This is a genomic window from Alkalibacillus flavidus (genome assembly GCF_040545925.1).
Taxonomy (GTDB): Bacteria; Bacillota; Bacilli; order Bacillales; family Alkalibacillaceae; genus Alkalibacillus; species Alkalibacillus flavidus.
The window spans coordinates 115344-167067 of record NZ_JBEPMX010000005.1; the positions used below are offsets into that span (position 1 = coordinate 115344).

A 51724-nucleotide genomic window follows, 5' to 3' on the forward strand; every position below is an offset into this window, starting at 1 on the left:
TTGCGGTCGAATCTGAGAATAATGCGCGGTTTGCTCGAGGTAGTTTGCCTTCTTTCATCATACCACCTTGTGTGGCAACAGCGACAAGCGTTCCACCTGTATCAAAGAAATCGACGAATAAGAATGTCATAATCACGACGAGCATTTGTAACGTAAAGATTTCGCCGAAGTTGCCAAATGCAGCTCCGAATGTTGGCTCTAAACTCGGCACACCACTGACGACGTCATTCACACCTGATGGCGGATCGATCAAGCCGACTAGCATGCCGACAACAGCCGTGATAATCATACCGTAAAACACGCCGCCTTTATAGCCTAATGTCAGCAAAATCACCGTGGCAACCACACCGAATATAGCGAGCAATGTGTAAGGGTCTTCTAGATTGCCGAGTGTTAAATACGTTTCCGAGTCCGCCTCAATAATACCGACATTCGTTAACCCAATAAATGCGATATAAACACCGATACCAGCACCGACGGCTAATTTTAAATTGTTCGGGATCGCATTAATCACTTTTTCACGTACACCTGTTAACGTTAAAACCATGAAAATAAGACCTGAAGCTAACACACCAGCGAGCGCCGTTTCCCACGGAATCCCCCACTGCAAAATCACCGTATAAGCAAAGAATGCGTTCAAGCCCATACCTGGTGCGAGCGCAATCGGATACCGCGCGACTAACCCCATCACGAGCGTCCCGATCGCACCAGCTAGTGCCGTGGCGACAAAGACCGCATCTGGGTCCATGCGTGTCACACCTTCTGGCAACTCCTCAAAATCTAATAAAGCGAGCACTGACGGGTTAACAAATAAAATATACGCCATCGCTAAAAACGTCGTAATCCCGCCAATAATCTCGCGACGATAGGTCGTCCCTAATTCTTCAAAACGAAAATACTTTTTCAACATGATGTCCTCCCTTATTTTATGAAACACTAAAAAAAAGCACCCTTGAGCGTAATCGCCAAGAGTGCATACGAGGACATAACACAATACAGTTGTCGATGCCAAAAAGACACAACACCTCTATTGTCGTTTTATTCGTCACTCATAGTCGGACTATTTACGGTAGTCCGGTAGAAACTCTTGGGCCGTATTCCCAATATTATATAAGTGTTTCATATAAAATTTTCTTTACACCTACTACTCTATCTCGAGAAAGGATGAACGTCAACCATTATTTAGACAAAATTTGATCCGTCACGCGCGTCCATACTTGGTAGTAATCGGACGTCCTAGCATCTAGCGATTCATCACGGTAAACAAACCGTTCATAATACTGTGTCAGCTCACTCATACTCTTACCATCTAACACACGGTCAGCTTGCGATGCATATTCTCGCAACGTCTCACCCGGCTTAAATGGATAACCTTCTTTCGCTAACAATTTCATTACGAATTGATACGACTGAGTGATCGTACTCTGATTAGGATGATGCTTTAACTGTCGTTTGCGCCAAGCGGTCGTTAAATGATCGCGATAATAAAACACTAAACCACCCGTCACAACGACGATTACACTCACAATAACCGTCGTCCACAGTGAGATTGTCGGTCCATCCCCACTAGCAGCAGCACCAGTTTCATCTTCGTCGCTACCTTCATCAAGCTGATCGTTCACATCAGATTGTTCCGATGAATCCGGTTGATCAAGCGTATCATCTTCGTTGTCCTCTAAAATGTCTTCAATCGACTCTCCTGTCGAAAAACTCGCTTGGTTTTGGAAGCCGACTGTCGGCTCAAACGGTACCCATCCGACGTCTGGGAAGTAAACTTCTACCCAAGAATGGGCGTTGTTGTTTTCCACTTCAAACACACCAGACCCTGCATCAGGGAACGTCTCTTGTTGAAATGCTCGATCGCCGCCGGTAAACCCTTTCGCCCAGCGCGCCGGGATGTCTAGCGAACGTAACATGACAACCATCGATGTTGAGAAGTTATCGCAATAGCCACGCTGTGTTTCAAATAAAAATTGATCGACATAATCTTCGTCTTCATCCGGTACAGCAACATCGTCTGTTGCATATTGGAAATTATTTCGGCTAAAGTAATCTTCAATCGCCGCGGCATAATCATAGCGATTTTGATCTTCTTCCGCGACAATCTCTTCTGCCAAAGCACTTACACGTTCCGGAAGATCTTCTGGCAATTGTAAATACCCCTCATCGATTCCGGACTCTGAGTTATATTCAACAGGCACTTGTCGCATCGCATTGCGCGGAAAATCAGGACGAGTCGCTTCAAATGAATACGAATCCTCCACAAGCATTTGCTCGCCATCGTCTAACGACAACAATTCCCCCGTTATCGGATTGTATTCGAAATTAATCCCCGTTTGGTCAGTTCCGACTTGATCAGTACCATAAATATACGGCAATTTCGTTAAATTCCCCGGTTCAACCATTTGTAATTGGAAATCCGTCTCAAGCTCGCCAACGACATCACCATACTGTGACATTTCAGGAAATTGGCCAGCATCATTAGCAATCGTCTCGCCATCTGATGACCGCTGCCAACCGAGACCTGTATAGACATCTTTCGTTTCAACTTTCCAATATCGCGGTGAATTTGCCGTCGCTAAAAACACCGTCGTATCATCCATTTGGAAACCGCCGCCGAGACGATCATCATTTTCACCGTAACCGACACGACGAATACCACCATCTCCCGGACCATCACCGAATCCACCCGCTGAAGCGGCTTGAATAAACGAGACAGGATCTGGCCATTGTGGTTCATACTTTGGCGCGGCATAACCAATTGCAGCACTAATACCAATGACGAACATCATCGGAGCTAACCATTTCACCCATTGACGCGGTTGCGGTAAAGCCAGGCTTTCTTTTTCCACAATACGATGGAAGTTAGCCAGAACGAGTAATAACGCACTTAACACAAACACACGAACAATGGCAGTATTCGCCTCATATAACGTAAACGTATCGAGAGCCGTCACATATAACACCGTTAGTAAAATAAACGCAAACGGTCGCTTTACAACGACGAACCAATAATATAACAAATAACTTAACATCCATAACAATAATAAAAAGAGTATCGTACGAAATAGCGGTGTTAAGGCTTGCCAATTTTGTTGCATCGTTGCTACTATATTTTGCATCATATCTTGTGCGAGGAGTCCAATCCATTCAAACGAAAAAAACGTTGTATCAACGAATAAATAATGGACAAACACGAGTAACATAAACCCTTTGATTGTCGAGACAACACCAACAGGCAACTGCAGTAACGACAATGCGAACATGAGTACAATAAAGACCATAAACACATGCGTTTCACCCGTATCTGTCACAATATTTAACGGGTAAACCCACTCCATTAAAAGCAACATACTACCGATATAGAGCGCCAACGTTACCCAACGATTCGACTGATCTAGTTTTAGCCTCATGATGCGCTCACCTCAATCTGTCTCCTAGCTAAACGATCCTCATTTAACCACGTTACTTTAACGCCTGCATAATGTAATTGATCAAGCCCATGACGTTCGTCTTTCGCCATTAAATGCTTACTACTTACGAACACAAGCTCAACATCGACTTGTTGTTGCCTCAATTGCAACACTGTCTGATGAATTGCTTTCGATAAATCGTGTGTCACAATCACTAAATGGCGATCTTTTGATAAATGCCACGCTTCACGCTTCAATTGTTTCGCAAATTGATGATCCTTCACCATGCGAATTTGACTTAACAGTTGTGTTAGTCGTTCGATCGATTGTTTACCATGTTTTAACGTGACTTCTTCGCGCACTTTACCAAGCGCTACGACACTCACATCACCATAATCACCGTATGATTGTAATGAAATAGAATACGTCAACTCAACCCCCGCTTCAAACGCAAGCCAACGACTGTCCTCATCAGCATGACCGTTCAAAATTACCGTTAAGTCTTTCTGTTTTTCTTCTTCAAATTCTTTCGTCACGAGTTCATGCTTACGCGCTGTCGTCTTCCAATCAATCCACGACAACTGATCACCCGGAGCATAATCGCGCACACCGGAGACGAGATTCGTATGGTTGGCTTTCACCGCATAGTTCGTTTGCTGACCTTCTTCAAATGTAGACTGCTCAATCCCTAGCTTAAGCGGAATCTCGCCAGGTTCTACTAATACATGCGTATCAACATCCACATACCGCTCCCGCTTCACAAACCCTAGTAAATCACCCGTCATCACTTTCACTTGTTTAAAATGATGACGCCCGCGTGGAATCGCATCTAATTCGTATTGAAACTGCAGCTTCTGTTTCATAAATGGAAACATAACCGATTTCGCTTGCTTACGATTTTTCAATTGCTCTGGATGGGTTAAAAAACGATATTTATACTGCTTCGTATCATGCCACGTCACCATCTCTGGCAAATCATCTTCCACGACTAAATAAAATAATGGTAGCGGCACCCGACGTTGAATGGTTAACGTCACTCGGAGGGTTTGACCTGATTTCAAATAATGCTGATTAACGTTTCGCTCCACTTTCATAAGCCCCATCGGATAAAACACCATCATCATCCCATAAAGTAAAATCGGTACGAAACTAAAAAACAAAAACCAGCTCACAAAGCCACCTTGAAACATACTATAGACGAATAAGATAGCTATAAGGGCCAGAATCGCCAATAATGTCACAATCGTTTTAACAGATCGAATCATGCTTTATCCTCTTTCTACAGGAATCATCGTTTTCTTAATCAAGTCTTCTAACAACTGTTTGTCCGTCTTCCCTTCAAATTTCGCCTCAGCCGTTAATTGTAAACGATGGGCTAAGACATGCGGCGCCATATATTTCACATCATCTGGAATCACATAATCGCGACTTTGAATTAACGCATACGCTTGGGCTGCTTTCATCAGTGCAATAGACGCACGCGGGCTTGCACCTAATTGAATAAGCGGGTGCTTCCGTGTATTCGTCACGATTTCTACAATGTATTGTTTCACCGATGCACTCACATGAATATCTTGCACTTCTTCTTGCTTCTCTAATAAATCCGCTCTCGTCATCACCGGTTCAACCGCATCAATCGGATGACCGTGAGTCGAACGGTCAAGCATCGTGATTTCTTCTTGTTTTACAGGATAACCCATTTTGAGTTTGATCAGAAAACGGTCGAGTTGCGCTTCTGGCAACGGATACGTCCCTTCATACTCAATCGGGTTTTGCGTCGCTAAAACGAAGAAAGGATCGTTTAACGGCCGCGTCATGCCATCAACGGTAATATGTTTTTCTTCCATACTTTCGAGCAGAGCAGATTGTGTTTTCGGCGATGTCCGGTTAATTTCATCCGCTAGCACGATATTGCCCATAATCGGTCCCGGCTGAAACTGGAATTCCATCTCCTTTTGGTTATAAATCGACACACCTGTTACATCAGACGGTAATAAGTCCGGCGTAAATTGAATCCGTCGAAAATCAAGATCAAGCGATTTCGCAATGGAGCGAACGAGCATCGTTTTACCGACCCCTGGCACATCTTCTAACAAGACGTGGCCTTGCGCAAGCAGTGCAACAATCGTCAATTCGATCGTTTCGCGCTTGCCAACCATGACTGTTTCGATATTATCAATAAGTGTTTGAATTTGCGTGCGTTGTTCCGCCATTTGTTGATTCATATGTAACATCCTCCCTCAATGCATTGCATGTTTGATTGTATGATAGCGACCAAACTTGTGTAACTACATCCATTATGGTTTTGGCTTCTCGACGTTATACCCTAGTTGGCGCATGTTTTCACGATAATTCCGACAATGCTCTTTAAAACATTGCGGACGAAAATCTTTCGGTAATTGATCTTTAAATTTTTCATAACAAAAACAACGATCCACGTCTATCACCTGCTCATCCCTACTCAACTTCGAAAGTATAAGAAAAGTCAAAATTTTATACCACTATGATAACACGAAATTGAAGTAAGTCGTGAATAAAATAAAAGTCGCTTCCAATTTTAGAAGCGACTTTTATTTTATTCCCGATTAAATTCGCCCATAAATGACAGGGCGTAAAGGGCAGCTAACCCGACAATAATATAAATAAGGCGTGGAATAAAGGCATCCATGCCACCAAACAAGCTGCCAACGAGATCCCATTCGAACAATCCGACTAAGAGCCAGTTCAAGCCGCCAATAATCAATAAAATCATCGCTGTCAATTTCACAAAAAACACCACCTTTTCGTCGTCAATATGAATAGTGACTATATGATGTTAGTATCACGCATTCACGCTTATTCATACATCAGCCATATTAACGGGTATAGGTGGTGTTTGGGGACTTATGATTGCTGCTTTAAGACATCAAACAATTGGTCAACATTGACGCGGTCTTCAGGCGATTCATCTAAATGAGAGAAAGTCATTTTACCCTTTTCATCCAAAATAAGTGTCGCCCCTTGAATCGAGACATCTTCTGATTTCATCGACTTCATGACAACGTCTTTTTGACCATTATCTTTCGGTATGACGTTGGAAACTGTGCCTTTCAACATCCCTTTTAAACTCTTCATTAACAATTTACCTTTTGGCATCGTTTTCGTGCCCACTTCATCGTACGCTTGTTTGTCCGGGTCACCATAAAACGGAAATGGATAATCACCGAATTGATTAAGAAATTCTTGTACGAATGAACCTTTATGTGGCGCAATGACTATTAACTTATAGCCGAACTGCTCTAATTCTTCATAACGTTCACGCAACTGCGTGATATGCTCGCGGCAAACTGGTCAACCAAGGTGACGAACGAGCGTCACGACTGTTTTCTGACCCTGAATCAACGCGTCTAATTCGACCGTTTCGCCGTTTGTTTTTTCTAATATTGCGTTCATCGAGCGGACCCTCCTTTTAGAAATAGTTTACCCGAATCTCGCGAGCGTTCAAACTATTTTGTTTGGAGGGGACGTAAAATATCGTCGTTATGTTAAACATATCGTCGCGTTTTCAGTTTTATCGTCGCAAACGAAAATATATCGTCGATTCACCGAAAATATCGCCGAGCTCAGCAATTTATCGCCGGATTCTCGATTATATCGTCGACTTCGCTTATGAAGCGACGCGTTCTTTAACTGGACGATGTTCCGGAACATCAATTGTGCTGTTCTCTTCTTTATAAGCACAATAAATGAAGAAAACCGCAATGAGTAAGTAAGCAACCGCATATTGCGACGCGGCATTAAACGCCATTTCAGAGGCGTGCATGAAGCCTGCAAATGACAGACCAGCTGCGACAAGCGAGAAGACAGCGGCTTTCACAAAGCGTCGATCGATTATAAAGACCGTCACGGACCCTAAAATAATCGCCGTAAACATCGCCCCTTCACCTAACGGGACAATGCCTTCTGAAATACCTGACACAACTTGACCGGCATCACCGTTAAATCGCGTCATCACATAGTTCGCGAAATACGGAAGCATCGCGAGCGCAACAGCCGGATAATACTTCGTTTCGTTCGATTGAAACGCTGTTCCGACCATCGATAACCCGACAAAGACTAAAATCGGCGCAATCGCTGCCATCGGAATAATCGCTGACAACGCCGCAACAACTCCTGTCACAGCCGCTAAACCAAAGACAGCCGCATTCAAAATACTATAGCCACGGCCGGCTCCCATTTCTTTTGACCCAACAGACGCAATATAAACGGTTGTCGGAAATAAGCCACCAAATACAGAACCTAACATCGTACCAACACCATCAACAGCCTGGCATTGTCGCACGTCATAGCCATCACCTGCTGCATCCATCGCGTCGACGTTGTTCATCGTTTCAATCGAATTGTACACCGTAATCGGAATAATCACTGCTAATAAACCAATCATGGCCGTGAACAACATCGTCATTCCATCAAAAGCTGCTAACGTCGGCAAAATCGGGTACAACCCTACATTCGATAATCCTTCAGAAATTTGACTCGGTGACTGATAGCCTAACGTAAAAGCTAAAACCGTTCCAATCACAATTGCAAATAAGGACACAGGAATATTAAACGGCATCGCGACTTTGCCGATCACCCCAACAATAATGATCATGAGCGTCACAAGGCCGACGACCGGAATTGAAAACGTATTAAATAACATCTCACCTGCAACAAACGTAATCGCGACACCCGCAAGCGCTCCGAGTAAAGCCGCTCGTGGAATTTGTTTACGAATCCAATTCCCCGCAACACTACCGATCACTTGAATCAAACCACTCAAGAAAGCAGCTGCAACTGCGATTTGCCATGCCAATTGATAATCATTCGTTAACGATTGCGCTGGCACTAAAACACCGAATAAAAAGACAAACATGACCGGCGTGCTAATTCCATACGACAACGCCGTCACATCGGTTCGTCCTTCTTTTTCAGCCAATTTCTTCGCCATATGTGCATAATACAAATTACCAACAATAACAGCCACAGCCGCACCAGGAATCACTTGGCCAAAGACAATACTCGTCGGAAAACCTAACCCTAACATCGTCACTGCAATTAAGACAAAGTTTGCTAAGTTATTTTGAAATAACGCGAAAAATGCATCTGTGTCTTCTTTCTTAAACAATGGATAATGAACTGCTTTTTCCATCTTCATCGCCCCTTTTTATTTATTGGTTACGACTTCATCAACAAATGTTACTTCACCATTTGATAACGATTCGATCCGTGCTAGTGATTCGACTTGATAACCTTCCATCTCCAATTGCATCCGGCCTTCCTGGAACGCCTTTTCGATCACCGCACCAACACCTACAACTGTCGCCCCTGCTTCTTCAACGACTTCAGTTAAACCTAGTGCTGCATTACCATGAGCTAGGAAATCGTCAATGATTAAGACCCGATCCCCTTCAGCTAAATACTCTTTCGAGACAATCACTTGATTGAGCTCTTGTTTCGTATACGAATAAACACGACTCGTATACACGTCCTCTGACCCAGTTAACGCCTTTTTCTTTCGAGCAAACACAAGTGGCACGTTTAACGTGTTCGCTGCCATGAAACTTGGCGCAATGCCTGATGATTCCAATGTGAGTACCTTTGTGACGGACTGACCCTGAAAACGCTTAGCGAATTCCTTTCCAATCATCGTCATGAGTTGGGTGTCGACTTGATGATTCAAGAAATTATCCACTTTCAAAATATGATCCGACACTACGGATCCCCGCTCTCGAATCGCTTCGTGTAATACGTCCATAATCAAACCTCCTTTAGACTATTTGACAATAAAAAAAGTCGAATGCTTCAAACCACTTCGACTAAAAGTGATTTCAAGCATTCGACTTATATGACCATACAAAATAAGTACGAAAAGATAAGGATTTAGACCTGTTAAAACGACAGTCTATCCCTATTCGCATCCATCACTTGTAGTCAAGTTATTTACGGTAACTTGGTAGAAACTCGTGGGCCATATCCCCACTATTATACAAGCAGTTTATGAAATTGTTCGTTTATGTCTATCATTATACATGATGGACATATGAAATCAAGTTAAAATATCCAAAAACCGAACGAAATTTAATGATAGAACGATTTAGTTCGTCTTTGAAAGATTAATAATTAATAATTACTATAACAAACCAATATGACATTATCAATAGCCTTTTGTTTATTTTTTGTTTAAGTAGATAAACCACGAGCACCTGATAACCGTGTTATAATAAGTTTATTAAGTCAAAAAGGGTGACCCAATTGATCGAACAAGCAACACGCACATTAAATCATTATTATGGCTTCACCTCTTTCCGCCCTGGACAAGAAAGCGCCATTCAATCCATATTAGACAATCAACATACACTGGCAATCATGCCGACTGGTGGCGGGAAATCACTTTGCTATCAGATTCCGAGCCTCGTCAAAGATGGCACGGCCATTATTATTTCACCACTCATTTCGTTAATGAATGATCAAGTGGAAGCCTTACAAACAGTCGACATAGATGCAACCTATATCAACAGTTCTTTAAGCGCATCCGAACAACAACAACGTTTGCGACGGATGAAAGCTGGCGACTATAAGTTGGTTTACGTTTCACCCGAACGGTTCGAGACGCCGAACTTCTTACATACGTTAAACCAACTCAACATTTCATTGATCGCATTTGATGAAGCCCACTGCATCTCGCAATGGGGACACGACTTCCGGCCGAGTTATCGCTCTGTCGTTCCTGCGATGAACGAATTGAGTGAGCAGCCACCTGTCATCGCCTTAACAGCAACAGCCACGCAGACCGTCATTCACGACATTCAGCAACTGTTGTCTATTCAAACTGAACACACAGTCGTGACAGGCTTTGCTCGGGATAATTTATCTTTTCACGTGGTTAAAGGTGTAGATCGTAAGAATTATGTTCAACATTTCGTCCGATCAAAACCAGATGAATCAGGTATTATTTACACGCCAACACGGAAAACGACCGATCAAGTGTATGATCTATTAAACGACCAAGGCATTAAGACTGCTCGTTATCACGCTGGCATGACGAAAGACGAGCGCCAAGCTGCCCAAGAAGCATTTATCGCTGACGACATCCAGGTCATGGTTGCGACGAACGCATTTGGTATGGGCATCGACAAATCAAACGTTCGCTACGTGCTACATTATGCGTTACCTAAAAATATCGAGTCTTATTATCAAGAAGCCGGGCGCGCAGGCCGTGATGGCGTCGATAGTGAGTGCCATTTAATCTATTCACCTCAAGACATTCAGCTACAGAAATTTTTGATTGAGCAATCGGATTTAGATGACTCACAACGCCAAGATGAGCACAACAAACTGCAAGACATGATCGCTTATTGCCATACGCACCAATGTTTACAGCGTTATATTTTAGATTATTTTGGTGACAAAGAAACACCTGGTAATTGCGGCAAGTGCTCCAACTGCTTAGACGAAGGCGAACGCGACGATATGACGAAGGAAGCTCAGATGATCATGTCTTGTGTGAAACGTATGAACGAGTCATTCGGCATTACAATGACGGCGAAAGTGTTAAAAGGCTCTAAAAGCCAAAAAGTGATAGACATGAATTTTCATAAGCTATCAACTTATGGCTTGCTTAATCACTACACCGAAAAAGAAATCATCAATTTGATCAATTATTTAGTGGCTGATCAGTACTTAACCGTTTCTGACGCGCAATTTCCTGTTTTGAAATTAACATCACAGGGAGCTGCTGTTCTGAAAAACGAAAAACAAGTCTGGATGAAACGTCCAGAACAAGCCAAGCCAGTCGAGCTCACATTTTCTGAAGAATTATTCCAGACATTACGTAACTTACGCAAAACCATGGCAGACGAACAAAACTTGCCACCTTACTTGATCTTTTCCGACGCGACCTTAAAAGAACTTGCAAGCCACATCCCAGAAACAGAAGCGGACATGCTAAGGATTAAAGGAATTGGCGAGAAAAAATACGAACAATACGGCGAACCATTTTTAGAAGCCTTACAAGCATTTCGAGCGGAACACGGCGATGCCATTGACAAAACACAATCAGTAACGACGTCAGCAACCCCTACGCGCAAAAAAGACGAACACGCTTCCGAGCAACCAAGCTACATCACGTCATTCGAATTATTTGCGAGCGGGAAAACGATCAACGACATCGCAGACGAACGCGGCCTTTCACCTAACACCATCGAAAGCCATTTATTCCGTGCCTATTCAGAAGGCTATTCACTCAAATTCGATCGCTTAGTCACAAGCGAAACGGAAGAGCTTATTTTAAAGACGATTAACGAGTTAAATTCAGAGGAAACGCGATTCAAAGCGATTAAAGAGGCACTACCTGATGAAGTGAGTTATACGGAGATTAAAGCAGTGTGCTTAAAGCATCAATTACTGTAAGTTCATATTAATGGACATAATAAAAACCTAAAAGACGAAGAACTTTTTTTCGTCTTTTAGGTTTTTTCCTCAATCACTCTTCTTGATATGGTTTTGTTTGATAAAAATAATTCGGCTTCTCTGTTGCATTACTGTACGGCTTATGGAAAACATGCGTTGTTGCTGGGGATACTGGTGGAATCAGCCAAGACCATTTTCCAGTCACATCTCGATCAGCTTTCGCTTCTCTTTCTTCAAACTTCTTAAATTGCTGGGCGGCTGTATGGTGGTCAACAATACTAACACCAGCTTGTTTAAACGAATGGAGGACAGCTGTATTGAGTTCGATTAACGCACGATCTTTCCATAGTGTAGAAGGTCGATCATTACTAAGGTTCATATAATCAGCTATGGTTGGAAGCATGTTATATCGATTATCATCAGCCAAATTACGTGCACCAATCTCGGTTCCCATATACCAGCCATTAAAAGGAGCTGCTGAATATAAAACCCCACCAATATCAAGTGACATATCTGATATAATCGGAACGGCATACCACTTCAAGTTTAAAGCAGTAAACCACTCATATTCAGGATGACTAATTGAAACCTCATATACTAAATCTTCGGGAATATTAAACCACTGTGGTTCATGATCATTAACCTGAATGACTAGTGGCAAAACATCAAAGTGTCCATACTTGGGTTCCCACCCTAAATCGATGCATGCATTTGTAAATGCAATAGAATCAGGATCGCCAATTATCCCACCCTCAGTTTCATAACCTGCATAACGAATGAGCTGATGATTCCAAATCCGTACCGTTTCACCAGATATACTCTGAGAAAACACAGAAATCGTCGGCCTTATCTTTCCACCATTAGTAGCAAAATCAATGTGTTCTATTAAAGCTTGATATATAGCTTTTTCCGTATTGAGGTGTCTCTTATCCAAGACATGCAACTGATCCCAGAAAAGTCTTCCAATACAGCGGTTACTATTACGCCAAGCAGCCTTTGCTCCGAACTTTAACTCTTCATAATTATGCTCATAAAAACCATTATCATCTATTTCTCGAAAAACTTCTTGAATACGTTGTTCTACTTCACCTTCCGTTTTACCGAGTTCGTCATAACAAAGACGCAAAAATTTCTCCGCCTCTTGAAACATTTTTTCCATAGTTAAATCACCCCTATGATACCAAACCTATTCTTTCTTAAATTTATCATAGGACTGTTTCAATCAGATTCAACAATTGTGAGGAAAATAGTAAAGTTTAAGCTTCTTTCATAAACTTTTGATATTGACTATGACCATCCGTTAAACCAACCGCTTCGAAATGATTGTTCTTATAATAATCATTTAACCTCTTATTGTCCGCAACACAGTCTAACCTTAGGTACGTTTTATCAGTTGTATTATTTTCGATCCAAGCCAAAATTTCTTTTCCAAGCCCGTTATTCATGTAGGATGGAATAATCGCAAGCCTATGTAAGTAGAGGGAATTTGAGTCAGGATCATCCCCCCAAATATGTACATCCCATTCACTCTGTTCAGATAAGAGTGTGAAGGTCGCTACTATTTGTTCATTCCACTCCACCACATAGGTATCATTGTTGGCTATAGCCTGTTTAATCTCCTCATCGTCTCCGCCTGCTAACAAAAAGCTCCATTGATCGATCTCATTATTTTTCAGCCAAAGAGCAACGACCTTTAACAGTTTAATAACTTCATCACAATCCTGCTTCGTCGCCTTCCTAACATCAAAACCTTCAATTTGATCTAAATACATTTTGATCTCCTTATAGATTATTAATTTTGAATTAAGATGACCTTGCCACTTTAATTCTATATGATAAACATTCTGAAAGTGACGCTTTTGGGATAAATCTCATTTCATCCCGATCCATGGCACCGCCAGGAATCACTTCAACGACTTTTAATCCCGCTAAATCACACAACGATTTTATTTCATCAACATGATAACAAAATAGAACTTGCGTGAATGATTCCTCCGGGGTGTCTTTGTACCACCATGTGTCTGTCATTTGGTTAGTTTCATGAATGTAGCCATATCTCCTGCAAACGTTAGCTTCGGGATCTATATACATTTGTTTGCCGTCAGCTTTCTGCCAATATGGTGGGTTATAAATATCAATCAAACCAATGCCATCTTCAGTTAACCACTCTCGAATCCGCTTCAAAAGATAAAGTTGATCAGGATCTTCACCAATACCAAAACCGTCGATGTACAACACAGCATCGAAAGTTTGGGGCAAGTCAATATTATAAAAACTTCCACATAACGACGTCACATTCGGATGACTATTTTGTTTCGCAAACTCAACTAATTCAGGAACCAACTCCACTGTCTTAACAACTTTATTAAATTCAGCAAGTCCCAGAGCAAGATTGCCATTACCTGATCCAATTTCTAAAACAGTCGAAAAATCTTTACCAATTTGATTGATGATCTCTTTTGCGGCTTGTTCATCGCGCTCGCTAAATCCCTGTAAATCCTTCATCATATGGAATTGATTTTCGTAAAACGGTTTTACCCAATTCTCTTTCGCCATAGTTTAACCTTCTGCCATATTTAAATTTTTGAATAGGATCAATTTAAAATTTAGAATCCCCACAACTATGCACCCCTTTTCCCCAATCATTCTTGAGGAGGCAAGGAATAAGTAACCTCTCCCGCTTCATTCAAAAACTCCATTCTCGGCACATCGTCTGCGTCAACAACCATTCGAATACGCGGTTGACCTTTAGAGTCATGAAGCCTCACACTCACATCACCATTAGCGTCCTTACCCATAAAAGCCCGAGTAGCATTACCTTGGAATAATTCATTGAGTTTTTGATTCTTTTCTTCGTCAGTTAAATTGGATTCTCGAATCTTTTTATCTTCTTCCAGTATTTCTGTGAGCGGTTGATCTGGACGGTCATAAATTGAAAAGCCGTAATGTGTCTCCCCTTTATGCTCCGTAAAATGCATTTGCACCACTTGATCTTGTTCATATTCATCAAATGTTAATGAAGCATCCGCATATACATTCCCATCTTCGTCTTCTTCACTTCCATAGACGAGACCACCACACTCATCACCTTTTCCGTTATAAAACATGATGCCGGAAATCGGTTCGTCCTGTCTATGACCTGGCAGAACATCTTCACCATTCATCAATATTGGCGGAATCTGATCTTGATTAAATAGGGTCATTTTAATGTCATTATTATGATTAACTATATTGAGCTTCTCCACATTCAGCTCTTCAAACCGTTTTTTATGTTCCATATCTGAATCCTCCCTAACTCATATTATAATCGTTACACTACTATATATGCCATAATTTTTCTATTTTTCGAATATCATTCCAAAAAAATAAAAGGTGCTAGGATTTTTCTTTTCCCAACACCTCTCAAGCGTTCTCATTAACCATTATTCTAGATCAATGTGGAATTACCATCGAGTTAAAGACCTTTTCCTTACTCATGAATGACAAAGCATTATACAGTGAGTCAATTTTAATTGACTAAGCAAGCGCCTCAACAGTTTCTCATCTATCCATTAAACATTATTAACATTGTTCTGTTTATTTTCAACTTTATTCACAAGCCCAAGAACACTTCTAGTTATTAAGGATTTGAAAACAAAGCCTAATAAAGTGTGATACCATTTCCACCATTTTTTCCAAGCGATTAAATTAGTTTTCTTAGCTGCCCAAGTTTCAATAAGTAACATAGGAACCACAAAGTAAAGCAATTTATAAATAATGGGACCAAGCTTATCTTTTTCAGTCATTTGATTATATAAAATTGTAAAAGTGGGATAGATTAAAAAATCAAATAAGATGTGTGTGTTAAATACTTTTGGAAAAAATCGTACTGGATAACTTAGTATTTTAGACGACACAAGAATATTATCAAGTATTGTGTTAGTGGTAGCATTAAATAAATATACTACTAACCAATCCTTAATTGGCGGTTTCCTAAATAACAATAACAACAAGCTACCTAATGTCAAAATTGACATGAACCTTAAAAATAATTCATCGGATTTATCTGCCTTCATAAGACATCTCCCTCACTTATCTTAGTATGTGTTTATATTGGATATTTATTGTATTACACAAATTTGTACAGCTAATGTTAATATTGCAAGCGCCATCTATTGATTATTGTTTCGCGTAGTCTTATTATTTATTCTTCACATGAAGCAATTAGGCTGTAACGGCGAATAGACTGCACCAGCTTTCGTATTAACCACGAATAGTTTATGAATGTATCTTTAAATCCTTAGATCTCAAGATCTTACTAATTAACGGTACTTGAAACTCATAACGTTTCTCCACTCCTTTAGCTGTGTTTGCACATTGTGCTTCACTGGAACTTTGAACATTATCAGAAACGAAATGGTTGAAGCAGTGGATATAACCCATGTTAGTAATGGCCTATTAATCATAAGAATGCTATAAGTATACATTTTTATGTAAATAAGAATTGACCAATATAGATTCCAACCATTATGGAAAGAAATCATTTTTAATTTTTGTCCGATAAACTCAACAAATATAGAAATTATGATCCATTTGTTTATATAAACTATTTGTTTTGATAAAGACACAGGGAGATTTGATAAGTACAAAAGGATTAAAAGCGGGACTATGACTAAGATGTGCAAAGCCCTTACCACGCTCTTACTTAAGGTTTTATCTTTTAATTCCCACATGAGAAAATCTCTACATAAAATATAATAAAGAACATTGAACACACATACATATATTAAGGCTGGGTAATAATTGGTAAAGTTGCGCCACGTCTTTTTTTGAATGTTTAACGCCAACAACAATAAAGAAAAAAGTATGTGCATTGTTATGCCTTCTTTCCTCTATAATATTTAATCTTATTCTTTTACATTTTCACCTATTATATGTAAGAAGACTTTAATTGGAATAACATTACAAAACAGCTGCTAAAACTTATTTATTCTTTATGTTAAAATCCATTGTTGTTATGATTTTCAGAAACAAATATAAGCAGGCTGCCCAATCATTTCGGCAGCCTGTTTATATTTGTTTAGATATTTCTTTTTGTCAACGAAATCATCACCGAACTATTGTACTGTGCAACAAAAGATACTGTTTTAAATAACAGCTCTCGTTTAACATAATCACCTTTTATTGAATAAAATAAATATTAGCATCCATCCTCAAAGTATAAAAAACCTCAACTCTATTGAGTGAGGTTTTTCTATTCTTATGCAGCTACTTTGTTTGTCGGTCTAGGGTCTATTAGTTTAGCTTGAATTAACCTATTTCTGACAGTAATTCCGAGCCAACTAGCTAAATATGCCTTGATAAGTCCAACTACAATAAACGGATAAACTCCTGCGGCTAGAGCTTGATTCCAAGTCATATCCAATACAATTTTCAACTGAACCGCTCCACAAACAAGCGTAATAATCATTCCAACAGTGTTGGCTACCATTGCCATCGTTATATTATGTTTTGTTTTTTCTAAGATAAAGCCTGTTACAAACGCTGTGACAATAAAGCCGAATATGTATCCGCCAGTTGGACCAACTAATACTTGTACTCCACCTTTAAATCCAGCAAAAACTGGTAAACCCACTGCCCCTAATAAGGCATAACAAGTCATTGCAATCGCACCGTACCTGCTACCAATAATCGTTGCCGTTAACCCTACTGCTAATGTTTGCCCACTAATAGGAACAATTGGCAGTGGAACCTCAATTTGTGCCAATACCGCTGTTACAGCTGCAAAAATACCACATAAAATAATTGCTCTTAGTTTTGATTTACTCCTAATCAAAAGATGACCCCCTATACGATTATTATTGTCAACCAAAAATATAAAAAGGTTAACAATAATAGGTTACCATATTTTTTTGGACAAGGATAGTATTTTTCTTAGCTGGTAACACGTAAGCTATCTTTGTTCTGCCGACTTTACCTGAGCTCCAACCCCCATTAACCATTATGATGCATGCAGGAGTATTAATGGTTAATGGGTAGTTTCAAAATACGTGGATTTATCATTCCTACCCTCAGTTATAAAGTTAGGATTTACGTAGAGATCCTTTGTCTTTTCACTCTTAAGTGCTTATGACAAAACTTGTCGCGCTGCCACGTTAGTTGAATAGACAGTTTGTCAATTTAAGTGCAACAGTTCTTCTTGAAAAGCTTCGTGTGTCGATTTCCAGTTCAAACATTTTCTTGGTCTATGATTGATTAAGTCCAGAGCTTTGTCTAAATCTGAATCATCAATCTTAGCTAAATCCGTTTTCTTAGGGAAAAATTCTCTTATTAAGCCATTGGCATTTTCATTACTGCCACGCTGCCAAGATGCGTAGGGTTCTGCGAAATAGACTCGAATAGCTGTTTCTCGTTCGATGTTGTGGTAACACGCAAATTCCTTACCGCGATCGACAGTAGCTGTTTTAAAGGCACCAGGTGGCAACTGGTTATAAAACTGATGGATGGCGCATTCCATGGAATGCGCCATCCATCAGGCGTCTTAATCGCGGTATACCACCTTGTTTTTCGTTCGACAAAGGTAGCTAGGCAACCTTTGCTGTGTCCCCGACTAGAAACAACACTACCTAGTTCCCAGTGACCAAATGTTTCTCGTTTTCGGACCTCTTTAGGGCAATGTTTAATGGATGTTCCGATATTAAATCGTCCTCTTGTTTCGCGAGGTTTTTGTCTTTTGCCTTTTTGACGAAGCATTTGAGGTGTGGCGTTATGTAACCACCCTTGATACAACCAACGATAGATGGTTTTGAAACTGATGTCGCCTTTTAATTCACCATGAGCGATTTGTTCAGGCGACCAGGTCAGGCTAAGTTTGGCATGAATGCGGTCGGCAAGGTTTGGGGACCATTTAACCGATCGACCACAGTTTAAACGACGCTTTTGATAGTGATCTTGTGCTTGTTCAGGGTAATACGTATCATCGATGGCATTGCGTTTAAGCTCTCGTGAAATCGTTGAAGCTGCTCGCTTTAATTTCTTGCCAATTTGCCTTAATGATAATCCTTGATCCATCATTGTTTCTATCCGTGCTCGCTCAAATGTGGTAAGATGTTGGTAGCTCATAACAGGACCTCCGTGTATATGTTTGATGTGGTTATCTACATTTTACACGAAACTGTTATGAGCTGCTTTTTTTTAGGTGTTGCACTTAATATTACAATTCGTCATTTCAAAAAGGATACATAGACATCATTGGTTGATTTTTATGGTATGAAGGGTGATGTTGTCGATGGATGTAAACGTTAACTCAAATAATGGTTGATATATTTAATAAAAGACCAAATCATATGCATATTCAGGTTTAGGATCAAATATTATGACCATGTTTGCTTGCACAACAATCAACTGGTAACTGATTCTCTCCCTTAGAGCCTTGACCCACTTATGCCTTACCTCTCACACTTCTTCCTCATAATCTTTTCATTCCCTATACTACCTATATCCTTATAAAAACACCGTTTTTATGTCTCTACTATGTGAATTCACAATAAACTCGTAACACTTTTCACCCCTTCAACCCGCATGCCATCGTCGCCTTTCATAATAAAGTCGTAACACAAACCCCGATTTTTTCCGATTTTGTTTCAAAAAATGTGTCATGACTTTATTCACACACACAATAAACTCGTAACACAAAAACGCCTGAGAAACGCAGGATATCAACCTTCTCCCTCTCGTCTCTCAGACGTCTGTTTCAACTTTATTCTCACGAATTAGCCGATTTGTTATGACTTTTTTATGAATGGTACAACTTTATTGTTGGGTTACATTTTCAACGTCAACTTCGCCACAGATTCAACATGATAGGTCTGAGGGAACATATCAACAGGTTGCATTTCTTCAACCTGGTAACCGTTTTTTGTAAGGTATTTCATGTCGCGAGCTTGGGTTTCTGGATTGCAAGAGACATAAATAACGCGACTCGGCTTGAGTTTCACGACGCTTGATAAAAAGGCTTCGTCGCTTCCTGTCCGTGGTGGGTCTAGGATCACGACGTCTGCTTGGTCACCGTGCATGGCCATTTGTGTCATGAATTCGCCAGCATCGCCTTGGTAAAAACGAGCGTTTTGGATGCCGTTACGCTTGGAATTACGAATCGCATCGCGGATAGCGTCTTTATTTGATTCCACACCGATGACGCGTCCGGCTTGCTGACTGGCGACGAGGCCGATTGTGCCCACACCGCAATATGCATCAATGACGGTTTCTTCATCTGTTAACCCAGCCATTTCAATCGCTTTGCCGTACAGCTTTTCCGTTTGTTCAGGATTAATTTGATAAAACGACTTCGATGAAATCTCAAACTTCAAACCGCACAACTCGTCAGTAATTGTGCCTTTACCGAACAATACTTTCTCTTGATCTCCAAGTACCATGCTCGTATTCTTATCATTGACGTTTAATAAAATCGTCGAAATCTCAGGGTGTTCCTTACGCAGCGCTTTAATGAAATTATTTTTTCCTTTAAACATTTGAGTGCCTGCTATTAAGACGACCATGATTTCGCCCGTCTTCTTGCCAACTTTCACTAAAACGTGGCGTAAAAACCCGCGCCCTGTGTCCTCATTATAAGGCTCCATCTTAAACGACTTCATCATGCCTTTAATCGTGCCAACGATTGCATCGGCTTTCGGGTCGTGAATCAAACACTCATCCATTGGGATAATGCGGTGACTGTTTTGCGCGTACAAGCCACCAATAATCTGCCGTTTTCGGTTCATGCCAAAAGATGTGTGACTCTTATTCCGGTAATCATACGGATGATCCATCGTCATAATCGCGTTCGGCTTACCAAATGGTTTCATGAGCGCATTAACCACATCTTGCTTAAAGTGACCCTGCGCGCGATTGCCCATATGTTGGAGCTGGCAACCACCACAATCATAGTAATACGGACAAGGTGGCTTCACGCGACTATCGGCCGCTTCAAGAATGCGTTTCACACTAGCATTCACGAACCGCCCTTTTTTCGTAACATAAATCTCAGCCGTTTCGCCAGGCAGTAAATACGGCACTTCCAACTGCTTACCTTCCCATTCAGCAATGCCCTTACCATCATTCGTAAAGCCTGTGCACGTCACTTTCGCCGTTTGCTCTTTTTGCGGTGACTTGTCACGCGGCTTTACGTTCCCATGCTTAGCATCTTTGGGTTTCGTTTGATTATAATTCGATTGTTGCTGTTGCTTTTTACGTTTACTCATAGTCACGACCTAACTTTCTTTTTGCCTTTGACCTTTCATTATAGCTTATCCCAGCTGCACAGTAAAATAAGGGCATCACTTAAACTCAAAACTTTTCGATTGGCATTTCATTAAAAATTGAATATACTAGTAAACACATCAGAATTAAAGGAGTTTTTAAAAATGACTCAAAAAATATACGCCATCCATGAAAACGCAGAATGGTCAGAACCCCTCTTCAAAGCACTCGAAGCATTAGGCGTGCCGTATGAAGATTGGTTCATCGACCAAGGATCGATCGATTTATCCGAGGCACCACCTGAAGGTATTTTCTATAATCGCATGAGCGCATCATCACATACTCGCTCACACCGATATGCTCCCGAATTCACTTCAGCAGTGCTTGCTTGGCTAGAAGAACATGATCGTGTCGTCTTAAATGGCAGCCACGCGCTCGATTTAGAAATCAACAAAGCGAGACAATATAGCGCCTTGCAAAAAGCCGGAATTCGCACACCGAAAACAATCGTGACTACTGGTAAAGATCAATTAATCGAATCAGCGAAACAAATGGAAACCCCCGTTCATTACGAAACATAATCGCGCTGGCAAAGGGCTTGGTGTGCAATTATTTTATAGCGTCGAAGGCTTAAAACAATACGTGTACTCAGACGATTTCGAAGAGCCAATCGATGGCATCACATTACTGCAACAATATATTGAGTCACCTGATTCATCGATCACACGGTGCGAATTTATTAATGGGCAGTTTTTCTACGCGGTAAACGTCGACACATCAGAAGGTTTCGAATTATGCCCAGCTGATGCTTGCTCGATTGAAGACCAATTTTGCATGACGACTGAGAATACGCGCGACAAATTTCAAATCATCACAGACTTTGACGATCCAATCATCACCCAATACGAGCAGTTTTTAAAGCAAAACAAGATTACATTTGCGGGGATCGAATTTATTCGCGATGAAGCTGGATACCTGTACACATATGACGTCAACACGAATACCAACTACAATTCAGACGCCGAAGCTAAAGTCGAACAATTCGGCATGCAAGCAATCGCCAATACACTTGCGCACTATCTCAATCAGCAAACAAAAGACGCACAACACGCCGGATAAATAAACAAAAATCGCACTGAGGACTTGATCCTTCGTGCGATTTTCTATATCTATGTCGAACTTATATTCCGATCTAAATTGTATTAACGATCAACTCCGAACCAACTCACGAAACGCCTCATCAGGATTCTGATGCACGGATGTTAAATCGGTATAAGATCCTTCAAAAACGATTCTTCCATCATGTACCAAAAAGATATGACACTCGACATGCCCCAGTTCTTGTAACGTATGCGTTGACATGACCACGTATTGACCAGAACTACTAGCAACAGACTCCAGCCGATTTAACACGTTTAACCGTGAGTCGGGATCAACACCAGATGTCGGTTCGTCAAATATGTATAGCTTCCGATCAAGTGCACACATCGCCGTCACCATCAACCATCTTCTTTCGCCAAGTGACATATCACCAAGTTTCAAATGCCATAAATGCTTAGCAAGTGATTGCTCTCTTTCATTCATCCCATCGAAGAAGACAGGATTCTGCACGTCAAATGGTCTCGATGCCGTCTTCAAAAACAATCGCACCAAATCTTTGCCTTTCAATGCATTCAGAAACGGAACCCCTTGGACTTGATAAGCTATTTCAGATTTCTTCACCCATTCACTCAATTCACCAGCATTTGGTTTTAGCGAACCAGCCATAATATTAAACAACGTCGTCTTACCCGAACCGTTCAAACCTAGCACGACATTTAATTGATCAGGTTTCAACCTCACATTAACATTGTCTAGAATCTTTCTTCCGCCCTCTTGATACCGAAAATCCATATTCACAATTTCCACACCAACACCTCCTATTGTCGAATCGTCCTGGATTCTAAATTCGCAAGTTTAATGGTTACTAGGCCAATGATCATATATATGCAACCTACGCTGGCCAGGGTCAACATATTCGTTACATCCACAACATCAGAAATAATAACCGCTTCAGCTACGCGCAAAATAAATTCAGCCGGATTAATTAGAAACAACGGAGATTGCACCCCAACCATATCGCTCGTTAGATACATTAAAACGATGGTCAGCAAACTAAACGCCGGCGCAATTGAATCCTCCTTAAATGGTAAGGTCATGATCCACGAAAAGAACAGCACTACTGGAATAAAGGTCACAGCAATTAAGAGTAAACTATTCATAATCAACATGAATGGATTCATTTGAAATAGTAAAGCAACGACTAAATTGAACACGACCATCGATACAATCAGAAACAACAAGTTCGCCAAACCTTTTCCGAAAATAATTGAGCGTTTTGACCCTGCAATAAAACTAAACATCTTCATAAATCCCTCTTCACGCATCATAAAAAGGGAAACAGCTGTATTAATCACCGCCGAAATTAAAATCATGAGGCTCCAAAAAAAGGCCAATACCAAATAGGCTTCTTGCTCTTGAGGTCGATTAACAAACCAGTTGCTATAATTAATCAAGAATAAAATCAGCGGAATGAAAACGACCCAAAATAAATTCATTTTATTATAAACATTTTCTTTTAAAAACAAACTAAAAAATTCATACGTCTTGGTCATATAACCTTCCTTTTCAATAATTTATTAAAATAATCGCTCAATATTTTAAATATCTGTAGACAAAAATGTGTTCACAATCACAAGATAAAACCATCTCATAACAACCACGTTTTTAATCGCATTAAATTTTCTTCAAAAAAAGAAGCATTTTGTTCAATCCCACGCCGCTTGCACCAACCAATACTATTAAAAGCATCCGTGAACTGATAAAAGGGCAAAACTTGGTCTAAATCAATTAATGGTCTAATACTGTTTATAACCTTCCTGGAATGCACTATATAATCTTTCATCATAACTTAAAAAATCACGATAAAGTTTTGTGAAATCAATTTCTGTGGAACCAAACCTTGCACTTTCGAAATCGATCACCCCTGTGACATCATCTTCATCAACAATTATATTCGCTGGCCGAAAATCCATATGTATGAAACTTGGTCCATCAGGAGGAGGAAGATCGTGTTTCACGCTTTCAAATTTCTCAACAGCCTGTTTATATAAATATTCATCCAGAATCTCTCTAACATCTTCAGCAAAACTATAAAATTGTTGTTCGACAAAATGAGACCAATTCGGGAATTGATTTTTCATTCCAACTAACTTTTGGTGTGCTGGCGGACGAAGCGAATGCATTCTAGCCTGAAGAACACCCACTTGATATGCTATTTTGGGTGTAGCATTAGATGTTAAAGGCCTCCCCTTTAATTCAGACAATACAAAAGCACCTGGACATTCTGCATCACCTGACCAATAATCCTTCATCTCTGGAATCGAGACATTACCATTTAATATGTCATAAGCTTCTAACTCTCGCTGAAACTTCAATTTTGTAAAAGGAATTTTCAAATAAACATTGTACCCAGTCGATAAAGTACATTTATAAACTGTTGAACTACGGGAATCTTCAACCTCATCCATCGATAAAACGTCCATATCAAATTGTTGAATAATACGTTTTAACATCCTAACCCCCCTTATCGAAACTCATTATGACGCTAAACGCAGAATAGTAATTTGATTCCATATTACCATAAAAAACCAAAAATGCAGCCCCCTCATCATCAAAAATTTTCAAAATTAAAACTAATACAACATTCCAACGTCTTAGTAATCTACGAAATTCGAATTACCATAAAAATAGGAGTTAGAAATTTAAATTCCTAACTCCTACTTTCCGAGCTCTACTGCCCCAGCAAGCTTTTTATTGAATGTTTAATATAATTAATATCTCAATCTATCAACCTATTACTGACTGATCGCGTCGTATGATTGAACTAAACCATTACCATAGTAATCTGGGTTACCTAAATCGTTTGCTGTTGTTTGTAGTAACGAGCGTAATTCATCATTTGTAAGATTGGGTTTTGCTTCCCAAACTTGTGCTGCAACACCAGCAACATGTGGTGAAGCCATTGATGTACCATCTAATGAATCATAACCATTACCTGGTACAGTACTTTGCACGCTAACACCAGGCGCCGCTAATTCAACGTCTGGACCATGACTTGAGAAGCTTGCACGGTTATTATTCTGGTCAACCGCTGCTACTGCAATAACCGAGTCATATTTTGCTGGGTAACCAACTGTGTCACCCCAGCCCCATGCGTTACCACTATTACCAGCTGCAGCTACAACTAATATACCTTCAGAGTAAGCCATGTCTGAATATTGTTTTAGAATTGATGAGCTTGAAGAGCCACCTAAACTCATATTAATAACGTCCATATCATTTTGAATAGCCCACTCAATGCCCTCTGCAATCCCAGCATATGAGCCACTACCATCGTCATCTAACACCTTAACAGCGTGTAACGACGCATCAGGAGCAACGCCAACAACACCTGTATTGTTATCGTTCGCACCAATCGTGCCTGCAACATGAGTGCCGTGTCCTTGTCCATCAGCATAAGGTGAATCACCAAACACTGAGTGACCACTTGATACATTTAGATCCTCATGTGACCGATCGATTCCAGTATCTAGAACCGCAACATCAACACCTGCTCCGGTGTAACCATTGTTTTGTGATGTATCACCTTCTACACGAGGTACTCCCCAAGGTGTATCTTGAGCATATGCTTCTGCTTCTGCATTTTCTTCAACAAATTTAATCTGGGGATGATTACTTAATCCATTAGCTTGTTCTTCAGTCAGTTCCAAATGATAGACGGGTAACAAATCAAATTCATGTAAGACCTTATCACCCTCGACACCGAAAGCATTAAGCAAACCTTTCTTAGCTGGACCATCAAACTGCACCAAGTATTCGTCAGTGCTTTGGCCATTACCTTCTTCAGCGAACACCGTATGCATCGGCACTAAAAATAATACCAGCATACTCACGACAACAATTAACTTTTTCACAATCATGTCCCCTTTCCAAATTTTTGTTATGACTTTTACATCATAACTTTGATTCGCACCACTAACTTCAACACAACATCTGCATGTTTAACTAGATTATTCGATGGCTTGCTTTTTCAATTACAAAATAGTAGACTACGTTTGGTTGGTTGATTGATCACTTGCTAGTTTAGATTCAGATTGATCAGCAACGAGTTATGAAGAAGTTAATGAGCGTTATAGTCACACTATCACAGACAAAAAAATGATGCGTTTGGACTCACGCATCATGTCACTCGATTATATCTGAAATACTACTCATTACTTTCATAAACTAAATAATTATAAAAATAGTAATAATTTTTGTCTATTTTTGTTAAGTTATGTCGAAATTACTCGCAATCTTCTAATTTATTCAATTGATTATCTACTTTTTCCACAAACTTCTCATGATCAATTACACTGAACAAACTTCTAGCATTCATGAAACACGTTCGCGCTGCCTCAAGATCATCCAATGTTTTATAGCAATGCCCCTGAATAAAATAAGACTCACCTAATCCATGAAAAGTGAAATGTCTCTTGCACAATCGAATAGCTTCATCACAACATGCTAAACTTTTATTAATCTTATTTTGTATAAAGTAGACTCTGCCCAAATTATATAATAAACCAGTCTCTAACTTAGTTTCATACAATGGAATCAGCCTTAAATTCTTTAAAGCTGTTTCATAAAAATCGATTGCCAATAAATACTCTTCTTTTTCAGCATATATATTACCGATATTAGATAATATATGCACTTCTCTTTCAGAAGCTGTTTTATTAGTCGTTTTGGCTAATTTCAACGCATCTTGTAGCACTGATAAGGCTTGGTCAAGATTATTTTCAACGTAACGAATTGCAATCGCTTTATGCCAGAGTAAGAATTGATGAAAATGTGCCACCTCCATCAAAGGGCTATTTTCTTCCGCTTTAACTAAATTCATAAGTGAATGAAAATCTTTAGTTTCAACTAGCGCCCTAGCTTGCCGTTCAACTTCCATTATATAATCAAATCTCTCATTATTAGATGCAAACAAAATATAATCCACATCCACTCCGAATCGCTCTGCTAATTGATATAAAATATGTGAAGCTACATTTTTGTTGCCTGATTCAACTTGGCTAATATAAGCCTGTGTACAGATTCCATCTGACAATTCCTTTTTTGATAGGCCATAATAGTTTCTTAGATCCTTTATCTTTTCCCCGATCCATTGTTCGTCCATCCATGCTTCCTCCTCAGCATTAAAATATAACTATTTTTATATTTTGTGATGTCTGCGCTAGATAATCGTATTAAATACCCTGAATTATTTGACTATTGCTTATATTTAGTTAATACTGATATTTTTATAATGTTATATAATTTATTTATATATGACAAGGAGGGTTTACCATGAAAAAAGTTTTTTATCTCTTATTCAGTCTTTCATTAATCGTTTCATTTACTTCAACGTACTCTGCTGATGATTTGTCAGCTAGTGATTCGACAAGCCTGGATAACAACTACGTTACGACCAGCGGAGAAATTGAAGATGATTTAGGTACTATTGATTAACATGAAGTTATAGTTACAAATTTTTAGTACCGAATAACAGGAAACACTTATGAATTTACCAGTTGATTCATTTTGTTATGATGTACAGAATCATGTGAAATCGTAAACATGGTTCTGTACTTTTTTTCTAATTTTGTAACAATGCAGATTAGGGACAATGATGGTTTAATATTAAGCGGACTCTTTAATACTTATGAAGTAAAACCTTGAGGATGGACATTTTCGAGTTATACATGGAACCTTCAATACAATTAACATCATCATACTTAAAAATCCCCTATTAATCAACTCATGTCGAATCACTTGAGTTTCATTAAATTGAAAATCAATGTGCAAATCTAAGTACAATTAAGCCGTGATTATGTTGCATGGACTGGGTTTGTGGATACTAAAAATAAATATAGTTAATTTTTGAATTATTTGACTTTAATCGGTTTTACTCTTAGGATTGGCGTAACTAACACTACATTCAGTGGTACATTGAAATTCGGTCAAAGTAATATCTATTAAGAAAGGAGGGATTCGTTATGAAAAAAGGATTAATATTTCTAACAATCTTGACTTTGTTTATTTTACCAGCTTGTGATGGTAAAAATGATTTATCTGGAAAAATGTTTGCGATTAGTCACAAAGCAATAAGTCTGATTCCACCAGATGTATCTAGAGAAGAGATTGATGATGATTGGTATAAAACTTTTCTGACATTAGAATTTTTGAATGAAAATGAATTCACAAGTACTCAACTTGGAAAAGGCACATATGAATTGGATCGTGATGATAAAGAATTTACAATTCGTTTTGAAAACAACAATGAACACTTAGAAATTGGTTTTAACTTAGAAGAAAGTAAAAAAGACTTTAGTAAGTATTCTGCAGAAATTAATAATCTTGATTTTCAACCGCCAGATGATAATGAAGTAAGCCATTTTCAAAAATTTTATATGAATATAAATTTAGCTATGGAAAATGAGTATGAATTTATAAGAGAATAACAAAAACCCCTTTCACTCTATTCAAAGATGAACAAGTGAGAGGGGCTGCATTTTAGAACCAATTAAGTGGTTCTGGTTTCGTATTTTGGAGGATGTGTTTTGTTTCAGTATATTCTTCTAAACCGAGCTTACCTAGTTCACGACCAATACCTGATTGTTTATAGCCACCCCATGGTGCGTGTGGGAAGTAAACGTTGAATTCATTAATCCAAACGGTACCCATGCGCATTTTCGCAGCGCAGCGTTCAGCTTTAGCGACATCATTAGTGAATACGCCACCAGCCAGGCCGTAAATCGAATCATTCGCGAGTTGCACGGCCTCTTCTTCACGTGTGAATTTCTCGACAGTAATAATCGGACCGAATGCTTCTTCTTGAACGATTTCCATATCTGTTGTGCAGTCCGTGAAAATCGTCGGCAAGTAGAAGAAGCCGTCTTGTAATTCGGGATCGTCTGGACGACTACCACCAACAGCTAATGTTGCGCCTTCTTTAATGCCTGTCTCAACGTATTTCTCGACTTTTGCGAGATGTTCTGCCGAGATGAGTGGTCCCATTTGTGTACCTTCGTCAAATCCGCTTCCGATTTTGAATCGCTTCACCCGTTCAACAAGGGCTTCGACTAGTTCGTCATGAATGCTTTCTTCGACAATTAGACGCGTACCTGCTGAACAAATTTGACCCGCGTGGAAAAAGACACCGTTTAATGCTTGATCAACCGCTAGTTCAAAGTCAGCATCTGCAAAAATCACATTCGGATTTTTCCCGCCTAGTTCAAGCGCTAAGTTCTTCGCATTCGTGCTCGCCGCTTGCATAATCTTCTTACCTGTCACAATACCGCCTGTAAATGAAATCAAGTCGACATCGTGATTCGTTGATAGCTCAGCACCCGCATCATGACCAGCGCCAAGGATAAGGTTAGCGACACCTTTCGGTACACCCGCTTCTTCCATTAATTCAAATGTCTTAATGGTCGTCAGTGGTGTGATTTCACTCGGCTTCATGATCAGTGTATTACCCGCCACTAGAGCTGGCGCTAATTTCCATGACGCTTGAAGTAGTGGGTAATTCCACGGTGTAATTTGACCACAAACGCCGACTGGTTCGTGAACGACTTTACTAATCGAGTTTGGTAGTGGTGATTCAATAATTTCGCCACCATTTTTATCTGCGATTTCTGCGTAATAATGGAAAACACCAGCGATATCATCCATGTCGCCACGGCTTTCCTCTACCGTTTTACCTGTGTCTAATGATTCTAAGCGTGCCAATTCTTCACGGTCACGTTCGATGAAGTCAGCAATTTTGCGCACGATTTTGCCGCGTTCTGTCGCTGGCATTGTCGCCCAATCACCTTGGTCGAATGCTTCACGTGCTGCTGCGATTGCTGCCTGTGCATCAGTTTCATCGCCTTCTGGAACGGTTGCGACGACTTCTTGGTTATACGGGTTAATGATGTCACGCGTGTTGCCAGACTTCGCGTCGACCCATTCCCCATTAATATATTGTTTCTGTTTTAAAGTCATTATGATCCACTCCTATCGGTTAAGGTTTAATATCACATCAAGACGCTGCCAATCCATGAACAGCGTCTTGTCTAGATTTTAAGCTTCAACTGCCCCCGCATCTTTCGGATCGACACCGTGACGATAAAATGGTAGATCCTCAGCTTCTAACGGCTTCTTACCACGAATTAAGTCAGCTGCTTTCTCAGCTAACATTAACACGGGCGCATGAATATTACCATTCGTAACGTATGGCATAGCTGATGCGTCCACGACACGTAGATTGTCTAAGCCATGAACTTTCATCGTCTTCGGATCAACAACGGCCATCGGATCTGATTCAGGCCCCATTTTCGCTGTACATGATGGGTGAAGAGCTGTTTCCGCATCTTTTGCGACCCAGTCTAAAATCTCATCATCCGTTTGTACATCTGGTCCTGGTGAAATCTCGCCACCATTATATTTTGACATCGCTGGTTGCGACATAATTTTACGCGTAATACGGACTGCTTCAATCCACTCACGACGATCTTGCTCTGTTGATAGGTAATTATACACCATGCTTGGATGCTGCTTTGGATCTTTAGAACGGATCTTAAGTGAACCGCGCGCATCCGAGTACATCGGACCAACGTGAACTTGGAAACCGTGATCGGCATCTGCTTTTTGACCATCATAACGGACCGCAAGTGGTAAGAAATGATACATCAAGTTCGGATAATCCACTTCTTCGTTCGAACGAATAAAGCCGCCACCTTCAAAATGGTTTGTCGCAGCTGGTCCTTTACGGCCGAAAATCCACTGCAAGCCAATCCAAGGCATTTTCGCTTTGTTTAAGTTCGGCTGTTCTGAAACAGGCTCTGGGCATTCGTATTGAATATACGCTTCTAAGTGGTCTTGTAAGTTTTCACCGACACCTGGTAAGTGAACAACTGGATCAACACCAACTGAACGTAAATGCTCTGCATCACCGACACCTGATAATTGAAGTAATTGCGGTGTATTGATCGCACCACCTGATAGAATCACTTCGCCTGCTTCCACATAATGCGTTTTCCCGTTTCGCTTATACGTTAACCCTTGCGCACGACGACCACTGAAATCAATGTGTTGTACGAATGCACGTGTTTTAACGGTTAAGTTTTTCCGCTTCATCGCTGGACGTAAATACGCACGTGACGCTGACATACGACGACCATTACTCACGTGTTTATCAAACGGACCGAACCCTTCCTGACGGTAACCATTAACGTCTGGCGTCCGGTTATAACCCGCTTCAACCGCTGAATCGAAAAATGCTTTAAACAACGGATTTTTCGCCGGGCCGCGCGTTAAGGTGAACGGACCATCATGGCCACGATACGGATCATCTTTATCTGCTGCAACTGTATTTTCTAAACGTTTGAAGTATGGAAGGCAATGAGCATAATCCCAATCGTCCATGCCTTCATCAGAACCCCAACGCTCATAGTCCATTGGGTTACCACGTTGATAAATCATACCATTGATCGAACTTGATCCACCTAATACTTTACCACGAGCGTGCGAAATACGACGACCACCCATGTAAGGTTCTGGATCTGATTCATATTTCCAATCATATAGACTTTTACCAGCCGGGAATGGTAACGCAGCCGGCATTTGAATTAATAAATCCCACGCATAGTCACTACGACCTGCTTCTAATACTAAAACACTCTTTTTGCCATCTTCACTCAGACGGTTTGCCATAATCGAGCCCGCACTACCAGCTCCAACTACAACGTAATCATATCGTTCTGCCATATGAAAAACCTCCTCGATTATTTGAACTAACATTAGGGCAACAACGAATGACTTTTATATGTTTAAAAAGGGGGTTGTTTGCATAAAAAAAATAAGTCATTCATTGTCGCATTAATTTTATTAAATTATTTTTTAACGAATTTAACAACTTTAATGTAACACACTATTATGAGGTTGTAAACTAGTTAAACTAGAGTACTAGAAGAAACTAAAAATTCTCACAACATTATAGGTGATCAAAACAGGTAAGGACATTTGATTCTATCGAATTTATTCATGCCCTATAATCGCCCGAAATCGACTATACAAGGCCCTTGCAACATATTCTGTTGCTTTGGTTTTTCAGCAATAGCTGACATACAATCCTCTCCTTTAAATTGGTTTGATATATATAGAAAAGCAGCTAACCAAACAGCCGAAACATAGGGGGAACGACATTGTTTGATTACCTGCTTATCTGCGCATAAAGATATTAAAAAAGCAGCCTTTAGGTTTGTTGAGTCTAATAGATATGAATAACTATTTTGCCAATAACCCAAAATCTATAATATTTTATATCCTGGCGACTTTAGTTTTATCAACAGGAATTTCTTCAGTTGCAGAAACAAACGATGAAGAAGGTTTATTAGAATTAGATCCTGTAGTAAAAGAAATTTACGGTGAAGAGCTATACAATTTTTTTGTATACGGTATGTACATGAATAATGAGCGAATTTTAGAAGGTGAACTAATCGCTGATGATTTTGGTATTACCGGTAATTCAATAACTAATGGAGATTCAAATGGAATGGTTATGGCAGCAAGCGGGTGCTCTTGGTCAAACTTTGGTAAGAGTCTTGTCGGCGGTGCTGTTGCTGGTGGTGCTACCGGTGCAGTTGGTGGCGCAGCTGTCGGCGGTGTTGGAGCAGGTCCTGGGGCCGGTGTTGGAGCAATTGGTGGTACTGTCGCCGACGGTGCTCAGCATTTTACCACTTGTTGGTGGTAATTTAATCAAAAAGGTGGTTTAGTAATGTCAAAGATCAAAGAGTCAAGCAATAACAACAAAATTACAATGAGCAAAAAAAAGTTCTATTTCTTTTTAGGATCTACCATTGCTGTGACCATATTTGTATATGAGATAGTAACACAAGGAATAGAAAGATTATTTTAATTTAATTAAGGAGGGGGCGCTTACATGCGTCCCCTTTTGCTTTTAAACCATCCCAATCTTCAAAAGTTCGGCTTTAAATATTCACGCTATATATTTCGTATGAATGCTATCTTTCCATTGGTTGGTGTCTTTACCTTCCGCTTCAAATAAGCTGCTTAATTCCGCTTTCGTTTTTAAAACCCCATTGATATATTTTTGATGTTGCGTAAAATAACACATCTCAGCTGTATTTAGTAATGATAACTGTGCCATCATGTTACATCCTTAACTTTGGTAGTTATGGGTTGAGTATATCATGACATGTCCTTTTATAGTGTCTCGCTTAATTTTACAATCGAGGAAACGATTCAACGCCAATGTATTTTGACATTACAATTAGAATTTTATATTTCAGGGTGCGGAGGATCGTTAAGCATTTCCACGAATTGAGGAACCGTCTTCGTTATTCGGGACTTATAGACATAACGATAAGATCGTTGCAAGGAGGATGTATCGCTAGCTCCGATAAAAGTGAGACTAAGCCTCTGGAAAAACCTTTTTGATTTCCATATACGCTTGCTTCGCTTCCCGCGAAGACGAAACTTCCAAAAAGATATCTCTAGCGTTAACAGTGATATATAATTTGCTCATTTTATTTCATCCTCTCTTCTCCAGATGAAAATTTTATGCAAAGCTCTAATCTCGGTAGAAACCTAATAAAATATCAAGGTTTGCCTCTAATAATACCTCGAATTCAAAACATGTTCCTACGTTCCTGATTTTCGCGAGAAGTTTTTTATATCTAGTTCTTTGTAGAAATAGGAACATAGGAACATGTCTCTCGAAGCCTTTGGTGTGATGGGATTTCGATGTTCCTAAATGGGTGAAAAAACAGGAACATTTTAAGAACATTCGGGGTGTTTTAGAAACATAAACGGAGTTGCTTTCTACCAAGAAAGCAAGGAGTCATAACACCTTAGCTATAATTCAGAAATCTTTCTTCAGCAATTGCCGGAAGGATATTATCGAAAAAGTGAGCATTGTCATCACTACTCTTGTAGCCTCCATCATCAGTTTGGAGCTCTTTCATTCTTTCATAAAAAGTCCGTGCATCATTTAGATTTTCATTTTCAATATACGTCATTGTTAAAAACGCATAAACAGAAGGAGACTCGTAGGTTACAGTGGGTTCCCTTGTACTTCTATCATACCTTCCATATATCCGTCCTGTCTCCCTCATTTCTTCTTCAACGAATGCAAAAAAACTGTCTGGTTGAAAACCAAGAAGACTACTATTCAAAGCTATCAGGCTTTGATCTATCATATTCACTTCTGATTGATACTTAAATTTTTCTGAATCGACTTGGTAGACTTCAGGGAAATACACTTCGTCCTTCACTTTTCTTAATAACTTTTCATGTGCTTCTTTTATTGGAGGGTCAAAATAGTCGAGCGCTTCAGCATCTATATAGGATAAATGAACTTCTTCAGAAGCTTTCTCAGAATTCATATCGTAGAAATCGACAATCAAATTATCTTTCATTTGATGTTCTTTGAGAAAAGATTTAATTTCATTAGCAGTAGTTTCATACTTGCCATCCCACTTATTTGCTCCCTCGTATAACGATTTCATAATTCGGAGATCATCAACAGAGGCATTGGAATGAGCATCTTGGCTCCTCCATGGAACAAAGCCGCCTTGGGAGATTTCCTGAACAATTCTAGTTTGCTGCTGAAAAGCTTTTTCCTGATTTGTCTGTAGTAAAAACTGCATATAAAATCCAATACTCTCCGTTAAAAATTCTTTCTCTTTTATATACGTTTTGATTTTCTCATCTTGATTAATAAAATTATTCTCTATGAACTTTTTTGTGGATGGCTCTTCCTGATTAAGCATGAAAAAAGCTCCCCCTACAAAAGCTAAACTAATGAAAATCCCTATAATTTTCCGCATATATGACCCCTTTAAAACCTAATAGTCTTATCCCATTCCACTTGATTCTTTCCCCGTCTATTTTTAATATAATAAAACAGACTACGAATCAATAGAATGAGAAACACTTGAGAGTAGGTAAAGTACATTATAACCGATATAAAGCTATTATAAATACTAACCGTTTTATCAAATACCATCGCACTTGCGTGCTGGATAGTATAGACAACATAACTCATATACCAGAACATAATTAACGGGCTCTCAATAAAATCTGATCTGAGTCCGAAGATTCCTATGACAAACCATACATGCGATATACTCAATAGTATAACGAAAAATAAATAAACCGATAGGTGGTGAAGGGTATGCACGACAGTTTTCTTCTGCCAAGAGCTTTTATTGAATAATGCCTTTTCAAGCAAATAAATATTCCCTTGAAACCACCGGGTTCGCTGTTTCACTAAGGTTTTCAGCGTTTCAGGTTCTTGTTCCCACGTACGCGCTTGAGCAACAATTGGTAAAACTAAACCTGCCGATGAAATACGCATGGTGAGCTCGGCATCTTCAGCTAAAGCATAAGGGTCATATCCACCTAGCTCTGTAATGACTTCCCGTCTCAACAACATATTCGTACCTGTTAGCGATCCTGTTCGGAAAAGTAACCATCTACCACTTTGCATCATAAGTTGGTGCACCTGAAATTCAAGCCCAATCATTCTAGTCAACCAGTTCTTATTCATATTCAGGGTTTTAACATAACCGACTGCTCCCGCAGCGTTCTCGGTTGTTTCAGCTTTACTTACCAGCAATTTCACTGCTTCTGGTTCTGGCTGGTTATCTGCATCGAAAATAATGAAATAAGGACTGTCTGATATAGATAGACCATAATTTAACACTCTTGATTTTCCTTTAGGCTTGCCTGGAGGTACATTAATATGATGGATACTTCTATATACATGGGCAAACTCTTCAGCTATGATTCCCGTTTCATCTTCTGAATTATCATTAAGTACATATACATTCAAATGTCCAGGGTATTCAAGAGACGCCATAGCTTCTAAAGTACTTCTTATAACTACTCCTTCATTATGTGCTGGTATTAAAACATCAACAGGTGGATAATCTTCAATTTCCACTTCCTTTTGTTTACTTCGATCAATTGCTCCAGCTATGGTCAAAACGGAATAAAAGATAAGCATTATCCAAAAAAAGATCATAATAGCAACTAATACATAAGTCATTGGGCTTCACCACTATATAATTCATTCTCAAAAAATTCATCAGTTAGTTCTTCGTCAAATACAGTGAATATTTGATCCGAAGAATCTACGTAATCTTCAAGTAGCTTCTTGAACCTAGTTAGCACAATCTCTTTTCCTTGTTCATCCGTGTTTTGCAACAAGACAATGAATGTATTCGCATCATACCTGCCTACTAAATCAAAATTCCCTCGAACTGTTGTCATAAGAGTATTACCAATCGTTTTCACAAGTGCTTTTTCTGTATGCTGAAAGGAAGGATTGATAGAAATAAATATAACCCTACCACGCTCATTTCTTCTCTTTAAACCAGTCCAAATCACTTTTGCTTTTTCCATAAACTCATTCTTTGTAAAAACATTTATTTGCTCTTCCAACCTCTCAAGTTTAGATATTTTCTCCCTCATTTGTGATAATCGAAGAGAATCTCTCTTCAATAAGAAAAAGATTATCCATAAAACAGTAACAATAGCTGCAAAGATTAAATGGTTAAAGACAAGAGGGAGCTGACCAATAGATGTTAACTTAGCCTGATAAGCTTCATAAGTTAACAAAAATCCAGTAATGATTACTTCAGAAATAAGTATGATAAAAGCAATCGATCTTTTTAAGAACGCAAATACTCCCCCGGTAGTCAAAATAGCTATTAGATAGATAGTTTGATAATCACTTTCTATTCTAAAAAGTCCCATAATCAAGAGAATCAGAATGATAATTAATCCATAAGTAAGACTAGGTCTTTCCATTTAAAATCACTCCATAATTAAAAAGATCACAACTAATAGATTATAATTTACACATATATACAGGGTACCCTCAATAAGTTTGTGTAAAACAGTTGGGGGGCCTCGGAGGAGAGTTAGTTCCCCTCCTCTTGTCTTTTTCTTCAAAAGACACGCTATCACGGTATTGCTTGACCCACCTATCGAAGGTGGAAGACGTTAATTCGTATTCTTTAATAATGTCAGCACGAGGCTTTCCTGACGTATAAAGCTGTACTAATTGTTCTTTGAATTCCTTTGAAAACGATCTTCTTTGACGTTTGGTCATATGTTTTCTCCTCAGTTTTTATATTTGAACCAAGTGTATATGACCTTAGTGAAACTGTCCAATTAAGTGTAACCGGTCCAAATGCAATAAAAAAACGATGCTCAAGAGGTGTTAAATAAAGTGAAAGGTCATGTTTATAGAAGAGGGTGCACATGCAAAAAAAGAAAGTGTACATGTGGGGCTAAATATACATTTGTAGTTGATATCGGAACGGATCCTAAAACTGGTAAAAGAAAACAAAAATCCAAAGGCGGATTTAAAACTAAACAAGAAGCAGAATTAGCTTTAGCATCATTAATTAATGATATTCAGGTGGGAACTTTCATAAAAGAATCTGACGAATTATTTAAGGATTTTTCTCAAGAATGGCTAACTATATATTCTGAAACAAATACTGTAAAGCCAGGTACTATTAGAATAAGACAGCATGAAATTAATAAACTCCTCCCTTTTCTTTCAAATTTAAAGCTTAAAGATATCTCTAGAAAAATTTATCAAAATGCATTGGATAATTTGAAGGAAAACGGGTTTGCAGATAACACTTTAAGTGGTGTTCATCGTACCGGAAGAATGATTTTTAGAAAGGCCATTGAAATGGAAAAAATTAAAAAGGATCCAACTGAATTTGCTTACTTAAAAAGAACCAAAAAAACAATTCAGGACTTAGAGGATACAGAATTACCAAATTACTTAGAAAAAGAAGAATTATATCATTTTTTAGAAACAGCAAAAAATGAGGGGATAGATCAAGATTATCTAACATTTAAAACACTTTCTTATACTGGTATACGTGTTGGTGAATTAGTTGCTCTTAAATGGAAAGATATTGATTTTAATAATCATACTTTAAAAATCACAAAAACTTATTATAACCCCCAAAATAACACTCTCAAATACCAACTAGTTCCGCCCAAAACAAAAAGGTCAAAACGTATCGTTAGTGTAGATGAAAATGTTACTGATCTCTTCAAAAAACATTTAGCTATACAAAATAAAGTTAAGATGGAAAAGCGTACAAGTTACAATGATGAAGGTTTTATATTTACCAAAAAGGAACGTCACCCCGGATATCCTATTCTTATTAAGATAGTTGAAAATAGAATGAAGCGCTTATTAAAATTAGCTGGGTTAAATGAAATACTTACCCCTCATTCTCTAAGACATACCCATACATCATTGCTTGCTGAGGCAGGTGTTGATCTAGAAATTATTATGGAAAGATTAGGTCACTCTGATGACCAAACCACCAAAAATATATACTTACACGTAACGCGAGATATGAAAAAAGAGGCTTCTCAAAAATTTAGTGAATTAATGAGAAGCCTCAAAAAATGATCTAGATGTTAGCAAAATGTTAGCATCTAGCTTACATTTTGCTCGAAACCCTTTCATACAAGGGATTAAGCTGCTTTATTACATCATGCCTGGCATGCCGCCACCCATGCCGCTCATGTCTGGTGCGCCGCCACCGTCATTTTCGCTTGGAATGTCAGCTACGACCGCTTCAGTTGATAGGAACATCGCGGCTACGGATGATGCGTTTTGGAGGGCTGAACGGGTTACTTTCGTTGGGTCAACGATGCCGTTATCAACCATGTTCATCCATTCGCCTGATGCAGCATTGAATCCAACGCCAACGTCTTGGCCTTTCAGACGTTCAACAACGATTGAGCCTTCAAGTCCAGCGTTGTGTGCAATTTGGCGAACCGGTTCTTCTAATGCGCGTAGCACGATGCTTGCGCCTGTTGCTTCGTCACCTTCTAAGTCAAGATCAGCGACTTTACTGTAGATGTTCACAAAGGCTGTTCCACCACCAGCGACGATGCCTTCTTCAACGGCTGCGCGTGTTGAGTTAAGGGCGTCTTCAATGCGTAGTTTCTTCTCTTTCATTTCAGTTTCGGTTGCCGCACCGACTTTGATCACTGCAACACCGCCTGCTAGTTTTGCTAGGCGTTCTTGTAGTTTTTCTTTATCGAAATCAGATGTTGTTTCTTCTAATTGTGCGCGTAATTGGTTAACGCGTGCCGCTAGTTTGTCGTTGTCACCAGCGCCTTCGACGATTGTTGTGTTGTCTTTCGTCACCACAACTTTAGATGCGCGACCTAATTGATCGATTGTTGCGCTCTTCAGATCTAGACCTAAGTCTTCTGTGATGACTTCAGCGCCTGTTAACGTTGCGATGTCTTCAAGCATCGCTTTACGACGATCACCGAATCCTGGCGCTTTAACTGCAACGGCATTGAATGTACCGCGTAGTTTGTTGACGACTAATGTTGCAAGTGCTTCACCTTCAACATCATCTGCAATGATAAGTACTGGCTTACTTTGTTGAACGACTTGTTCTAGCACTGGTAGCACTTCTTGAATGTTTTGGATCTTCTTATCGGTAATAAGGATATACGGATCTTCTAATTCCGCTTCCATTTTATCTTGATCAGTCACCATGTAAGGAGATGCATAACCACGGTCAAACTGCATACCTTCAACGACTTCTAGTTCTGTGTTGAAACCTTTAGATTCTTCGATTGTGATAACACCGTCGTTACCTACGCGCTCCATCGCTTCAGCAATAAGTGAGCCCACTTCTTCATCCGCTGCTGAAATGGATGCAACTTGTGAAATTGATTCGCGGCCTTCGATTGGGTTTGAAATTTTCGCAAGTTCATTTGTCGCAAGTTCAGTCGCTTTTTCGATACCGCGACGAATGCCCACTGGGTTTGCACCTGATGTCACGTTTTTCAGACCTTCACGGATCATTGCTTGGGCAAGAACCGTTGCCGTTGTCGTACCGTCACCAGCGATTTCGTTTGTCTTCGATGCTACCTCTGATACGAGCTGTGCACCCATGTTTTCAAAGTGGTCTTCTAATTCGATCTCTTTCGCAATTGTTACACCGTCGTTTGTAATAAGTGGTGAACCGAATTGTTTATCTAATACAACATTACGTCCTTTTGGTCCTAATGTCACTTTCACAGCGTTTGCTAATGTATCAACACCGTTAAGCATTGAGTTACGTGCGTTTTCACTAAACTTAATTTCTTTAGCCATGATCATAACCTCCTTGAATAATTAAACATTGAATCGTTTGCTTTATTGAACGACTGCTAAAATGTCGTTTTCGCGTAAAACTAAGTATTCTTTGCCGTCTTTCTCGACTTCTGTGCCAGCGAATTTCGAATAGATGATACGATCGCCTTCGCTAACTTCTAACGCAATCTTCTCACCGTTATCTGTCACGCGGCCTGTGCCGACAGCAACGACTTTACCTTCCTGTGGTTTTTCCTTAGCTGAATCTGGTAGGACAATGCCTCCTGCTGTTGTCGCCTCCTCCTCAACTAATTCGACAATAACGCGATCTCCTAGTGGTTTTAACATGATCAAGACCTCCTCTAAATTAATGATGGAATCTGTTTATTAGCACTCGAATTAGTCGAGTGCTAAATCCACTTATTATAATAATGAATCACGAAAAAATTTGCAAGTAAAAACATTAAAATTTTTGTTTCTTCTAACTTATTAGTATAGAATAACGTTTAGATAGAAAAATCATGACATCAGAAACGGGAAAGGATCGATTATCGTGCCAAGACGTTATTGGGGAATACTGATTATATATTTAGCTGCACAATTATTACCGAGTCTTATTTTAGGGTTTGTCTATCAACCGGACCTTCCCCCACAAAATGTGTTGATCTTATCAACCATTGTGAGTATGTCAATTGCGACGATTTGGATTATTAGTTTATTACGGCATGAGATGGCGTCGTTAAATCATCGGAGTGGACTAGGAACAGGAGAAATTGTTAAATGGTCCATTATCGGTGTCGTGTTGGCATATGGGACTCAAATTGTCGCTAACGTGATTAATATTTATGTATTAGGTATTGAACAAGGGTCACAAAACACACAAGATATTATACAAATTATCGAAAGCAACGTATGGTTTATTTTATTACCGATTGTGTTCGCACCGATTTTAGAGGAAATTGTGTTTCGTAAAATTTTATTCGGTGAAATTTATAAACGGACGAACTTTGTGATAGCTGGTCTGCTATCAGCTTTTATTTTCGCCGCGATGCACTTCGACTTCACATTTATCTTAACGTACACAGCGATGGGCTTTGCGTTTGCGTACCTTTATGTCAAAACAGAGCGCATTATTGTCCCGATCATTGCCCATATGGCGATGAATACATTTGTCGTGATGATTCAATTAAGTGTGGACATTGACGACTTAGAACGACAACTAGAAGATATGCAAAATGCATTAATGATTTTCTTTGGAGGATAGGACATGAAGATTTCACCAATTATATTAGCTTGGGTTTATATATTCATGGGCGTCTTGTTCGTCTATTTAGCGATTGAAACAGCGGATCAAACGATTTGGAATGCCGGAACACTTTTATTCGCGTTTATTGCAGCGATTGATTTCGGCGTGGCGATTCGATTATTCGGCGTCAACCAAGCGATGAAAAAACAATAAACTAATTTTACCGTCATACATGATTGTATGGCGGTTTTTTAATGGCATTGATGCATAATGCTTGTCACATTGGAATACATTGAAGTAACCTTTTATACCATGAAATAAATCAAATTTTTCAAAATAGTATTGTCGAATTTGTGAATTTTCTTTATGATATTGTTATGAAGGTTAATAGATTAATAAGGGAGGAATACGATGGAAGAGCGAATTATTAGCTTTTTAGAAGCGATTAGTGACTTCGTCTGGGGTCCTTGGACGCTCACCTTATTGGTTGGGACAGGGATTTTCCTCACGTTTCGACTCGGCTTCTTACAGTTCAAAACATTACCTTACGCATTGAAATTATCATTTAGTCCTAAAAAGCAAGACAAGAAATCAGAGGGTGACATCTCTCACTTTCAATCGTTAACGACGGCGCTCGCCGCGACGATTGGTACCGGTAATATCGCCGGTGTTGCAACAGCCGTTGTCGCAGGTGGTCCTGGTGCGGTGTTATGGATGTGGATCTCCGCCCTATTCGGTATGGCAACGAAATACGCTGAGGCGATTTTGGCTGTTAAATACCGTGAGAAAGATCCAAATGGCAATATGTCAGGCGGTCCGATGTACTATATCGAAAAAGGTCTGAACATGAAATGGCTTGCCGTGTTGTTTGCATTTTTCGGTGCGGTCGCTGCCTTTGGTATCGGGAATATGGTACAGTCGAACTCTGTGTCAGATGCGCTTGATACAACATTTGATGTTCCGTTTATTGTAACGGGTATTGTATTAACGGTGTTAGCTGGTCTCGTGATCTTAGGTGGTATTAAGAGTATCGGACGAGTTACCGCTTATATCGTGCCGTTTATGGCTTTGTTTTATGTCATTGGTGGATTAATCATTTTATTCTCTAATTTAAGTATGGCAGGCGAAGCTGTTGCGCTTATTTTCACAGATGCATTCACTGGACAAGCGGTTGCTGGTGGTGCACTCGGTGCCGTCATTCGTTGGGGTGTTGCTCGTGGGGTATTCTCTAACGAAGCTGGTCTCGGTTCTGCACCGATTGCTGCGGCGGCTGCGCGTACTGACTACCCTGGCCGTCAAGCGTTAGTTTCCATGACGCAAGTATTTATTGATACGATTGTCGTTTGTTCGATTACAGGTATTACGATTGTCATGGCTGATATGTATATCGGCGGCGAAAAAGGCGCTAGCTTAACATCACAATCCTTTGAAGCTTTCTTAGGGCCAACAGGTTCGATGATTGTTTCACTCGGTCTCGTATTCTTTGCTTTCTCAACGATTCTCGGTTGGTCTTACTACGGTGAGAAATGCTTCGGTTACTTAACGAAACATAAAGGCTTGAACATTTACCGTGTTCTCTTTATCGCCCTCATTTTCGTCGGAGCTGTTGTGAAGCTCGATGTTGTATGGGCATTCGCTGACGTGATGAACGGGCTTATGGCTGTACCAAACTTAATCGGCTTACTCCTCCTCTCTGGTGTTGTTGTAAATGAGACACGTAAGTTTATCAAAGTGAAACAACAAGAAGAAGCAAGTGAACAATCCTAAATAATAAGCAGAAGCAAGTGAACAATCCTAAATAATAAGCAGAAGCAAGTGAACAATCCTAAATAATAAGCAGAAGGCACTGACAGCGGTCAGTGCCTTTTATTTTGATCCACTTTTCACTTATCTTGACTCAACTATAGAAATGCTTGAATCACATTGAGATGGGCTTGCATCAAACTCGTAACCTCTTGACTCACTTTTCAAAACGCTTGATTCAAAGATCAATCGGCTTGATGCAATCTGGATCATTATGCTTCGGACTGTTCACATATGTGCTGACAACGTCATACGTTAACGGTAAATCTGGCTGCGCATACAACCATTCTTTCATATCAGTCGGATTTTTCGCTTCGAAATCGATCCACTCTTGCTCGCTATTAGCTGGAAGCATGACAGGCATGCGGTGATGGATCTCAGCCATGTCACGATTCGCTTCCTTCGTTAAAATCGTACACGTCACTTTTTCCCCCGCTTCAGTCTGCCAGCGGTCCCAAAGGCCTGCAAACGTAAACAGCTCTTGATCAGGTGAATAAATTCGCACAGGCTGTTTAGCACCGTCAATCGTCATCCATTCGTAAAAGCTATCCGCAACGATTAAGCAACGGCGCTTTGACAACAGTTTTTTGTAACTAGGTTTTTCCTCCGCGGTTTCGAGTCTGGCGTTGATCATGTTGTGTCGCATCGATTCATCCTTAGCCCAGGACGGAATAAGCCCCCAACTCATTGGGCCGATGCGATTTTGCTCACCGTCACTCACCACAGCGATCACATCTTGTGTCGGGGCAACATTGTAACTCGGCTCCCACGCAATCTGACCGTCCGCTTGATACAACTTTTTCACCGTATCGGGTCCTACCGTTAACGTAAATCGTCCACACACTACGCTTCCTCCTCGTCGACACCTTTCATTTTATACGCGGCAGGTATCGCAAACGCAATAATCACACCTGCAACAATAAAGGCTTCATTTAATGCTTGTAAGGTCGCTTCTTGCGTTGACATATGATCGAGTAACATCATATGACCGCGCCTTAACTCGTAATAAACTGAGAAAAAGACGATCCCGAGCGATGATGAGAATTGGCGGATTAAATTGTTCATCGCTGAGCCTTGCGCGACTAAGTTTTCCGGAATCTTATTCATACCAGCTGTGGTCGCTGGCATATTCCCAAAGCCAAGGCCTGCTCCGTGAATCGCTTGAATGACGAAAATCACCCAAATCGCCGTCGACAATTCGACGAAACCGTACGCAAAACTGGATAACGACAAAATAATCAAGCCAGTCGGAATCACGAGTTTCGGGCCTTTTTTATCTAAAATTTTACCGCCAACATTCATAAACACGCCGCTTAATAACGAACTCGGAAGGAAAATCAAACCTGTCGTCACTAATCCGAGCATAAACGCTTCTTGAATGAGATATGGGACTAAAAATAGCGTGGAAAACAACCCAATCGACGCGGCAGATGTTACGAATATCGAATAACGATACGTCTTAATTTTAAACACGCGCAACTCTAATAAAGGTTGCTGTTGCCTCAACTCGTGGCGAATAAATAAGCCAATAAACGTAATACCAACTACAAGTAATGCGACGTTTGTGACATTTACCAGTCCATCAATTTCTCGCCCTTGTCCAAGCACGTATAATACCGGACCAACACCAAGTGTGACCATTAAGAATCCTAAGCCATCGAACTTGAGTGATGGATCGGACTCGGTCGTTTTTAAATACTTCGTCGAAAAGAATAAACTTAATAACGCAAACGGAATATTAAATAAGAATAAATAAATCCAATTCAAGTTTTCAGCAATGAGGCCACCAATTGTCGGACCGATCGCTGGGGCAATCATGACTGAAATACCGTACGTCCCGACCGCGAACCCGCGTTCATTTTTCGGAAAGGCATGGAATATAAGCGCCATCGCATTCGGCAACATTAAACCACCCGCAACCCCTTGTACCGCACGAGAACTAATGACCATCTCTAGCGATTGCGATAAAGCGCCGAGAATCGATCCGGTAATAAACAAGCAGACGCCAATAATATAGACTTTCTTCCGCCCGAACCGATCACCTAGAAATCCAGTCAGTGGCATCGTCATTCCCATCGCGATCATAAAAATGGTCAATATCCAACTCACACCGACCGCATCGGAATCGAATATACGCATAAACTCCGGCAACACCGGATTTAACATACTATTATTTAAAATAACCGTAAATGTTCCAAACAAGACGGCTAACACAACTAACCATTTATGTGACACATTACTCATCGTTGTTGGCCCCTTTAATTTTTCGTCTCACGAACTATTGTACTTGTTTACACGATGATTGGAAAGGTCGCTCATTCATTTTTTAAAAAGTAAATCAGCGACTGCAGTTCGACTGAGAGATCGATATGCCTCACCCGGACATCGTCAGGTACCGATAAGCGAGCAGGCGTGAAGTTTAAGATCCCTTCGATACCTGTATTTACCAATCGTTCGGTTACTTCATCAGCCGCATGCATCGGTACGGTTAAGATCGCGACATTAATATTCGTCCGCTTCAGTTCTGACTCTAAATCATTCACACTAAAAATCGGCACCCCGCCAATGGTTGTGCCTACTTTATCATCATTTGTATCAAATGCGATTTCAATCTTCGTGTTGTTGTTTTTGATAAAATTATAATTGAGTAATGCTGTGCCTAGATTCCCTACTCCGACGAGTGCGACATGGGCAATTTCATCTTGGTCAAGTACTTTACGAAACACATAAATTAAATGCTCGATATCATAGCCGTACCCTTTACGGCCAAGCTCGCCAAAATAGGAAAAGTCTTTGCGAATGGTGGCTGAATCCACTTTAACGGCGTCACTTAATTCTTTTGACGAGATACGTTGCTTCCCTTGTTGTTGCATTGAATTTAAATGGCGATAATAAAGCGGCAACCGTTTCGCTGTTGCTTTCGGTATCTTCTGGTCTACCATCGTTTTAGAATCTCCTTTTTTGAAAACGATTTAAAAACGTCATGCATTGCTTTATAGTAAGACTATACGATAAACTAGGTCACGTTGAGGTGAATACCATGATAGTGATGCAATTAAATAATATCGGCAAGTCATTTGGTGCTGATACTATTCTATCGAAAATTAAATTAGAAGTACATCATCGTGACCGAATCGCGATTGTCGGCCGTAATGGAGCCGGGAAATCGACGATCCTGCAAATTATGGCAGGCGAAGCGTCCTACGATGAAGGAGAAATATACAAACCGAAAGATGTCTCGATTGGCTATCTCGCGCAACATTCAGGCCTTAGTTCATCCGAAACGATCTGGAATGAAATGTTGTCGGTTTTTAAAGAAACCGTTGCTCGTGAAAAAGAATTACGCGAATTAGAAGGCCAGATGGCGAACCCAGATGTTTTCGCTGATGATGAGTCGTATCAACAATTACTGACGACTTATGATCAAAAACAAAACGAATTCCAAGCAATGGGTGGCTTTCAATACGAAGCTGACATTAAATCGGTTTTACAAGGCTTGAATTTCGGCGAATTCGATTATCAAACGCCGATCAATGATTTAAGTGGTGGGCAAAAGACACGCCTGGCACTCGGGAAATTATTACTAGCAAAACCCGACGTGCTTATATTAGACGAGCCGACGAACCATCTCGACATTGACACGCTCAATTGGCTCGAGAATTACTTAAACAGTTATGATGGTGCTGTCGTCATCGTGTCGCACGACCGTTATTTCTTAGACCAAACTGTCAACGTCGTCTATGAAGTCGCGTTTCAATCATCGAAGCGTTATAACGGCAACTACAGTTATTTTCTACAAAAGCGACAAGAAGATTACGAACTGCAAATGAAGCATTTCGAAAAACAACAAAGCGAAATCAAACGACTAGAAGATTTCGTCCAACGTAATATTGCCCGCGATTCGACGAGTAAACGCGCTCAAGCTAGACGGAAACAACTTGAGAAAATGGAGCGCATCGAACGGCCGGATTTAGACGATGCATCGGCGAAATTCAGCTTCGATATTAAACAAAAAAGTGGTAATGACGTCCTTAAAGTTAACCAACTCGAAGCGCGTTATGGCGCGTTAGACGAACCAATTTTCCGTAACGTCACGTTCAGCGTCAATCGCGGCGATCGAATTGCGATCGTCGGGCCGAATGGTGTTGGCAAAACGACCCTCATTCAAGCAATTTTAAAGCGAATGGAATTTGTCGACGGTGAGGTTCAAGTGGGCACGAACGTCGATTTTGGCTATTACGACCAGGAACAGTCGACATTAAATCCATCAAAGACCGCGTTAGACGAACTGTGGGATGACTATCCCCTCATGAATGAGAAAGACGTTCGGACCGTGCTCGGTAATTTCCTATTTACGGGTGAAGATGTGCTTAAAACGGTCGGGATGCTAAGTGGCGGCGAAAAAGCACGTGTGTTGCTCGCTAAACTCATGTTGCAACAAGCGAACGTGTTAATTATGGACGAGCCGACGAACCATTTAGATTTAGACAGTAAAGAAGTTTTAGAAGCGGCGCTGGCTGATTTCCCTGGCACAATCATCTTCGTATCGCACGACCGTTATTTCATTAACCGGATTGCTACTCAAGTACTTGAAATGAATCAACACGGCGTGAAGACATACCTCGGCGATTACGATTATTATTTAGAGAAGAAACAAGAAGAAGCTGAGATTAAAGCTATGGAAGACGCACAAAAACAAGAGGACAATCAAGCTGAACAGACGACGAAATCACAATTCGAACAAGACAAACAAGTTAAACGGGATATTCGTAAGTTAGAACGACGAATTGAAACGATTGAAACGTCGATTCAGGAGCATGAAGAAGTGATCGAGGCTGAGCAGGCGAAAATGAATAATCCTGATCTAGCGGGCGATTATAGTACGCTACAAGATATTAATGACACGATCCAGCATCACCAGGAAGCAATTGATGCATTAATGGAAGAATGGGAAACGCTACAAGAACAATTAGATTCGTATGAAACGAATGTATAACTGGAACCGTTCAATAAGGATGATGGTCACATTATCCACATATTGAACGGTTTTTTTATTTATCAACAGCTCACATCCCCTATAAGACGGGTTTCACACATGATTATACACAATATCCACAGCTTGTGAGTAGTTTATCCCCATTTCCGTCTACTTTTTCACAGCCGAATTTGTCCCTATTCTATAAAAAAGTTCCACAGCTATGTGGATAAGCTGTGGAATCATTACGGCATCATAAGTCCAGGGTTTGCATTTAAATCGAAATCCGCAACATCACCTTGATGATATTGAATCGAAGCCGCTGCCCCGATCATTGCGGCATTATCTGTACACAAATAAAGTGGCGGAATGTGCACAGCAATATCACTATCTGCAAATCGATCACGAAGACGCTTTCGTAATGTTTGGTTCGCTGACACGCCTCCTGCGACAATTAACTGTTTCACCCCATAATCTTGCGCGGCTTGAAATGTTTTATCGACTAACACATCGATCACACTTGCTTGAAATGACGCCGCAATATTAGCCTTATCAATTGATTCACCTTTTTGTCGTTTATGATGTAATGTGTTAATAACGGATGTTTTTAAACCACTGAAACTAAAATCGTAAGACCCTTCTTCTAAATAAGAACGCGGAAACTGATACGTCTCTTCACCTGTTTGGGCTAACTGATCGATTTGTGGCCCTCCTGGATAGGGTAAGTTAAGGGCTTTAGCCACTTTATCATAAGCTTCACCCGCTGCATCATCTCGCGTCTCACCAATCACGTCATACTGTCCGTGTCCATCCATATAAATCAATTCCGTATGACCGCCTGAAACGACTAGAGATAATAGCGGGAACTCAAACGGCTGTTCAAGACGATTCGCATAAATATGTCCAGCAATATGGTGCACACCAATGAGCGGCAAATCATGCGCAAAAGCAATGGCTCTAGCTGCGTTCACGCCTACTAACAGAGCACCGACTAAACCAGGACCTTGCGTCACCGCGACCGCATCTAAATCGTCAAACGACACGTCTGCTTCTGTCATCGCTTGTTCCATCACCACGGTCATTTGTTCAATATGATGACGCGATGCCACTTCAGGAACGACACCACCGAATTTTTCGTGAATATCCATTTGGGTTGCCACAACATTCGATAACAGCGTTGTCCCCCCTTGGACGACAGCGGCTGCCGTTTCATCACAACTCGTTTCAATGGCTAATATCATTTCATTTGCTTCAGTCATTGTAATTTCACCCACATAACATACGCATCTTCATGATCGGGATAATAATTCTCCCGGCGTGCGACAATTTTTAAGCCGAATTTTTGGTACATTTTTTGCGCGACAATATTCGATTGCCTAACTTCTAACGATAATTCCTCAGCACCTGTTTGTCTCGCCAGTTTTAATACATGGCGAAATAACTGTTCACCATAACCATGCCCTCGTTCGCTCGGCAAAATCGCGACATTCGTGATTTGCGCTGTTTCTAATACGATCCAAACACCGCAATACCCAATAATCTGATCATCTTTTTCTAAAACGAGATAGTAGGAAAAACGATTTTTGACTAAATCGACTTCAAAATCATCACGCCTCCAAGGTGCGGCGAACGATGCATGTTCAACCGACATAATATCGTCTAAATCGGTTATTTCCATTTTACGAACACGTACTTCACCCATCGTTATCGTCCCTTTTCTTGTTTCTCCAACCATTTCGCCTCAGCTTCTACCATTCGATGATACTGTGGCGCTAAACTATGAACAGGTATCGGTTCTTCATATAACGCTAAATAACCAAGCATACTCGCCTTCGGATACTGCACCATAGAGTCAACAAACCGCGCTTGATCACCCAATGTTTCACGGATCATACCCGTAAAATCATGTCGTGTTGAACTTGTGAAAATAACTGGCTGATTGATGTTACTTAATTGATCTAGCCAATCTTGCATTGTTCCATTATGATCAGCTTCAATCGTCTCTAATCCTTCAGAAGTCCGTTTATATAAGCCAGTATATACATTCCCACGTCTCGCATCGAAAAACGGAGAAATAAACGTGTCAACATCCGTCACTTGAGCCGCTAACAGCTTCAAACTGGATAGTCCAACAATAGGAATGTTTAGCGACCATGCCATCGATTTAGCCGTCGACATGCCAATGCGAAGCCCTGTATAAGAACCAGGTCCTTCTGCTACCGCGATTTGATTTAAATCAGCCGGTTTTAATTCAGCTTGACCCATTACGTATTGAATGGCTGGCATTAATTGAATTGAATGATTACGTTTCATATTAAGCGTTAATTCCGCCGCTAATACACCGTCTGCTAAAACAGCAACACTTAACGGTTGATTAGACGTATCGATTGCTAAAACATTCATCACTCGAACTCCTCACATAAACGATTAAAACGTTCACCATATGGCGTCAACGTTACACAACGCTCCTGTTCTCCACGCTTCTCAATATAAATAGCTAAACGTTGGTTCGGTAAAAAGTCTTCAATAAATTGCGACCACTCAATTACCGTCACACCATCCGCATCAAAAAAATCGTCAAATCCTATATCTTCATCACTATCTTCTAAACGGTACACGTCCATATGAAACAACGGAAGCCGCCCACGATACTGTTTCACGATCGTATATGTAGGGCTATTGACGGTTCGTTTAACACCTAGCCCTTTTGCTAAGCCTTTTGTGAACGTCGTTTTGCCTGCACCTAAATCACCGTCTAGTGTTAGCACATCATTGGCTTCTAACTGTTCAGCAATCTGCACAGCTAATTCCATTGTCATGTCTTCTGATTGCGTTATAAACTGTTTCATCATAATCACCTTTTATGGACGCTTATCTATTTCATTCATTATAGTCGTATCATAGCAAAAATTATATGATAAAGAAAATGTTCTAATTGTCGGTATAATCTTTTATGTAACACGTATAAAAGACATAAAAAAACCTTGCGAACAACGTCACAAGGTGTAAATGGTCTGAATTTAAATGGCGGTCCGGACGGGACTCGAACCCGCGACCTCCTGCGTGACAGGCAGGCATTCTAACCAACTGAACTACCGGACCATCATTTGATAAATTAATTTGGTTGCGGGGGTAGGATTTGAACCTACGACCTCCGGGTTATGAGCCCGACGAGCTACCAGACTGCTCCACCCCGCGGTATTGACTGATCATCCTAATATACGGATTACAGACTAAATATATTCAGCCCGGCGGCGTCCTACTCTCGCAGGGGAAGAACCCCAACTACCATCGGCGCTAGAGAGCTTAACTGCTGTGTTCGGCATGGGAACAGGTGTGAC

44 protein-coding genes, 2 tRNA genes, 1 rRNA gene, 4 pseudogenes and 2 riboswitches (1 of these 53 running past the window's edge) are annotated in these 51724 nt (G+C 40.2%); of the genes and pseudogenes, 10 read left to right on the forward strand and 41 right to left on the reverse strand.

The window, feature by feature from the left end; all coding sequences use genetic code 11:
- The 8 genes and pseudogenes from ABID56_RS06440 to ABID56_RS06475 all read right to left on the reverse strand — a co-directional run.
- A protein-coding gene (locus ABID56_RS06440) for an NCS2 family permease (protein WP_354219803.1) crosses the window boundary here: on the reverse strand, window positions 1-907 show its 5' portion. It extends 431 nt beyond the left edge of the window; the window shows 907 of its 1338 coding nt (coding positions 1-907); the start codon lies at window positions 905-907; the stop codon falls past the left edge of the window.
- Window positions 908-1032: 125 nt separating this feature from the next.
- Window positions 1033-1134: riboswitch (purine riboswitch) on the reverse strand.
- Between the two features lie 44 nt (window positions 1135-1178).
- Entirely contained in the window at window positions 1179-3413 is a 2235-nt protein-coding gene (locus tag ABID56_RS06445; RefSeq protein WP_354219804.1) for a transglutaminase TgpA family protein, read from the reverse strand.
- Window positions 3410-4678 (reverse strand): DUF58 domain-containing protein, encoded by a 1269-nt coding sequence (locus ABID56_RS06450; RefSeq protein WP_354219805.1) that lies wholly within the window; start codon window positions 4676-4678, stop codon window positions 3410-3412. Before ABID56_RS06450 ends, ABID56_RS06445 begins: the two co-directional genes overlap by 4 nt.
- 3 nt (window positions 4679-4681) lie before the next feature.
- Window positions 4682-5638: an AAA family ATPase gene (locus tag ABID56_RS06455; protein ID WP_354219806.1), complete on the reverse strand. Its 957-nt coding sequence runs from the start codon at window positions 5636-5638 to the stop codon at window positions 4682-4684.
- A gap of 350 nt (window positions 5639-5988) precedes the next feature.
- Window positions 5989-6165, reverse strand: a complete 177-nt coding sequence (locus ABID56_RS06460) for a DUF378 domain-containing protein (protein ID WP_354219847.1) — start codon at window positions 6163-6165, stop codon at window positions 5989-5991.
- 131 nt (window positions 6166-6296) lie between these two features.
- Window positions 6297-6731: pseudogene (locus ABID56_RS06465) on the reverse strand (AhpC/TSA family protein); the annotation flags it as partial.
- Window positions 6732-7059: 328 nt separating this feature from the next.
- Complete coding sequence (locus tag ABID56_RS06470; protein ID WP_354219807.1) at window positions 7060-8583, reverse strand: SulP family inorganic anion transporter; 1524 nt, start codon at window positions 8581-8583, stop codon at window positions 7060-7062.
- Window positions 8584-8598: 15 nt separating this feature from the next.
- Window positions 8599-9189 carry a xanthine phosphoribosyltransferase gene (locus ABID56_RS06475; RefSeq protein ID WP_354219808.1) on the reverse strand — a complete coding sequence of 197 codons (591 nt, stop codon included), beginning with the start codon at window positions 9187-9189 and terminating at the stop codon, window positions 8599-8601.
- Between the two features lie 153 nt (window positions 9190-9342).
- A riboswitch (purine riboswitch) is annotated at window positions 9343-9444 on the reverse strand.
- 233 nt (window positions 9445-9677) lie between these two features.
- Between ABID56_RS06475 and recQ the strand changes: the two genes are divergently transcribed.
- Window positions 9678-11843 (forward strand): DNA helicase RecQ, encoded by a 2166-nt coding sequence (gene recQ / locus ABID56_RS06480; RefSeq protein ID WP_354219809.1) that lies wholly within the window; start codon window positions 9678-9680, stop codon window positions 11841-11843.
- Window positions 11844-11916: 73 nt separating this feature from the next.
- On the opposite strand, the gene ABID56_RS06485 is transcribed toward recQ, so the two are convergent.
- The 9 genes and pseudogenes from ABID56_RS06485 to rlmD all read right to left on the reverse strand — a co-directional run bounded on the left by ABID56_RS06485 (window position 11917) and on the right by rlmD (window position 21082).
- Complete coding sequence (locus ABID56_RS06485; RefSeq protein ID WP_354219810.1) at window positions 11917-13002, reverse strand: nitric oxide synthase oxygenase; 1086 nt, start codon at window positions 13000-13002, stop codon at window positions 11917-11919.
- Window positions 13003-13099: 97 nt separating this feature from the next.
- A complete protein-coding gene (locus ABID56_RS06490) occupies window positions 13100-13615 on the reverse strand; it encodes a GNAT family N-acetyltransferase (protein ID WP_354219811.1) in 516 nt (171 codons plus the stop codon).
- 31 nt (window positions 13616-13646) lie between these two features.
- Entirely contained in the window at window positions 13647-14399 is a 753-nt protein-coding gene (locus ABID56_RS06495) for a class I SAM-dependent methyltransferase (RefSeq protein WP_354219812.1), read from the reverse strand.
- Between the two features lie 86 nt (window positions 14400-14485).
- Complete coding sequence (locus ABID56_RS06500) at window positions 14486-15121, reverse strand: hypothetical protein (RefSeq protein WP_354219813.1); 636 nt, start codon at window positions 15119-15121, stop codon at window positions 14486-14488.
- A 273-nt stretch (window positions 15122-15394) separates the two neighbouring features.
- Window positions 15395-15898 carry a CBO0543 family protein gene (locus ABID56_RS06505; RefSeq protein ID WP_354219814.1) on the reverse strand — a complete coding sequence of 168 codons (504 nt, stop codon included), beginning with the start codon at window positions 15896-15898 and terminating at the stop codon, window positions 15395-15397.
- A 246-nt stretch (window positions 15899-16144) separates the two neighbouring features.
- On the reverse strand, window positions 16145-16696 hold the full coding sequence (locus ABID56_RS06510) for a CBO0543 family protein (protein ID WP_354219815.1): 552 nt from the start codon (window positions 16694-16696) through the stop codon (window positions 16145-16147).
- Window positions 16697-17082: 386 nt separating this feature from the next.
- Window positions 17083-17658, reverse strand: coding sequence for a biotin transporter BioY (locus ABID56_RS06515; protein ID WP_377946386.1), 576 nt, complete (start codon window positions 17656-17658; stop codon window positions 17083-17085).
- A gap of 339 nt (window positions 17659-17997) precedes the next feature.
- A pseudogene (locus ABID56_RS06520) lies at window positions 17998-18944 on the reverse strand (IS30 family transposase).
- Window positions 18945-19645: 701 nt separating this feature from the next.
- On the reverse strand, window positions 19646-21082 hold the full coding sequence (gene rlmD / locus ABID56_RS06525; protein ID WP_354219816.1) for a 23S rRNA (uracil(1939)-C(5))-methyltransferase RlmD: 1437 nt from the start codon (window positions 21080-21082) through the stop codon (window positions 19646-19648).
- Between the two features lie 162 nt (window positions 21083-21244).
- Between rlmD and ABID56_RS06530 the strand changes: the two are divergent.
- Window positions 21245-22199: pseudogene (locus ABID56_RS06530) on the forward strand (ATP-grasp domain-containing protein).
- A gap of 90 nt (window positions 22200-22289) precedes the next feature.
- Here the strand turns inward: ABID56_RS06530 and ABID56_RS06535 are convergent.
- The 5 genes from ABID56_RS06535 to ABID56_RS06555 form a co-directional block, all read right to left on the reverse strand.
- Window positions 22290-22988, reverse strand: coding sequence for an ATP-binding cassette domain-containing protein (locus ABID56_RS06535; RefSeq protein ID WP_354219817.1), 699 nt, complete (start codon window positions 22986-22988; stop codon window positions 22290-22292).
- Between the two features lie 11 nt (window positions 22989-22999).
- Window positions 23000-23734: a hypothetical protein gene (locus ABID56_RS06540; protein WP_354219818.1), complete on the reverse strand. Its 735-nt coding sequence runs from the start codon at window positions 23732-23734 to the stop codon at window positions 23000-23002.
- 243 nt (window positions 23735-23977) lie between these two features.
- On the reverse strand, window positions 23978-24694 hold the full coding sequence (locus ABID56_RS06545) for a phosphotransferase family protein (protein WP_354219819.1): 717 nt from the start codon (window positions 24692-24694) through the stop codon (window positions 23978-23980).
- 282 nt (window positions 24695-24976) lie between these two features.
- Window positions 24977-26095: a S8 family peptidase gene (locus tag ABID56_RS06550; RefSeq protein WP_435521509.1), complete on the reverse strand. Its 1119-nt coding sequence runs from the start codon at window positions 26093-26095 to the stop codon at window positions 24977-24979.
- 371 nt (window positions 26096-26466) lie between these two features.
- Window positions 26467-27345 (reverse strand): helix-turn-helix domain-containing protein, encoded by an 879-nt coding sequence (locus ABID56_RS06555; protein WP_354219821.1) that lies wholly within the window; start codon window positions 27343-27345, stop codon window positions 26467-26469.
- Between the two features lie 170 nt (window positions 27346-27515).
- Between ABID56_RS06555 and ABID56_RS06560 the strand changes: the two genes are divergently transcribed.
- Both ABID56_RS06560 and ABID56_RS06565 read left to right on the forward strand, forming a co-directional pair.
- Window positions 27516-27677 carry a hypothetical protein gene (locus ABID56_RS06560; protein WP_354219822.1) on the forward strand — a complete coding sequence of 54 codons (162 nt, stop codon included), beginning with the start codon at window positions 27516-27518 and terminating at the stop codon, window positions 27675-27677.
- A gap of 527 nt (window positions 27678-28204) precedes the next feature.
- Complete coding sequence (locus tag ABID56_RS06565; RefSeq protein ID WP_354219823.1) at window positions 28205-28669, forward strand: hypothetical protein; 465 nt, start codon at window positions 28205-28207, stop codon at window positions 28667-28669.
- Window positions 28670-28721: 52 nt separating this feature from the next.
- Here ABID56_RS06565 and betB read toward each other — a convergent pair whose 3' ends face one another.
- Both betB and betA read right to left on the reverse strand, forming a co-directional pair.
- The gene (betB, locus tag ABID56_RS06570) at window positions 28722-30194 is read right to left on the reverse strand and encodes a betaine-aldehyde dehydrogenase (RefSeq protein WP_354219824.1); all 1473 of its coding nucleotides are present in this window, start codon (window positions 30192-30194) and stop codon (window positions 28722-28724) included.
- A gap of 78 nt (window positions 30195-30272) precedes the next feature.
- Window positions 30273-31958, reverse strand: coding sequence for a choline dehydrogenase (gene betA, locus ABID56_RS06575; RefSeq protein WP_354219825.1), 1686 nt, complete (start codon window positions 31956-31958; stop codon window positions 30273-30275).
- Window positions 31959-32469: 511 nt separating this feature from the next.
- Between betA and ABID56_RS06580 the strand changes: the two genes are divergently transcribed.
- Window positions 32470-32943 carry a hypothetical protein gene (locus tag ABID56_RS06580; RefSeq protein ID WP_354219826.1) on the forward strand — a complete coding sequence of 158 codons (474 nt, stop codon included), beginning with the start codon at window positions 32470-32472 and terminating at the stop codon, window positions 32941-32943.
- Between the two features lie 246 nt (window positions 32944-33189).
- Here the strand turns inward: ABID56_RS06580 and ABID56_RS06585 are convergent, their stop codons facing one another.
- The 5 genes and pseudogenes from ABID56_RS06585 to ABID56_RS06605 form a co-directional block, all read right to left on the reverse strand.
- A complete protein-coding gene (locus ABID56_RS06585; RefSeq protein WP_354219827.1) occupies window positions 33190-33360 on the reverse strand; it encodes a hypothetical protein in 171 nt (56 codons plus the stop codon).
- A gap of 703 nt (window positions 33361-34063) precedes the next feature.
- Window positions 34064-35041: a hypothetical protein gene (locus ABID56_RS06590; RefSeq protein ID WP_354219828.1), complete on the reverse strand. Its 978-nt coding sequence runs from the start codon at window positions 35039-35041 to the stop codon at window positions 34064-34066.
- 11 nt (window positions 35042-35052) lie between these two features.
- A complete protein-coding gene (locus ABID56_RS06595) occupies window positions 35053-36264 on the reverse strand; it encodes a glycosyltransferase family 2 protein (RefSeq protein ID WP_354219829.1) in 1212 nt (403 codons plus the stop codon).
- The gene (locus tag ABID56_RS06600; protein WP_354219830.1) at window positions 36261-37028 is read right to left on the reverse strand and encodes a GGDEF domain-containing protein; all 768 of its coding nucleotides are present in this window, start codon (window positions 37026-37028) and stop codon (window positions 36261-36263) included. Before ABID56_RS06600 ends, ABID56_RS06595 begins: the two co-directional genes overlap by 4 nt.
- A gap of 130 nt (window positions 37029-37158) precedes the next feature.
- Window positions 37159-37332: pseudogene (locus tag ABID56_RS06605) on the reverse strand (transposase); the annotation flags it as partial.
- A 120-nt stretch (window positions 37333-37452) separates the two neighbouring features.
- Here ABID56_RS06605 and ABID56_RS06610 point away from each other — a divergent pair.
- Entirely contained in the window at window positions 37453-38667 is a 1215-nt protein-coding gene (locus ABID56_RS06610) for a site-specific integrase (RefSeq protein WP_354219831.1), read from the forward strand.
- 78 nt (window positions 38668-38745) lie between these two features.
- On the opposite strand, the gene groL is transcribed toward ABID56_RS06610, so the two are convergent.
- Both groL and groES read right to left on the reverse strand, forming a co-directional pair.
- A complete protein-coding gene (gene groL, locus ABID56_RS06615; RefSeq protein ID WP_354219832.1) occupies window positions 38746-40380 on the reverse strand; it encodes a chaperonin GroEL in 1635 nt (544 codons plus the stop codon).
- Between the two features lie 42 nt (window positions 40381-40422).
- Window positions 40423-40707, reverse strand: coding sequence for a co-chaperone GroES (gene groES / locus ABID56_RS06620; protein WP_354219833.1), 285 nt, complete (start codon window positions 40705-40707; stop codon window positions 40423-40425).
- Between the two features lie 205 nt (window positions 40708-40912).
- Between groES and ABID56_RS06625 the strand changes: the two genes are divergently transcribed.
- The 3 genes from ABID56_RS06625 (at window position 40913) to ABID56_RS06635 (ending at window position 43372) form a co-directional block, all read left to right on the forward strand.
- Complete coding sequence (locus ABID56_RS06625; RefSeq protein ID WP_354219834.1) at window positions 40913-41623, forward strand: CPBP family intramembrane glutamic endopeptidase; 711 nt, start codon at window positions 40913-40915, stop codon at window positions 41621-41623.
- A gap of 3 nt (window positions 41624-41626) precedes the next feature.
- Complete coding sequence (locus ABID56_RS06630) at window positions 41627-41818, forward strand: YdiK family protein (protein ID WP_354219835.1); 192 nt, start codon at window positions 41627-41629, stop codon at window positions 41816-41818.
- Window positions 41819-42016: 198 nt separating this feature from the next.
- Window positions 42017-43372 (forward strand): alanine/glycine:cation symporter family protein, encoded by a 1356-nt coding sequence (locus ABID56_RS06635; protein WP_354219836.1) that lies wholly within the window; start codon window positions 42017-42019, stop codon window positions 43370-43372.
- Between the two features lie 214 nt (window positions 43373-43586).
- On the opposite strand, the gene ABID56_RS06640 is transcribed toward ABID56_RS06635, so the two are convergent.
- The 3 genes from ABID56_RS06640 to ABID56_RS06650 form a co-directional block, all read right to left on the reverse strand.
- Entirely contained in the window at window positions 43587-44252 is a 666-nt protein-coding gene (locus tag ABID56_RS06640) for an SOS response-associated peptidase (RefSeq protein ID WP_354219837.1), read from the reverse strand.
- Window positions 44252-45652, reverse strand: coding sequence for an MDR family MFS transporter (locus tag ABID56_RS06645; protein ID WP_354219838.1), 1401 nt, complete (start codon window positions 45650-45652; stop codon window positions 44252-44254). The genes ABID56_RS06640 and ABID56_RS06645 overlap by 1 nt, the downstream gene beginning before the upstream one ends.
- A gap of 71 nt (window positions 45653-45723) precedes the next feature.
- Window positions 45724-46350, reverse strand: a complete 627-nt coding sequence (locus ABID56_RS06650) for a redox-sensing transcriptional repressor Rex (RefSeq protein ID WP_354219839.1) — start codon at window positions 46348-46350, stop codon at window positions 45724-45726.
- Window positions 46351-46448: 98 nt separating this feature from the next.
- On the opposite strand from ABID56_RS06650, the gene ABID56_RS06655 reads away from it, so the two are divergent.
- Window positions 46449-48404, forward strand: coding sequence for an ABC transporter ATP-binding protein (locus tag ABID56_RS06655; protein WP_354219840.1), 1956 nt, complete (start codon window positions 46449-46451; stop codon window positions 48402-48404).
- Between the two features lie 224 nt (window positions 48405-48628).
- On the opposite strand, the gene tsaD is transcribed toward ABID56_RS06655, so the two are convergent.
- From tsaD to rrf, 7 genes are all read right to left on the reverse strand, one after another.
- Window positions 48629-49642 carry a tRNA (adenosine(37)-N6)-threonylcarbamoyltransferase complex transferase subunit TsaD gene (gene tsaD / locus ABID56_RS06660; protein WP_354219841.1) on the reverse strand — a complete coding sequence of 338 codons (1014 nt, stop codon included), beginning with the start codon at window positions 49640-49642 and terminating at the stop codon, window positions 48629-48631.
- Window positions 49639-50085 (reverse strand): ribosomal protein S18-alanine N-acetyltransferase, encoded by a 447-nt coding sequence (gene rimI, locus ABID56_RS06665; protein ID WP_354219842.1) that lies wholly within the window; start codon window positions 50083-50085, stop codon window positions 49639-49641. Before rimI ends, tsaD begins: the two co-directional genes overlap by 4 nt.
- Before the next feature lie 2 nt (window positions 50086-50087).
- The gene (gene tsaB / locus ABID56_RS06670; protein WP_354219843.1) at window positions 50088-50786 is read right to left on the reverse strand and encodes a tRNA (adenosine(37)-N6)-threonylcarbamoyltransferase complex dimerization subunit type 1 TsaB; all 699 of its coding nucleotides are present in this window, start codon (window positions 50784-50786) and stop codon (window positions 50088-50090) included.
- Window positions 50786-51232, reverse strand: coding sequence for a tRNA (adenosine(37)-N6)-threonylcarbamoyltransferase complex ATPase subunit type 1 TsaE (gene tsaE, locus ABID56_RS06675; protein ID WP_354219844.1), 447 nt, complete (start codon window positions 51230-51232; stop codon window positions 50786-50788). Before tsaE ends, tsaB begins: the two co-directional genes overlap by 1 nt.
- Window positions 51233-51408: 176 nt before the next feature.
- A tRNA-Asp gene (locus tag ABID56_RS06680) sits at window positions 51409-51485 on the reverse strand.
- 19 nt (window positions 51486-51504) lie between these two features.
- A tRNA-Met gene (locus tag ABID56_RS06685) sits at window positions 51505-51581 on the reverse strand.
- A gap of 48 nt (window positions 51582-51629) precedes the next feature.
- Window positions 51630-51724: ribosomal RNA gene (gene rrf / locus ABID56_RS06690) — 5S ribosomal RNA — on the reverse strand; the annotation flags it as partial.

Coding starts and splice junctions, on each gene's coding strand:
- ABID56_RS06445 (WP_354219804.1), bottom strand. CDS start 3,413: ATGAGGCTAAAACTAGATCAGTCGAATCGTTGGGTAACGTTGGCGCTC.
- ABID56_RS06450 (WP_354219805.1), bottom strand. CDS start 4,678: ATGATTCGATCTGTTAAAACGATTGTGACATTATTGGCGATTCTGGCC.
- ABID56_RS06455 (WP_354219806.1), bottom strand. CDS start 5,638: ATGAATCAACAAATGGCGGAACAACGCACGCAAATTCAAACACTTATT.
- ABID56_RS06460 (WP_354219847.1), bottom strand. CDS start 6,165: ATGATTTTATTGATTATTGGCGGCTTGAACTGGCTCTTAGTCGGATTG.
- ABID56_RS06470 (WP_354219807.1), bottom strand. CDS start 8,583: ATGGAAAAAGCAGTTCATTATCCATTGTTTAAGAAAGAAGACACAGAT.
- ABID56_RS06475 (WP_354219808.1), bottom strand. CDS start 9,189: ATGGACGTATTACACGAAGCGATTCGAGAGCGGGGATCCGTAGTGTCG.
- ABID56_RS06485 (WP_354219810.1), bottom strand. CDS start 13,002: ATGGAAAAAATGTTTCAAGAGGCGGAGAAATTTTTGCGTCTTTGTTAT.
- ABID56_RS06490 (WP_354219811.1), bottom strand. CDS start 13,615: ATGTATTTAGATCAAATTGAAGGTTTTGATGTTAGGAAGGCGACGAAG.
- ABID56_RS06495 (WP_354219812.1), bottom strand. CDS start 14,399: ATGGCGAAAGAGAATTGGGTAAAACCGTTTTACGAAAATCAATTCCAT.
- ABID56_RS06500 (WP_354219813.1), bottom strand. CDS start 15,121: ATGGAACATAAAAAACGGTTTGAAGAGCTGAATGTGGAGAAGCTCAAT.
- ABID56_RS06505 (WP_354219814.1), bottom strand. CDS start 15,898: ATGAAGGCAGATAAATCCGATGAATTATTTTTAAGGTTCATGTCAATT.
- ABID56_RS06510 (WP_354219815.1), bottom strand. CDS start 16,696: ATGCACATACTTTTTTCTTTATTGTTGTTGGCGTTAAACATTCAAAAA.
- rlmD (WP_354219816.1), bottom strand. CDS start 21,082: ATGAGTAAACGTAAAAAGCAACAGCAACAATCGAATTATAATCAAACG.
- ABID56_RS06540 (WP_354219818.1), bottom strand. CDS start 23,734: ATGACCAAGACGTATGAATTTTTTAGTTTGTTTTTAAAAGAAAATGTT.
- ABID56_RS06545 (WP_354219819.1), bottom strand. CDS start 24,694: ATGTTAAAACGTATTATTCAACAATTTGATATGGACGTTTTATCGATG.
- ABID56_RS06555 (WP_354219821.1), bottom strand. CDS start 27,345: ATGGACGAACAATGGATCGGGGAAAAGATAAAGGATCTAAGAAACTAT.
- ABID56_RS06560 (WP_354219822.1), top strand. CDS start 27,516: ATGAAAAAAGTTTTTTATCTCTTATTCAGTCTTTCATTAATCGTTTCA.
- ABID56_RS06565 (WP_354219823.1), top strand. CDS start 28,205: ATGAAAAAAGGATTAATATTTCTAACAATCTTGACTTTGTTTATTTTA.
- betB (WP_354219824.1), bottom strand. CDS start 30,194: ATGACTTTAAAACAGAAACAATATATTAATGGGGAATGGGTCGACGCG.
- betA (WP_354219825.1), bottom strand. CDS start 31,958: ATGGCAGAACGATATGATTACGTTGTAGTTGGAGCTGGTAGTGCGGGC.
- ABID56_RS06580 (WP_354219826.1), top strand. CDS start 32,470: ATGAATAACTATTTTGCCAATAACCCAAAATCTATAATATTTTATATC.
- ABID56_RS06585 (WP_354219827.1), bottom strand. CDS start 33,360: ATGGCACAGTTATCATTACTAAATACAGCTGAGATGTGTTATTTTACG.
- ABID56_RS06590 (WP_354219828.1), bottom strand. CDS start 35,041: ATGCGGAAAATTATAGGGATTTTCATTAGTTTAGCTTTTGTAGGGGGA.
- ABID56_RS06595 (WP_354219829.1), bottom strand. CDS start 36,264: ATGACTTATGTATTAGTTGCTATTATGATCTTTTTTTGGATAATGCTT.
- ABID56_RS06600 (WP_354219830.1), bottom strand. CDS start 37,028: ATGGAAAGACCTAGTCTTACTTATGGATTAATTATCATTCTGATTCTC.
- groL (WP_354219832.1), bottom strand. CDS start 40,380: ATGGCTAAAGAAATTAAGTTTAGTGAAAACGCACGTAACTCAATGCTT.
- groES (WP_354219833.1), bottom strand. CDS start 40,707: ATGTTAAAACCACTAGGAGATCGCGTTATTGTCGAATTAGTTGAGGAG.
- ABID56_RS06630 (WP_354219835.1), top strand. CDS start 41,627: ATGAAGATTTCACCAATTATATTAGCTTGGGTTTATATATTCATGGGC.
- ABID56_RS06635 (WP_354219836.1), top strand. CDS start 42,017: ATGGAAGAGCGAATTATTAGCTTTTTAGAAGCGATTAGTGACTTCGTC.
- ABID56_RS06645 (WP_354219838.1), bottom strand. CDS start 45,652: ATGAGTAATGTGTCACATAAATGGTTAGTTGTGTTAGCCGTCTTGTTT.
- ABID56_RS06650 (WP_354219839.1), bottom strand. CDS start 46,350: ATGGTAGACCAGAAGATACCGAAAGCAACAGCGAAACGGTTGCCGCTT.
- ABID56_RS06655 (WP_354219840.1), top strand. CDS start 46,449: ATGATAGTGATGCAATTAAATAATATCGGCAAGTCATTTGGTGCTGAT.
- tsaD (WP_354219841.1), bottom strand. CDS start 49,642: ATGACTGAAGCAAATGAAATGATATTAGCCATTGAAACGAGTTGTGAT.
- rimI (WP_354219842.1), bottom strand. CDS start 50,085: ATGGGTGAAGTACGTGTTCGTAAAATGGAAATAACCGATTTAGACGAT.
- tsaB (WP_354219843.1), bottom strand. CDS start 50,786: ATGAATGTTTTAGCAATCGATACGTCTAATCAACCGTTAAGTGTTGCT.
- tsaE (WP_354219844.1), bottom strand. CDS start 51,232: ATGAAACAGTTTATAACGCAATCAGAAGACATGACAATGGAATTAGCT.